This window comes from Algoriphagus sp., from assembly GCF_039969895.1.
Lineage (GTDB): Bacteria > Bacteroidota > Bacteroidia > Cytophagales > Cyclobacteriaceae > Algoriphagus.
Map to the genome: position 1 here is coordinate 576717 of NZ_JBDVMZ010000012.1, position 57671 is coordinate 634387.

The window sequence follows — 57671 nt, forward strand, 5'->3', positions numbered from 1 at the left end:
GGAGTTCTATTGGAGGAGACGGCCAACAAACTATCCCCGATTAATTCTACTTTAGCGGTTACATTCATGAAAAAGAGCTTTTCTTTGACTAAAGTGGAATCCACAATCACAAGCTCAATTAAAGTAGGAAGAGCATCCTTTTTCGCTGATGATTGACAAGACCAAATAGCGAAAAAGAATGCTCCATATAAACAATACTGCTTCATTTTGATAAATTAATTAGATACAAACAGTCATAGTGTGACAGTCTCCATCTGCACATTGCTCTTCATTATCACATGCCCAAGCGATACAATCGCCACAGTCTGCTACATCACATCCAAACTCATCTACAAAATGAGTACATGGATCATTCTCACCTGCCATCACCGGCTGCACTACCGCAAAGCTTCCCAAAACCATACCTAGTACGGCAAGGGTTAAAATCATCATTTTTTCATATTCGTTTTTGTGTAAAGTTATTTAATTGATTTACTGTCATGACGTTATGAAACTAGGAAATTCTTCTGAATATGAATCTATGAGATACAAGAACTTAACTAGAAAATAGTTGAACGGCTATTTTTTTTGTGGGCGGTAAGAAGAGTTAGAAATATTGACGCTTTTCATTTTTATAAGGTTTATCCTTTGATAAAAACATCAAGCAGTTGATTTAGCAAGTTCAACCATTTGACAACAAAACTGTTTCCTTTACCACTCCTGACGGAAAGCAATCCATGATCGTGGAAGGCGGAGTAACACAATGTGATCGTATTGCTAGCCGAGAAAGTAGTCGCTTAAGCATTTCATCCAACTATATAAAAAAGGTCTCCTGTGTGAATGGGAGACCTTTTTTGGTTTAGCTCTAGGTAGTAAACTATGGAAAAGTTATGGGCAACTAGCTATATTAATCTTCAATAGGCCTAAGGACTGCGCGTTTGATGTATTTCTTATCCTGCTTCATTAGACTTCCCTCGTAAAAATAGAGCGTGTCCTTAGCTACTCCCGCGAGCATGCCTAAGTCTAAAGTGTTTCTAGGATTTTTTGTTTCATACCACCTTTCTTCATCTTTTTTGTATATGAACAAGTTGGTGTAAAATGCATTATTTGGTGCTGCTTCTCTGTTATTCATCCAAGTAGAGATGATGATCTCCTTTTCATTATCAATGACTGTATTGAAATAATGGTTAAAAGGGACTACTTCATCCATTCCTTCACCAGAATTAAAAAGCTCCTGAAAAGAGATAATTTGCTCAGCTCCTAAGGGTTTATAATCAAAGTAGTTACTTTTTGGTAGAGGAATTTCCTCAATTAGTTTTCCGAGATTATCATTATCAAATCGCTGAATCGTTTTTCCATGAGGAAAAGTGAATAAAATTGATTTATCATTTGAATTGAATTCTAAGTAGTCAGTAGGTTTTAATGAACCTTCAACTTTTTTTAACTCTTCTGGATATTCAAGAAATGATGTTTTGACTTTTCCTTTTTCATCGAACAGATAAATTAAATCTCCAGAGTTTCTGTAATAATCAGGATGATAGTTTTCATAAATCGATGATTCTAATTCTACAATAAAACCTGAAAGGATTTTTTTGAATTTTGCTCCAGCAATCTTTGGACGCTTATTGTCAGGTAGGTTTAGCTTCAGTTTATTTAGGAATTGCTTTTTTTCTACATTAAAGGTTAGAATAGATTCACTTCTTTTGTCTAAAATGTAAAGAATTGGATATTCCGAAGCATCAAAGGAAGAAGGAATAAATGGAGCCATTGGATAATCCTTACTTGCTATTTGTCCTACTTCTTCACCATTTGAGCGGATGAAACTAACAGAAGGAGATCTAATGGATGTTATGGCAAGTAGGCTATCTCCTACAAGATTAACTAAATATTGACTATTAATAAAGAATTCCTGCTCTTGAACTAAAATTGAGTCAACAACAACCAAATCAAGCAATTGAGGAATGGCATTCTTTTCAGCTTTAATTTGGCATGCAAATGCTGAAAAGAACGCCAAGAAATAAATACAGCGCTGTCTCATTTATCTCTATTAAATCCCGCAGTCAATTATTGTTGACCCTCCTGGGCATTGCCATGCAAGGCACTCTCCGCAATCTGCATAGCTACATCCTTGTTCGTCTGTAAAATGATCGCAATCATCTACAGGTATATTAGCCTTCACCGGCTGAACCACTCCAAAACTACCCAAAGCCATACCTAGTACGGCGAGGGTTAAAATCATCATTTTTTTCATTTTCATTTATGTGTAAAGTTTTTAATTGATTTACTGTCATGACGTTATGAAACTAGGAAATTCTTCTGAATATGAATCTATGAGATACAAGAACTTAACTAGAAAATAGTTGAACAGCTATTTTTTTTTGTGGGCGGTAAAAAGAGTTAGAAATATTGACTCTTTTCATTTTTAAAAGGTTTATCTTTTGATAAAATCATCAAGCAGTTGATTTAGCAAGTTCAACCAATTGACAACAAAACTGTTTCCTTTACCACTCCTGACGGAAAGCAATCCATGATCGTGGAAGGCGGAGTAACACAATGTGATCGTATTGCTAGCCGAGAAAGTGGTCGCTTAAGCAATTCATCCGAATAGTTAGAAAAGGTCTCCTATATGAATGGGAGACCTTTTTTTGTTTTCCTCTACATGTATCGTTACTCTTCTAAAGCTTTTAATACTGCTCTTTTGATGTATTTTTCATCTTTTAATCTCCCACTTCCTTCGTAAAAATATAAAGTATCATTGACAACCCCGACAAATTTCCCTATGAGTTCAGTGCTCAACGGATTTGAGGTTTCTTTCCATTTGTTTGATGTTTTGTCAAAAACTAATAAATGAGAACTTACTTTAAATGTCTTTAAGTTGTCATTGTTTCTCATCCATGTTGATATATATAATTTTTCTTTACCATCATGTATGAGATCAAAGTAATGAGTTGTAGGGTAATCTAAGTAATTATCAAATTCAACGTTAATTTTTTTATTCAATAATTGAGGAGCAAAGTCGAAAAATCGACTACTTAGAGGTATTTCAATGTCAATTGAATCTTTTTGATTTTTTATATCAATCAATGATATTTTGTTTGAGGTCGAAAAAGAAACCCATAAATTATCATTTTGATAGTTTTGAGATAAGCTTCGATATGGAGCGATATGACTTTTTAAATCTTGAAGTTCTTTTGGATAGTCTTGAAATGAAGAAATAAGGACTCCATTCCTATTGAAAAAACCTAGCACCTTTCCAGATTCTTTATAAAAAGTTAGGTCGTTATTGTCTAGGAATTCTGGGTAGAGTTCAATTATAAAACCATTTTTAGATTCATGAAATATAGATTGAATATGTCTAATCATTTTACCCTCTGGAATATCTAAAGTAATTTTACCTAGATACGAGCTTAGTTCAATATCAAAAATCAATATTGAATTACTTCTTTTATCGAGGATTTTTATTATAGGATAATCAAGTGTTGAAAATCCCGCTGGAAGAAAACTAATATCCATCAAGTCCTTTTCAGAAAGTTTAAATAACAATTCACCTGTTTGAATATTCACTATGCCTAAGGAAGGGATTTTATGGCTTGATATAGCAATAAGAGTATCTCCGATTAGTTTTACTTGAGATACTCCTGTTAAATAGTTGTTATCGTCATTTACTCGTATTGAGTCAACAATTATTAATTCGAGTAATTCAAATTCTGATTCTATATTTTCTTTTTGCCCACAGGAAAAAAAAGAAACTAAAATTATTAAAAAGCAGCGCTGCATTTAACTAATAATTAAAATTTAACAAATTATGTATGATGTTCCTTCTTCTTCCTCATGCTCTTCATTAGGCTGGCACTCGAAATAGGTGCATTCGCCACACTCTCTAAAGAAACATCCAAAATCATCATAAATTTTAGGGCCGCATGGACCTCCTTGAGCCTTCACCGGCTGCACCACCGTAAAACTACCCATAACCATACCTAGTATGGCAAGGGTTAAAATCATCATTTTTTTCATATTCGTTTTTGTGTAAAGTATTTAATTGATTTACTGTCATGACGTTAGGAAACTAGGAAATTGTTTTTAACACGAAGCTATTAGAAACAAGAATTTGACTAAAAAATAGTTGAACGGCGTTTTTTTTTGTGAACGGTTGAAACCATGAGAAATATTCACACTTTTCATTTCTTTACCATATTCCTAAGGCAAAAAAAAGGAAACCCGCAGGCTTCCTTTTTTTATTAAAATGAATTTCCGAATGCTTATCCACACTTGGAAGAACCGCAATCCTTACAGGTCAAGCATCCTTCCTGATAGATTAGATTGACTGATTTGCATTGCTCACAAGCTTGTCCTTTAGCTTTCGTGCCATCTTCCACGTAGCGCTTCACTGCTCGTACTACACCGTTTTTCCAGGTATTGATAGACTCGTTATCCAACTGTAAACTATTGATAAGATCCACGATCTTGTCTATCGGCATACCGTAGCGAAGTGTACTGGAGATCAGTTTGGCGTAGTTCCAATACTCAGGATCAAACTTATGTGACAAGCCTTCTATAGTCGTCTTATAGCCTCTGGCATTCTTGTACTGGAAGTCATAGCGGGAGTTACCGTCTTCATTTCTATTTTTAATGATCAATCCATTATTCACCCATCTAGGAATTAAGATGCCATCTTCGTCATCTGCCAAACCAGTGAATACCTCATAAGGTCTTCCGTCGATTAGCCCGATAAATGCGATCCACTTTTCTTTATTGTTTTGAAAGCGAACTACATCAGCTTCCAATACTTGTGGTCTTTTGGTAGGAAAAGGAGTGAGTGAACCTTCTAATACTTCACTTTCTTCTTCTTTTTTCTCCTCGTTTGAGATTAATACTCCAGATCTCGAGCCATCTCTATATACTGTCACTCCCTTACATCCAGCTTCCCAGGCTTCCATATATAATTGCCCCACTAGCTCCTCAGTAGCATCGTTTGGTAGATTGATGGTTACAGAGATGGAGTGATCGACCCATTTCTGCACAGCACCTTGCATGCTCACCTTGCTCATCCAATCCACATCGTTGGAAGTAGCCAGATAGTAAGGAGACTTCTTGATGATCTCATCCAATTCTGATTGTGGGTAGTTTTTAGTAGTATCTATCCCGTTGACTTCCATCCACTGCTTGAACCTATGGTGGAATACCACATATTCTTCCCACGAATCACCCACTTCATCTACGAAATCAACACGAACATTCTTGTCATTTGGATTGACCTTTCTTCTTCTCTTGTAAACTGGCATAAATACCGGTTCAATCCCTGAGGAAGTCTGCGTCATTAGGCTGGTAGTTCCAGTAGGAGCGATGGTCAATAGCGCAATATTTCTTCTACCATATTCTAACATTTCGTAGTAAAGCTTCTCATCAGCCTCTTTCAATCGCAGGATAAAAGGATTATTTTTTTCACGCTCTGCATCAAAAATGGCAAATGGACCTCTGTCTTTGGCTGTATAAACAGATGCTCTGTAGGCTTCAATACCTAAAGTTTTGTGCACTTCCACAGAGAAGTTATTTCCTTCTTCGCTTCCGTATCTGATTCCCAATGCAGCAAGCATATCGCCTTCTGCGGTAATGCCTATTCCCGTTCTTCTACCTTCTTCTGCCTTTTTCTGAATATTTAGCCATAGGTTTCTTTCTGTGGCTTTCACCTCATCTTGTTCTGGATCAGCATCGATTTTGGCTAGGATTGCATCTATTTTCTCGAGTTCTAGATCGATGATATCATCCATCATGCGCTGAGCTGCGTGGATATGCTTTTTGAACAGCTCAAAATTAAACTTCGCCTCCGGAGTGAATGGATCCTCTACGTAAGAGAAAAGGTTGATCGCCAATAAGCGGCACGAATCGTAAGGACAGAGCGGAATCTCTCCACATGGGTTGGTCGAAACAGTCTTGTAGCCTAAGTCGGCATAGCAATCTGGAACCGACTCATTGATAATGGTATCCCAAAAGAGAATTCCTGGCTCAGCTGATTTCCATGCATTATGCACGATTTTCTTCCAAATTCTCGTGGCTTCTATAGTCTTAGAAAATTTCGGAGTTTCGCTGAAGATTGGATATTTCTGAACGTATTCGGAATTAGATTTGACTGCTTTCATAAATTCGTCATCGATTCTAACGGATACGTTTGCCCCAGTTACTTTTCCTTGCTCCAGCTTAGCATCTATGAAGTCCTCAGAATCTGGGTGATTGATAGAAACTGAAAGCATCAGCGCACCTCGGCGACCATCCTGAGCTACTTCTCTAGTTGAGTTTGAATAGCGCTCCATGAAAGGAACGATGCCTGTAGAGGTCAACGCGGAGTTTTTAACCGGAGAGCTTTTTGGACGAATATGAGATAAATCATGACCCACTCCACCACGACGCTTCATGAGCTGCACTTGCTCCTGATCGATCTTCATGATTCCGCCATAGGAATCAGACTCACCATTATTTCCTATCACAAAGCAATTGGAAAGGGATGCGATCTGGTAGGGATTTCCAATTCCAGCCATCGGACTGCCCTGAGGCACGATGTATTTGAAGTCCTTGATCAGGTCAAAAATTTCGGTTTCAGATAGCGGATTGCTGTATCGGGATTCTATTCTAGCCAGTTCTTTCGCAATCCTAGTATGCATGTCATTAGGTGTGGACTCATACAGGTTGCCATCGGAATCCTTCAGCGCGTACTTGTTGATCCACACCCGAGCGGCTAGCTCATCTCCTTTGAAATAGGCTGATGAAGCTTCGAAGGCTTCCTCTTGCGTGTATGTTTTGGGTTTGGCCTTGGTGTCAATCTGTGTGCTCATTTTCTTAAGGATTTAAAAATTCGGAATGTCATTATGAATACTTGAAGTAAGCGAAAATTTCAATTCTAAAAAATGAGTATAATCAACAAGTTTACAATAAAAAATCATAACTAATTGTAAATCAGAATTATGTAAATTTCAAATGACTGAAAAGTTTACAAAAAAATTTATTCACAGTTATTTCATTAGAAAACAATTTGTTGAGAATATCCGACTAGACGTAGCTGATTTCCATAGGTTTTAAAAAGCCTTAGCCTTATTGCTGCGGATATTTCATGATTTTGGAGGTGACAAAAACTAAGCAGACAAGTCGTAAACCTAAGTTATAGTCATAGAGATAGTGAGTGTAATTTGATCGTTAGACTGTAGGATTCAGAATATACAAAAACTCAAAACTGATTGGCTTAATTGCTCTCAATCACCTGACCTTTTTCTCTATAAAGATCCACAGGGCCATCCAGCAATACTGCTAGTACCGTAATGTCTTTGTCATAGACATGGTCAGGAATGTCTATATATTTCATACCAGGGACTGCGCTCCAGTACATTTTACCTACTTCTCTGGCCTGGAGCTTGGTGCCATTTCCCACTACCCATACGCGTTGAATTTTGTTTTTCAGGCCTTTAATGGCAAGGGATTCATTCACCTTATAGTCCAAATAAATATAAAGTATTGTCTTGTCTTTGGATAGGGTAGTTGGAGCATAGATATGTCCATCGGGAATGCCTGCCTGCGTTTCATAGATAGCAGATTCATGCTTGGTAGTCCAGCGGCCAAACTCCTGGAGGATATCTTCGGCCTGCTGTGGAATAGATCCGTCAGGTTTCGGCCCAAAATCAAGCAATAGGTTTCCTCCCATGTGAAGGCAATCGACAAATATCCTAAGAAGCTCACTTGGGCTCTTATACTGATCATCGTTTGCCTGATATCCCCAGCTATTGTTCATGGTCATGCAAAGCTCCCAAAATTTACTAGAGGGTCTTGTCACAGGAACTCCTTGTTCAGGAGTAGCATAATCGCCAAACCCTGGCCCTAATCGAGAATTGATGATCAAATCAGAATTATAAGATTGAAGTTTCTCTTTCAACTCCGCGCTTTTCCATTCTTCGGGCTTGTGCTCCCAGTCCCCATCAAACCAATACAGATCTGGATTGTAAGTACTGGATAGCTCGCTTAGTTGCTCGAAGTTGAAATTCACAAATTTTTGAAAGCGTTCTGGGTCATTTTTATAGCGAAAGATTTCTCGAGTTTTTCTATCATAGTCTGGGTGAGACCAATCCAACACAGAGTAATATATTCCTCTTTTCAGTCCTTCACTTTCTAATGCCTTCATGAAAGGTCCTACCAGATCTTTTCCAGCGGGCGTTTTTTTGACAACGGAGAGATCTGATGCTTTCGTGTCCCATAGTGCCACGCCATCGTGGTGTTTTGCCGTCAGGACTGCGTATTTTGCACCGCTGGATTTGATGAGTTTCGCCCACTTTTCAGGATCGTAATGAGATGCGGTGAAACCAGAAAGCTGTTTCATGTAATCATCATAGCTGATGTAATCATTGAAAAAAGACCAAGATTCGTCTATTCCATTCACAGAATAGATTCCCCAATGAATAAAAATTCCAAGTTTCGCATCTTCGAACCATTCCATTTTTTCAGGATTTTCTTGAGAAAAACCTGAAGTGGATTGATAGAAAAATACTATCAGGATGCCGATTGCTGAGAAACAGCCTTTGCAAGAGTTACTAATGTTCACGTCGATGAAATTGAGATTTGTGATAAATTTAGGCAAAATGCCCTATATATCAAGATCTAGAAAAGAGTTTAATGTAAGTGAGGCTATTGTATTTAGAATAATATCAATACCTTTGTGCCCACGAAAGGGGGTGTATAGATATGATCATAGTTAACGTAAAAGAGAACGAATCAATCGAGAAAGCGCTAAAGCGTTTCAAAAAGAAGTTTGACAAGACTGGTGCAGTCCGTGAACTTCGTGCGAGACAAGCTTTCACTAAGCCTTCTGTAAAAAACAGAGCTCAGAAAATCAAAGCAGCTTATAAGCAGCATCTTCAAGAAGCAGCTAACGGTTAAGCTGAATTGAATAGTAAATATCAGACGCACTTGCCATCAGGCAGGTGCGTTTTTTTTGTTTCCGCTAGTACTTTTGTTCGGAAATTATTCACATTTTTTTTCCATCTTATCATCCAAGTTAAGTGACACATGATCGATTCGTTTATCAATTATTTGGAGTTTGAGAAAAGGGCGAGTCCACATACCGTGGATGCATATCGTCGTGATTTGGGTCAGTTAGAAGAGTTTTTGGAGCTTTCTTTTGAAATAAATGATATTTCTCTCGGTACTCATTCTGAGCTCCGGGCATGGGTGATCGATCTGGTAGATAGCGGGTTGAGTGCTACTTCGGTCAATCGGAAAATCGCCACGCTGAGGTCGTATTACAAGTTTTTGCTCAGATCGAGGATCATTTCAGCCGATCCAACGTATAAGTTAAAAAGCCTTAAAACTCCCAAGAAACTCCCTGAATTTGTACAGGAATCGGCGATAGAATCCGTTCTTAATGAAAGCGTCTATGAATCGACCTTCGAAGGACAACGGGACAAAATGGTGATGGAGTTTCTCTACCTTACCGGAGTCAGACTGTCCGAATTGGTTGGGATGAAATGGTCTGATATCAACCTGATTGAGGATTCGGTGAAGGTGCTTGGAAAGAGGAAAAAGGAAAGAATTATACCTATTACAAAAGGCTTAAAACAGAATATTTTGTTGTATAAAAAAGTATTTGAGGAAAGGTTTTCTAAAGTTGGTCAAAGTGACTATTTTATTGTCAGTAATCAACAAAAGCAAAGTTACCCTATGATGATTTTTCGTATCGTCAGGCACTATTTAGATCTTTTTGCGCAGACATCTAAGCGTAGTCCACACGTGCTGAGACATACTTTCGCCACTCATCTCCTCAACAAAGGTGCAGACTTGAACGCCGTGAAAGATTTGCTAGGTCATGCAAATCTCGCCGCCACTCAGGTCTATACGCACAATTCCATGGAAAAACTTAAGGCTGTGTTCGAACAGGCACATCCAAAAGCTTAATATAAATTATTTGTTCACCACTAAATGCAAAGGATTATGAAACTGCAGATGCACTCCATCCATTTTGACGCCGATCGAAAACTGATCGACTTTATTCAGAGAAAAGCTGACAAACTGGATACTTACTATGATCAGATCATAGACGGAGAGGTTTTTTTGAGGCTCGACAAAAACGACAGCAACGCTAATAAATTGGTAGAAATCAAACTCAATGTGCCAGGAAAGCAATTCTTTGCCAAGACGCAGGCTGATTCCTTTGAAGCTGCTTCTGATGATGCGATAGAAGGATTGAGACGACAAATCAAGAAATACAAAGAAAAAGTAGTCCTGGCTAAGCAGTAAAGGCTTAGGATTGTAATTTTGCAGCACCTCTCAAAATACGGGAGGTGCTTTTTTTATTCAATATCCTATGCAGAAGTCTCCGAATTATCCACTATATTTTTGGTTAAGTACAATTGGCCTTGTGATCGCCAAGATTTTATTTACGCTACGTCCGGAGATTGACCTGTTCACCGAAGAGGCCCAATATTGGCTTTGGTCACAGAATATGGCTTGGCATTATTACTCCAAGCCACCACTGGTGGCAGTACTCAATTATATCAGCACCGCGATTTTGGGAAATACCGAGTTGGGTATTCGTATCAATGCGATTCTTTTAGGTATTGGTATGTCGTGGATAACTTTTCTTTTTGGTAAGCACCTGTATTCTCCTAAAATAGGGTTTTGGTCAGCGATGATTCTACAGGCTATGCCACTCTGGTGGCTTGCTTCCACTTTTCATATGACTGATTCTGCGCTTACTTTCTTCTGGGGATTAGGTGTTTATTTTGCCTATCGAGGTTTGGAGGAGGGGAAAAAAACCTGGTGGATCTGGGCTGGTGTAGCTACGGCCTTTGGCTTGATGGCTAAAGTTGTGATGATGCTGATCTTTCCATTTCTGCTCATTTACCTTATTTTGGCTAAAAAATGGAAGGCTCAAAGCAAGAATTTCATCGTGTTCGTGTTGATCAGTTTGCTAGGCTTTATCCCTGCCTTGATCTGGAATTGGCAGAACGATTTTAACACCGTAAAACACTTGTTAGCTTTAGGTGGAGGTGGCGGAAAGGCTGAAGCATTTGACACTGGAAAGGCATTTGCTAGATTCTTCGAATATCTGGGCGGGCAGCTGGCAATGATTTCTATTTTCTTATTGCCACTATTTTTTGGTGCTTTTAGAAACGTTATCAGAACGAAAAACCAGAAAGAAATTTATTTGCTGATGCCGGCATTGATGTCCTGGGCTGCTTTTGCCGGCTTGAGTTTATTGACTTCAATCGAAGTAAATTGGCCGGTGTTTGCATACGGAAGTTTAGCGATTTTGATGGCTGCTTGGATTTGCGAGCAAAGTTTGACTTGGCTGAAAATCCGGAATTGGGGAGTTGGCTTAAGTATAAGCTTGCCTTTGTTTTTTCTGCTTCCTGATTTTACTTTCCTGAAAAGTATTTCCCCCATCAAAAATGCTGAGAAAGCTGCTTTCAGAAGAATGGCTGGCTACGAACCGTTGGCTGAGAAGTTAGTAGCCCTGAGAGATACCTTGGGAATACAAGACTCCTTCATTTTCTCAGAAACCTACCACATGGCTTCTGAGCTTTCTTTTTACCTGCCTGAGCATCCACAGACTTATATGCTGAATATGGGAGCTAGGAAAAATCAATTTGATCTTTGGCCCGGTTTGGAGCAGTTTGTTGGAAAAGATAAAGTTGGGATTTTCGTCAGCTGGAATTATGATTCACCTGGTGAATTTGCCGATTTCCAGGAATTGATCTACGAAGAGGAGTTGCCGATAAGTTTCCGAGGCGAGTCTCTTCGAGTTGCTAAAATTCAAGTTTGGAGGAAGTTGGTAGAATTCAATCCTTATCTCCCAGAAACGTATTAATTAGCCTTTTTCTCCAGCCAATAATAGATCTTCCCATTCTCTTTTACTAAAGAATCAAAGGCGGGGGCACTCAAGTTTTGAAGTAGGAAAGGGATTTTTTTAGAGTCCCAATTCACCGAGCCCACTTGAATCTGGTATGCTGACTCTGACAATAATGCAAGGTATCTATCCTCTACGATCAGATACTTAAACCTAGATGATTTCTCCAGCAGCTCATCGTCAGTCAGGTTTTTTTCTCCTGTCAAATCAGTCATGTAATAATCAGGGCCTAGGTAAACTCTGATTTTACTACTCGTGTGAATATTTCCTATAAAGCCGATTTCTTCTTTTTTGTCAATATCATTTGCTGCTACAAATGCTTTTATTTGTTCGCCCTGCTCGGGGAGTGATATTTTTGCCGTGACTGTAGAGAGAAGGAAAAATAGAAGCAAGAAAGAATAAGAAAGTGCTTTGGGAAGTTTTTGACTAATTATAGTCAGTCTGAAAAGATAAGCTAGAATCAAAAAGCCCAAGAAGATTTGTAGATAAATCCAAGCTGTGCTACCCAATTGAATGTTGATCCAAAGGCCAAAAACGCCTACAATCAGACAGAGCATTAGGAAAAACCAAGTGCTGATTTTAAGCCCTTTTGCCCTCAATTCAAACCCTCCTCTCACCAATAGCCAACCTAGTAAAACAGCAAGAACTGGTGCTACAGGTAGTAAATAGCGCTCATAGAATTTGCTTGTCATGGCTCCCATTCCCAAAATGGCTAATCCCCACAAAAGTGCGAAACCAAAGAAAACAGCGTTTTCAGCCCAAGCTTTCTTTGTACTTTCTTTAATTTTTGGAATAACTAAAAGTATCCAAGGAATATAAATAGCAATCAGAATACCCAAGGCAAGCAACCCATTCTTCAAAATCAAGAGGTACCTGGAAGTCACTCTGCCGCCGACTTGATCTTCCAAAAAGCTGTCAAGGTAGGTAGGTCCGTGGATTTGATACATGGCTACAAACCAGAAGAAGGCGACGAAAAGAGCTAGTGCTATTGAGGGAAGGTGGAGAAATGTTTTAGCTGATATCCTTTTCCAAGGGTTAAATAGAAGATAGAGAATACCAATTCCGCATAGTGCGATGGCGGGTAGGCCTTTTATTTCTATAGCAAATGCTAAACTGAGGTAGAGGATCCACAGGTATTTTTTTGGAGCTTGATCACCAAATCGAATCAACCCCGCAAAACCAACAGCACCGAGCGTCATGGTCAAGCCAAGCAAAACATCTGGAATGGAGCGTGTTGCGGATAAAATTAACACAGGATTTGCAGCGATGATGAGCGCTGAGATTCCAGCTACTTTTTTGTCCTCAAAGAGTATTTTGGCAAGCCAATAGGTGGCACCTACGGTTAATGCTCCAGCGAGTAAAAAGAAAATCCTAGAAGAAAATGCGCTGACTCCAAAAAGCTTGAAACCTGCTAGCACCACCCAATAAGTGCCTATTGGTTTACGAAATCGAAGTTCACCATTTCCCAGATAGGTAGTCAGGTAATCTCCATTTTGGAGCATTTTCACAGCTGCATCGGTGTAATACATTTCGTCAGGGAAATGCATGTGGAAGCTCAGTGCAAACGGGCCAACAAGAATGGCAAATGCCGCCATAACCACCCAAGGATTAATCTGGTAATCTTTTAAAGACATGGCGCAAAGATAATCTTATTGAACTTTGTCGCGCCAAATTTTCGTTGGCTTCCGAAAGCCAATCCAAGCTTTTTTGTCCTAGGAAGTAATTTCCCGTATTTTTGACAAAATTTTATAGCATGTCCAAGCCACTCATTTCCGTAGTAATTACTGTTTATAACGAAGAGGATAATATCCAGCCGCTTCTAGAGCAAACTTATTCAGCGCTATCGGCGATAGATTACGAGGTGATTTTGATCGAAGATGGCTCCACCGACCGTACAGTCGCTGAGGTGAAAAAGTATGCGAATAGCCGTACCAAGCTGATCATTTTCAACAGAAACTTTGGACAGACTACTGCTCTAGCGGCTGGGATCGATATGGCAACCGGTGAATACATCTGTACCATGGATGGGGATTTGCAAAACGATCCAACGGACATTCCTGTGATGCTTCAAAAAGCGATAGACGAGGAATGGGATGTAGTCGCAGGTCGTAGAGCGAATAGAAAAGATGGATTTGTGCTTAGAAAGATACCAAGTAAAATTGCGAACTGGGTGATCAGAAATACGACTAAAGTTTACTTGAAAGACTATGGTTGTACTCTTCGTGTTTACAAGGCTGAGATCGCTCAGGGAATGGGGCTTTATGGTGAATTGCACCGATTCATTCCTGTGCTGGCGAAGCAGCAAGGTGCAAAAATGACTGAAATGGATGTAAAGCATCATCCACGAATCCACGGAGAATCCAAGTATGGCTTGAGCCGTACCTTCAAAGTGATGTCAGATTTGATTCTGATGCTATTTTTTCAAAAGTACTTTCAGCGACCAATACACTTGTTTGGAGGCATTGGTATTATCGCGTTTCTGATTGGCTTGTTGATCAATTTTTACCTTCTCATCCTGAAGCTAATGGGAGAGGATATCTGGGGTAGGCCGATTATGATTCTGGGCTTTATCTTGGTGCTGGGCGGTATTCAGTTTATCACCACAGGGATTATTGCAGAGATCATAGTCCGTACATATTTTGAATCTCAGGATAAGACTACGTATAGTATAAAGTCTGTTTATCAAGGCGTGCTAGCTCCAGTTGTCGGAATGGCGTCAGCTAGCGATAGCTCCTTGTAAATGTTAATTCAGCAATAGCATTTTGGCAAAAACAGAGAGTTCTCATAAGAAGAGGTTTACGACTGCCTTGAAGCTGGTTTTGACTAGTTTGGCTCTCTTTCTGGTTTTTCGAAAAATAAATACAAATCAACTTTTGGAGATTGTCAAGACCATTCGATGGGCTTGGTTGATTCCAGCTGTTTTGATTTTTGTGTTGAGTAAATTGTTTACTGCTTTTCGCCTTAATCTATACTTCAAAGATATCGGCCTTTTCATCTCCGAAAAGCTAAATCTAAAGCTTTACCTGATCGGTATGTTCTACAACCTCTTCCTTCCTGGTGGAATCGGAGGAGATGGTTATAAGGTGTATTTGTTGAATAAGCAGTATCAAACTCCGGTAAGATCCCTGGTCCAAGCCTCTTTGTTGGATCGATTGGGAGGTTTGGTGGCCATTGTTTTTCTGTTGCTTGTGTTGATTCTTCCGGTGGATTTGAGCTTGCCTTTCGCTTCGCAAATTCCTTGGGAGATTTTGGTGGGGATAGCTGCTTTACTGGTTTTTCCAGCTTTTTGGCTCCTGCAAAAGCTATTGTTTAAATCCTTTCTACCCTCCTTCTGGAAAGCGAATGCCTGGTCGATGGCTGGCCAAGTAGCTCAGCTAGTTTGCGCATGGTTTATTCTAAAAAGCTTGGGAGTGACAGAGAATTTCTTGGCTTATCAACTGGTTTTTCTGCTTTCTTCGATCGTGGCAGTGCTTCCTTTGACAATCGGAGGAGTTGGTGCACGTGAACTTGTTTTCGTCTATGCGCACACTTATGCAGGCATTGATGAAGCGACTGCGGTGGCTTTCAGTTTGATCTTTTTCTTGATCACAGCGATGGTTTCTCTCACAGGATCTATGATTGCAATTAATTTTGAAGATTAATAGTTAAAAGTTTGTTATCCAATGAAATAAGAAAAAATCATCCTTGTATATTTAAAATCAAATTTTAAATTTGCAAGGATGATTGTACGAGATTTGATACTGAAACTGCAAGAATTGATGCCCGACTTTCCGGCTATTGCTATTCTTGGACCACGCCAAGTAGGTAAAACTACCTTAGCGCAAGAGCTTGTGGAAACTATAGCTCTTCAGTCTATTTATTTAGATCTCGAAAGCCCTTCAGACCGAAGCAAGCTAGCTGAGCCTGAGCAATACTTTGATCTTCACGAAGGCCATTTGATTATTCTTGATGAGATTCAGCGCATGCCTGATCTATTTCCCCTTATGAGAGGAGTGATAGATCGGAGGAGAAAAAAGGGCTTGCGATCTTGTCAATTCCTGATCTTGGGTTCAGCCTCTTTAGATCTTATCCGACAATCGTCCGAATCCCTAGCAGGACGAATCGCCTATGAGGAACTTCCAGGCTTTAATGTGCTGGAAGTCGATTCGATAGAAGGTCATGTGGAAAAGCTATGGCTTCGTGGAGGTTTCCCGGATAGTTTTCTAGCTAGTTCGGATAGATCCAGCATGACATGGCGAGGGAATTTCATCATGACATATTTGGAAAGAGACATACCGCAGATCGCGCAATTTGTCCCTGCGACTCGACTTCGCAGGCTATGGACCATGCTCGCGCATCAGCAAGGTCAGCTAATCAACTTTTCCAAACTTGGAGCGAGTCTTGATCTGACCTCACCTACGGTGAAAAGCTATGTGGAAATGCTGGAGGATCTTTTGCTGATTCGCTCACTTCGTCCTTGGTTGGTGAATGTGGGGAAGCGGCTGGTGAAATCTCCCAAGATTTACATCCGGGATTCTGGGATTACACATGCTTTATTGAACTTGACTAAACTCGATGATCTGCTTGGACATCCAGTAGTGGGAGGAAGCTGGGAAGGATTTATCATTGAAAATATTCTTTCTGTCTTACCAAATGGAGCGGATTATGGCTTTTACAGAACTACTGCTGGAGCGGAGCTTGACTTAGTACTAAGTCTGAATGGAGAAATTTGGGCGCTAGAAATCAAGCGAACGCTGAGCCCAAAGCTTTCGAAGGGTTTTATGATAGCGGTGGAAGATGTGGAAGCAGTTCATCGCTATTTTATCTACGCAGGTCAAGATGAATTTCCTTTGGGGGAAAACACTAGTGCGATAGGTTTAGCAGGATTTATGAGAAAAATAAAGGAAGGCTTTTGAGGCCTTCCTTTTTCGCTTTACGAAAATTTCTGTCTCCTACTTATTAACAGCATTTGGGAATCGAAATCTCAGGTAGTAGGTTTTTTGGTTTGAGAATATTTATCAAAAATCATTTTTTGACTTAATTGACTGTTTGATTTTGCTATCTATTTATGTGTCTTTTCTGCGAATTTGCTGAAGGTAAATGCTAAGGCTAGTATTATTATTCCATAGGAAAGTAACGACCCTATTAATTGAAGCCACATAGGCTTGGGACTTGAAAATATCTGTGTAAAAATTAGATCGAACGTAGCTAGACAGAAGAAGCCAATTATCAATCTGATTTTGAGATTTTTACTTAGCATTTTAAACATGAAAGAAAATTAATAAGTACAGGTGTAAAATAGCTTATCGGTGGCATTTTACTTATCATTTTTCGAACTAGATCTGAATTCCCTACCTTTGCTAAAATCCCAAAACCCCATGACTCGAGCAGAACTTTTCTCCCAAATCCAGAAAAAATCATCCTTTCTATGCGTAGGTCTAGACGCTGATTTGGATAAGATTCCTGCTCATTTGAAGTCTGAACCTGATCCGATTTTCAGCTTTTGCAAAGCAATAATCGAGGAAACTTCTGATTACGCTGTGGCCTATAAGCCAAATATTGCCTTTTTCGAAGCGTTGGGTCCTCAAGGTTGGGAGACGCTGCAGAAGGTTACTGAACTTATCCCGAAGGAGATTTTCACCATAGCCGATGCCAAGCGAGGAGATATTGGAAACACTTCCAAACTCTATGCAAAGGCATTTTTCGAGAAAATGGATTTCGATTCTGTGACAGTTGCCCCTTACATGGGAGCGGATAGCGTGACGCCATTTTTGGAGTTCGAGGACAAATGGGTGATTCTCTTGGCTTTGACTTCCAATGCCGGATCGATGGATTTCCAGTTGATCAAAGACGAAAATGGCAAGCCTCTCTATCAAACGGTTTTGGAAAAAAGTCAGGAGTGGGGCACTCATGAAAACCTGATGTATGTGGTTGGCGCCACACGTGGAGAATTGATCGGCGAAGTCAGAAAAGTTGTTCCTGATCATTTTTTCCTAGTTCCTGGAGTTGGAACGCAGGGTGGAAGCTTAGCTGATGTCGCCAAGTTTGGTATGAATGCGCAATGTGGACTTCTGGTAAATTCCAGCCGTGGGGTTATTTACGCTTCCGGGGAAAAAGACTTTGCCAAAGTGGCTAGGCAAGAAGCTAAGAAACTGCAAGAAGAGATGGAGAGGTTACTTGAAAAGTACCTTTGAAGGTAAATACAACTAGCTAAAATTTTGAGAGTCAGGGTTTCCTGACTTTTTTATTTTTAAGCTTTTGGTTAAATTCCCTTCACTTTTAACCTCTACTTTTATGACATTCAAAGAAGACTTTTTACAACTCGTCTGGAAATATCAGTATTTCGAAAAGGCGAAACTGCGCACGACTGCTGGAGAGGAATTGAAAATAATACAGGTTGGTTTTCATAACCAAAGCGAAGGGCCTGATTTCAGAGATTCAATAGTGGTAATCGACCAAGTGACACTCCATGGTCATGTGGAAGTGCATCGATTGGCTAGCGAATGGAAGCAGCATGCGCATGGTGGTAATCCAGCCTACAATTCTGTGGTACTTCATGTGGTCTGGGAAAATGACTTCGAAGTCCTCCGAAATGATGGGACAGCTATGCCCACGCTGGAGTTGAAAGGATTGATTTTCTTGGATGTCTGGAGGAATTATGAGCAAATGCTAGATTACAAAGCTGACTTGCCCTGTTCTCATGGGCTAAAAGATGTGCCGGAAATCGTACGATTTTCTACTTTGGAAAGAGCCTTGGTAGAGCGATTGCAAGAAAAATCTTCCCTGATTTTGGATATCCTCAAATCCACTACAGATAACTGGGAAGAAACTGCTTATCGTTGGTTATTCAGTTGTTTTGGTTTCAAAACAAACAGCCAAGCCATGGGAGAGCTGGCGGCTTTGGTTCCCAATAAAATTCTCCAGAAGCATAGAAATCAATTGCCGGTTTTGGAAGCCATACTTTTTGGACAGGCGGGATTACTTCCATTGGAGTCTGATGAGCCTTATGTGCTATTCCTGATTCGGGAGTTTGAATTTTATCAGAAAAAATATGGGTGGACTCAAGGAATGAAGCGGCAACATTGGACCTTTATGGGGGTGAGGCCAAGTAATTTTCCGACGATCAGGATTGCTCAATTGGCTGCGATTTTGGCTAATGCCCCAAATCTACTCCAATCTGTCATGCAAGACTCTCAGAATTTTGCAAGCTTCAAATTGCTCCTGAAAGTAAAGCCCAGCGAATATTGGCAGTATCATTTTAGTTTTGGAAAGTCATCAGAGCGACAGGCAAGCACTGGAATTTCTAGTACTGCTGTGGAGCTGTTGGTGATCAACTACGTGGTTCCGCTCTGGTTTGCGTACGGGCGATATTATGAGGAGTCGGATTGGCAGGAGCGTTGTTTTGACTTGTTGCAGGAGATCTCGGCAGAGAATAATCACATCATCCGTCGCTTTCAAACTCACAGTTGGTCAGCTGCCAATGGCTTTGATTCACAAGGGATGATTGGTTTATTCAAGAATTATTGCCAGCCTAAAAAGTGTTTGCAATGCAAGATTGCCCAAGTGCTGATCAAATCAGAATCCAAGTAATTTTTGGGTAAGCCAGTGAATTCCTGTATTTTTGCAGCCTGAATTGCAAAAAACTATGGAAAAACCAGTTATAATTTTTGGGGCAAAAGGTATTGCTCACCCCGCACTTGAGATTTTCAACAGTAACAATGTCGTGGTTTATGGTTTTTTGGACGAAGATGAAAAGATCCATGGAAAAGAAATTAATACTGTTTCAGTCCTTGGAAATCCTGAGGATGATGGCTTTTTGAAATTGATTGGACAAAAAACCGAGGCGTTTGTAGCGGAGGAAAATCCAAAATACCGCAAGTTCTTAGTAGAGCTTCTGAACGACAGACGCAAGGTTCAACCCGTGAATGCGATTCATCAGCGAGCCTATATTTCTACGGATGCCATCATTGGTCATGGTAATTTTATCAATGCGAATGTCAATATCGGTGCGGGAGCTCAGATTGGTAGCCATTGTATTATCAATTCGGCAGCTGTGATCGAACATAAAGCTGTTCTGGGAGATTTTGTGCAGATCGGGGCGGGCTCAGTGGTGAATTCCGATGTGATTATTGAAGACGGAGCTTTTATCGGGTCTGGAGCTACGATTGTGTCTGGTGTGACCATTGGGAAAAATGCGCGTGTGGGCGCTGGATCCGTAGTAATAGCTACTGTCGGATCGAATGAAACTGTGTTTGGCAATCCTGCTGCAAAAGTGAAGTAAATTTGAAATTTGAAATTTCTAATCCCAAATAATAAATCCCTAAACACCCTGCCGCAACAGGGCTATCGTTATGGAAAACAAAAACTATCAAATCCTCCTTTATTACTGCTACGCCAAGATTGAGAACCCTGAAGAATACCGTGAGCAGCATCACCTTTTTTGTGTAGAAAATAACATCCGTGGACGGATCATCATTTCTGATGAGGGACTAAACGGTACGGTTTCCGGCTTGGTGGAAGACTGCCAGAAATACATGGCTTACATTCATGCCGATGAGCGCTTTGCAAAGACGGAATTCAAGATTGATGCTCATGATACCCATGCCTTTACTAAGATTCATGTGCGTTATAAGCCGGAGATTGTTCACAGCGCATTGAGACATCTCGATCCAAACGTGAGAACAGGTAAACATTTAGACCCTAAGGAATTCAAGAAATTGAAAGATCAGGAGGATGTAGTGATCCTGGATGTGCGCTCAAATTATGAGCACGAACTAGGGCGTTTTAAAAATGCATTGACCCTCGATATTGACAACTTTCGTGATTTTCCCGAAAAAGTAAAAGAACTAGAGCATCTGAAAGGAAAGAAAGTTCTGACTTATTGTACGGGCGGAATTAAATGTGAAAAAGCCTCTGCATTTCTATTAGAGCAAGGTTTTGAGGATGTTTATCAATTGCATGGCGGAATCATCAAATACGGTATGGAAGCTGGCGGAGAGGATTTTGAAGGGAAATGCTACGTGTTTGACAATAGAATAGCGGTAGATGTAAATAAGGTGAATCCAAAAATCGTTTCTACCTGCCATGTCTGTGGTACACCTTCTGATCGTATGGTGAACTGTGCTAATCAGACTTGTAATGCACATGTACCTATGTGCGAAAAGTGCGGATGGGAAATGGAAGGTGCCTGCTCCACCGAGTGCAAGGATACCCCAGAGAAGCGGGTCTATGATGGGACGGGATATTATCAAAAAAATACCAATGGATATAATCCCTACAAAGGGTTAGTCCGTAAACCCAAGGATAAATCTAACGCTTAGTCTGTAACGTGAGCCGACAAATTCCAGAATCCGAATTGATTTTGAATGCTGATGGAAGCATTTATCACCTTCATTTGAAGCCAGATAATCTGGCTTCTCTTGTATTTACAGTGGGCGATCCTGATCGGGTGCCTATGGTGTCCAGATATTTTGATCAGCTTGATTTCAAGGTTAGTAAGCGTGAGTTTGTCACGCATACCGGCCGTCTCAATGGTAAACGCGTCTCTGTAATGAGTACAGGCATGGGGACGGATAACGTGGAGATTTTGATGACCGAGCTGGATTCTCTTGTGAATGTAGATCTCACTACTCATCGAGTGAAACCAATGGAGAAGAGTTTGGAAATCATTCGTCTCGGGACATCGGGAAGCATGCAGGCCGATATTCCTGTTGGTAGCCTACTAGCCAGCGAAGTAGCCGTAGGCATAGATACCTTGATGCAATTCTATCCTTCACTGGAAGGATCTCAAGCTTGGGCGAGTTTGGTACAGAAGACGCTAGATCTTTCCTTTTTGCCTTACCAAGCTTCGGCTTCCAGTGACTTGCTTCAAAAATTACCTTCTGATTTTTATCGGGGAGTGACACTTACTGCGCCGGGATTTTATGCGCCACAAGGAAGGGAAGTTAGACTGAAGCCAAAACTTGACGATATGATTGGACGGCTAGGCGCATTGGAAATTGACGGGCTGAAAATGACGAATTTCGAAATGGAGACAGCCGGATACTATGCCATGGGCAAACTTTTGAATCATCGCATGCTCAGTCTGAACGCTATCGTGGCTAATAGACCTACTGGAGAATTTGATAAGGAAGCTGAAAAAACCGTAGATCGTATGATCCGCGCAGCTCTAGATGTTTTCTGCTGAAAAAATATCACCCTTTAGGCTTGGAATTGATTCTGGTAGATTGGCTTCTCAATTTTGAAGTCCTCCCACTCATGGTAATCAATATCCTGAATTATCTTATTCATGAATTCTGCACACTCCTGCTTGCAGAGGTAGATGCCAAATAGCGCTTCACTCTTGTTGACAAGAAAAGTTCTGCTGCTGTCAAACATTCGTACGAGATCTTTCCAGGACCCCAAAACGAGAAGTTCATCACGATTTTTTATGGTTTGGATTACTTTAAAATCCCCCTGAAGACTTGAAATTTTCATAGCACAAAAAGTTTGGTAGTTGAATTATTTATTCAAACCTACCCAAAAATGAAAGGTGACTCAATACGTATTAACACGTATTTTTTCTCTTTTCAGACCAAAAAATGTCATTAGTCGATTAAGCCCCGATTTTTTTGGGCCCAGATGAGTAGGGAATTATGCTTTTTCTCCAAATTCAACTTTGTAATCATATTACTTCTATGCTTGTCCACGGTGCGTTCTGAAATAAACAATTGATTGGCAATTTCTTTGGTCGAAAGTCCCACGGAGATCAATCGGAGGATTTTTATTTCCGAAGGCGTCAGCGGATTTTCATCGGATTGCAATTTGTTTTCCTTCATGCCTTCAAATATCTTTTCGCTAAAAAATTGTCCGCCGCTTAGAACTTTTGAGACAGCTTTTGAAAGATCTTCAAGTGCAAAATCCTTGAGGATGTATCCGGACAAATTCAATTCCTTGGCTTGATGATAGAGGTAAAGCTCCTTATGCAGAGTCAGTAAAATCACTTTGGTGTCCAAGCCTAGTTTTCTACATTCTACCGCAATTTCCAGCCCTGTTTTGTGGGGCATATCCATGTCCAAAATAGCAAGTTGTGGCTTGTGTTGTATAATTAGATTGATGGCACTTTGCCCTTCGTTAGCTATTCCTAAGATGTCTAGGTCCAATTCATCCAAGAAATCTTTCAATCCTTTGAGTAAGATTGGGTGATCATCTGCAATTACTACTGTTGGCTTTTGAGTTGACATTGACCTATTTACTTTAAAATTCAGATTTACTTACTGTTGAAGGAGATCGTGGTTGAGTGCGAATTGACCATATTTTTATTTGATGCTAATTAAGGAAATCAAAAAACCACAAAGAAAAACTTAAAGCAACGCCTTCCAAAAATTTGATCAACTCAGTACTTTTTTCTTTGATCTCGTGACGTGGTAGGGAGTAAAGCAAACAAGACTTGATCTAATCAACTAATTTTATCATAAAAAAGCTGATCATCGGTAAATATAAGGGTTCCTTTAAAATCAGAACTATTAAAATCACATTTGAAGCTTAAGATTGGATAAAGCTTGCCTTTGAAAGGGTTAAAACTCTCGCTATCCTGACATTTGTCCACAAATCAAGTTTTCAATCAACATCAAAACCTTGCTGGATTATTAAGGTTAGTAAAGGTGTACTGTTTGCAAATAGTTAATTCACAGTTTTTTAGGAACTGCTAATTGCATCTGTGAGATATCTTGAACTGATAACGACTTGTAATAATGATAAGATTTACGCCTTTAGTGGCCTTTTTTGTGGTGATGTTTTACTCTTTGGATATTTTTTCTCAGGAGGTCAAAATCAGAGGTAAAGTCATAGATGGAAAAAGAGAATCTGGGCTTGAGTTTGCTAATGTGGCTTTACTAACACCCTCCGACTCTTCATTGGTCACTGGTGGAATGAGTGATTTGGACGGAAATTTTGAGTTTTCTACAGCTGCCGGAGAATACATTCTGCGTGTGGGATTTATAGGCTATTTGGAGTTTTATGAAAAAATTACTTTGGGAGAAAGTAAAAACTCCGTGAATCTGGGAACGATCACGCTGGTAGAAGATGCCCAAAACCTAGATGAAGTAGTGGTGGAAGGCGTAACCTCGATGTTTGAATCTGACATAGATAAGCGAACCTATAATGTAGAAAATAGCATCGTGGCAGAAGGACAAACCGCTTCACAGTTGCTCAGTACATTGCCATCTATACAGATGGATGATGAAGGTGGGATCACGATGAGAGGGAGTGGAAATATTCTAATCTATATCAATGGTCGGCCTTCAAACCTCTCTGGCGATGACGCAGAAAGTATTTTGTCCCAATTTCCAGCAAATAGTATCAAAAGTGTCGAATTGATTACCAATCCATCCTCTCGTTACGATGCAACAGGAGATGGTGGTATCATCAATATTGTTTTGAAAAAGAACGAGAAGACGGGTTTCAACGGGCAAGTAAATGCTTCCATAGGTACGCGGGATAAATACCAAGCAGGACTAAACCTGAACTACGGGACAGAGAAAGCTAACTTTTATGGATCTTATAACTGGCAAGATCGTCGTCAGTTGGAATTTGGAGAGGGAAGCAGGAGTAATTACCTCGATGGTTTTTCTCCTAAGCTTGAGCAAGATCAGGACGGGTATGAGCTGGAAAAAACCCATTTAGTAAGAGCGGGAGTGGATTATAATATCTCAGAAAAGGGATTGTTTGGGGTTTACTTTCAGGGAAATTTCGACGATGAAACAGAATATTCAGATGTCACTCAGCTTAATATCAGCCAGACAGGATCAATTGATTCAAGTTTTGTGCGGCAGAATAACGAATGGAGCACTAGTGCTAACTACGAAGGAGGTGTCAATTATACCTTGACTTTAGATAGTTTGGGGCAAAAGTTATATTCTTCATTTTCCTATTCGTACGATACCCGAGAGCAAACAGATTATTCAAATCAGGAGTTTTTCGACGCAGATGGAAATTCTGATCCGACCAAGCGGTTGATCCAAACTAATGACCGACCTAGGACGAGTAATCTTTATGTGGCTCAGCTGGACTATGAGAAGCCATTTCAGAATGGAGCTAAGATAGAGACCGGGCTAAAAGCAACACTTGGAAATTGGCAATGGAGCCAGGAATTTGCCCAGGGGGATCAGTTTTCAGATTTTGAACCCGTAGTGGTGGATACCTTGTCTGATACATTTGACTTCGATGAATCTGTGTATGCTGCCTATTTCACCTATAAGAACACCAAAGGAAAATTTGGGTATCAGTTGGGGTTGAGAGGAGAATACACACGAACACTAGGGGAAACGGTAAGAAATAATGAAAGCATCCCAAATAATTATCTTAATCTGTTTCCAAGTGCCTTTTTAAGTTATACGATTGCTGCAGAGAATGAATTGACGTTGAATTATACGCGAAGAATCTCTAGACCAAGTATATGGGATTTGGCGCCAATCTATCGAGTCAGAGATCAATACAATTTTAGCATAGGAAATCCTTATTTGCAGCCTGAGTTCACTGACAGCTATGAAATTGGATACATGAAAGGCTGGGAGAGATACCTGCTCAATGCCACGGTGTATCATCGATACAGTACAGATGTAGAAACGAGGATCACCATCCTCACTGATAACAACGTGGCTATTCAAAGTCGGGAAAATGCTGATACACGAGCCAGTACCGGTTTTGAGTTAATCAATCAGATCCAGATTTTCAATAACCTGGATGCTACCTTGACTGGGAATCTCTTTTACTCTAAGATCAATGCAGAGAATATCGAGCAAAGCTTCAGTAATGAGAATTTCAGCTGGACGTTGAATTTGCTGGCAAATTGGCTTATTCCTAATTGGTTTAGCGTACAGGCTCAAGGTAATTTCCGTGGTCCTATCGTACTCGCTCAAGGGCAAATCGAGCCACAGTACAGCTTGAATATAGGCTTGCGCAAAGATGTGCTCAAGGGAAAAGCAACGATATCTGCAAATGTGAGTGATATTTTCAATACGAGAAATTTCCGAATCACCACCTCAAATCCTCGATTTGATGAGAAGCGAGTATTCCAGCGCGAAACACGTGTAGGAACTCTGTCTTTCACTTACAGATTTGGAGGATTTAAAGAGAGAGCGGAGGACAACAGAAGCCGAAGAGACGGTGGAGATGGTGGAGATGATTTTTAGAAAGGAAATCATTTTCTACTTTCAATCATGAGCCAATTAGCTGAGCAAATTATTGCTGCACTATCCGATAAAGCTAATCCCATCAAAGCTGCCTTCTTACCCAAGTTTTTCAAGTCAATGCCTGGGGGATATGGTGAAGGTGATCAGTTTCTCGGCGTCGTCGTGCCTGAGCAGCGCAAAGTTGCCAAAGCAGTCTTTGAGGAGAGTAGCCTTCCTGTAATTTCAGAATTAGTGAAAAACCCCTATCATGAGGTTCGGCTTACGGCCCTGTACATGCTGGTCTATAAATTCCAGAAGTTGAAGGACGAATCGGAGCAACAGAAGCTGGTAGATTTCTACCTCGCACATCTTGATTATGTAAATAATTGGGACTTGGTAGATAGCTCCTGCCATCGTATCCTAGGTCACTTTTACTTAGATAAAGAGAAATCTATATTTTACGGTCTGGCGGATTCGGGGCATTTGTGGAAGCAGAGAATAGCAATGATTAGCTCACTGTACTGGATAAAGAGGGGGTATTTTGACGATGGCTTGGTCTTAGCCGAGAAACTACTTTATCACGAACACGACCTCATTCACAAAGCCGTGGGGTGGATGCTTCGAGAGATAGGAAACAGGGATTTTGAGGTTGAAATGGAATTTTTGAAAAAACACTACACGACCATGCCTCGAACAGCCTTACGGTATGCAATTGAAAAGTTTCATCCAGAATTGCGTCAGCAACTATTGAAGGGAGAACTTTAACAGAGCATTAGGTTCAAAACAAATTATCTTAAGCCAGAACCATTTTCCTTTCTTTGTAATTAGGATTAAGAACAATTATAACTAAGAAGCAATACATGCAAAAGCCCGATTTCAACATCGAAGAAGTAAATAAAATTATCCGCGGACGTAGATCCATGTTTCCCGCACAGTTCAAAGAAAATGATCCTGTAGATGACGCGATCATTGAGGAAATGCTAGAGAATGCACGCTGGGCCCCCACACATAAATTGACACAGCCGTGGAGATTTATAGTTTATACAGGAGAAGGCTTGAAAAAATTTGCAGATTATCAAGCAGCTATGTATAAGCTAAGGGCGGAGAAGAACGGTACGCCATTTTTAGAGGGTACGTATGAGAAATTTAAGCAACAGCCATTGAAGGCATCTCACATGATCGCAATCATTCTGAAAAGATCCCAAGGAATTCCTTTGATGGAAGAGATTGCTGCAGTTTCTATGGCTGTTCAGAATATGTATTTGACGGCTTCAGCACATGGATTAGCAGCCTATTGGGGAACGGGCGGTCCTACTTTCTGGGCTGAGGCTCGGGAAGACTACGGATTGGAAGGCGAGGATGCATTGATGGGCTTTTTCTACGTAGCCAAGCCTGCGACTCTTACCTGGCCTGATGGCAAAAGAGATAGTATGGAGGAAAAAGTAGCCTGGATAAGAGAGTAAACTTTCAGCATTAAAAAGCGGCAATGAACTTAATCATTGCCGCTTTTATATGAAATAAAGTAGTGATTAGAAACCAACAAATGCAGGAGGCTCCACCCCTTCAGCACGCAAATAGGCGATCGCAGCCCCTCTGTGATGTGTGGCGTGGTCCATTATCAAAGCCATTACCTGACGTCTAGATACTGTATTTCCAAAAACTTCTAATGTCTCGGCACCGTCAGCTTCTGATAATGCCTTCATCGTCATAGTACCGTAGTCATAGCATTTTGCTACATAGTTTGCCAAATCTGCCTTTGATGCGGAAGCAAGCTCAAGCGTAAAACCAGGATCGCCGCCTTTTAGAAAACCTTGTGATATTCCTACGATCGCATTCCCTATGTGATAGATCTGTTCTTTGAAAGACATTGCTTCTGGATCAGTTTTATAATCCATTCCAGAATCTGGCATTTTGTCAAGCACGTCTAAGGTAAATTGCTTGCTGTTTTGCCATTTGCTCATAAATTCTGCCTTGGTTGTTTGTGCTGATGCGGTTGTAGAAACCATTATTAAACAGGTAAACAGCATGGCGCCCGAAAGGTAGTGTAGTGCTTTTTTCATAGGTATAGAGATTGGTTGTTTGGTTAAATTTCATTTATTCTCCAGCCAAATCAAACACTTTGTCTAATTTTAAGCCATGAGGAAACACTTTTGGATTGGTTTGCTATTTGTAAGCCTGGTAGGCTGTGATCAGACTTACCTGCCAAAACCACCTGGATACAACCGTATTGATTTGCCTGAGCATTCTTTTGAAAAACTCACCGAGGGCTATCCTTATCAACTCGATTATTCAAGCTATTCTAGCATAGAGCCTGATTCATTTAACATGGCGGAGAAGGCTTGGGTCAATTTGAACTATGCTGATTTTGGGGCGAAAGTACATCTCACCTATAAGCGAATTGATGGTGATCAGGTCAATTTCAAGCAATTGTCCAGTGATGCGTTCAGGTTGACTTCTCAACACCAAGTAAAAGCCTATGGGATAGAAGAAGCAGTATTATTGACTCCGCAGGGCTATACGGGGGTGGTGGCCGAACTTACCGGAGAGGTGCCTACGCAATTCCAGTTTTTTGTTACAGACTCGACGGATAACTTTCTCAGAGGTGCGCTATACTTTAATACTGCGATGAAAAATGATTCGCTATCACCTGTGATAGAATTCATCAAGGAGGATATGATCCACCTGATGAATTCTGTCAAGTTTGATGATTAGTTAAGGTTTTTCCAAGATCTGAATATAACCACTCCGCCTACTATAGCGATGGCGGCAGCAATGATTCCTCCCAATAGATTTCCGTAGATAAAGAATCCTGTAGAGAATAGCGCAGCATAGATCATCGCTGACCCTATCATCATCAGACCGATTTCTTTTGGAAGCTGACCGATTACCTGGCGCTCATTTGGATAGCGATCCAATACTTTTTTCCATCCAAATGCAGCTGGAGTTACTTTTCTGTAGAAGGAAAGCAATACTGCGTCTTTCTCTGGTGCTGTTAAAAAAGTCACGAGCAACCACCCAATTGTGGTAATTGAGACGCTGTAAATTAATTTCAGATAGGCCTGATTTTCTGGAATCAAAATCCAATTTACCTTAGGATTAATCACTTCAAAGAAGATAGCTACCACAAAGGAAATTGCCATAGCTGAGATTTCAGTGTATGCGTTGATTCTCCACCAAAACCATCTTAGAATAAAGATTAGGCCTGTTCCTGCGCCGATTTGAAGTAGAATGTTGAATGCATCTAAGGCGCTGGAGAGTGCTAAGGCTAATACAGCCGAAAGTCCCATGAGCACCACAGTGGAAATTCTTCCCACAGCTACAAGCTCCTTGTCGGAAGCTTCTGGCTTCATGAATCTCAGGTAGAAATCATTCACAATGTAGGAAGATCCCCAGTTGAGGTGAGTAGAAAGTGTGGACATCACCGCTGCAATCAAAGATGCTAGCACTATCCCGATTAGGCCTGTAGGTAGATAGGTCAACATGGCCGAGTAAGCCAAGTCATCCCCAAGTTTATCTACAGGGATATTAGGGAAGGCCGCGGAGATATCAGATACGTTAGGAAAAACAATCAACGATGCCAAAGCAATTAGAATCCAAGGCCAAGGGCGTAGAGCATAGTGAGCAACATTAAAAAACAAAGTAGCTCCGATTGCATTTTTTTCGTCTTTTGCCGAAAGCATGCGCTGCGCGATATAGCCTCCGCCTCCAGGCTCAGCACCAGGATACCAAGTTGCCCACCATTGTATAGCTATTGGCATCAGGAACAACGGAATGTAGGCATTGGGATCTGAGAAGTCAGGAAGAAAATCTAGTTTGCCTACTACATTTTCATGCGTAAGGAGATTATTCAAAGAACCAATTTCTGGCAGATCAAGAATGTAATAAGCCGCTCCAAATGCACCGATCATTGCGATGAAAAACTGGAAGAAGTCAGTTAGCAAGACCCCTTTTAAACCACCCAGAGAGCTATAAATCACCGTGACCACAGATGCAATAAGCAAAGTCTCATAAGGCTCTAAGCCTAGCATAATTCCGCCGATTTTGATAGCAGCGAGAGATACGGTCGCCATGATCACGACATTGAAAAAGACTCCTAAATAAATTGCTCTGAAAGCTCTCAAGAAGGCAGCGCCTTTACCCGAATAGCGTAATTCGTAGAATTCCAGGTCAGTAGTAACTTCAGATCTTCTCCATAATTTGGCATAAACAAAGACCGTAAGCATACCTGTCAGCAAGAATGCCCACCATGCCCAGTTTCCGGCTACGCCATTTTTTCGAACGATATCTGTCACCAAGTTGGGTGTGTCTGCTGAAAAGGTAGTCGCTACCATAGATACACCTAGCAACCACCATGGCATATTTCTGCCTGATAGAAAAAATTCTTTGGCAGAGGAACCAGCTTTTTTCGATGTATATAGCCCTATCAGTAGGGAGATTACAAAGAAAGCGGCAATGATTGCCCAATCAATGGAGGTAACATTCATAGGTTTTGGGATTTATAAGTTCTTTAAATTTTTTCTAAAATGAATTTAAACTTAAATAATAAATTTTGCTAATGTATTTATTTTCTGCCAAATGGGAAAAGTATGCCTCAGAAGTTTACTCAGAATTTTGTCGTGGTGAGCGATTTCTCTAGTATAATTTTATTTTTTTCAAGTTCATTCTAAATGGTATCCTATAGCTTTGGGGCATGATTAAGGAAAATGTCGCCAGCATTCTAGCTGCCTATTCGCTCAGTACATCTGAAGATTTCACGTATTCTATTTTTGGTGCAGGTCTCATTCATGGCACCTATTTGATAGAATCAGAAGGGTCAAAATTTATCCTACAGGAATTTAATAAGGGAGTATTTCAGTTTCCTGAACGTATCACGCACAATCAGCGGCAGGTCAAATCACAAGGTAATGACGGCCTATTACCCTTTAGTTTACCTCTTCCGATTCCCAATTCCGACGGTAAACTTATCACTGAATGGAAGGGAAAGCTTTTTCGTTTGTTTGAATTTGTCTCGGGTCAGACGATTCAAGAAATCTCTTCTCTTGATCAAGCCTATTTAGCGGCAAACGCTTACGGGGTGTTTGCTGAGTGGGGTAAGGATGTGGATACAGCACAATTGAAAGAGTGTATTCCTGATTTTCATCGGTTGGATTTACGCTTCGCAAAGCTCTACCAAGTAGCAGCTGGTAAGGTTTCTATTACAAAAGATGATCAGGCACTAGTGGATTTTTACTTGGGGCAAACGGATCTAATCGCCTCTTATCAGAAATTTCGAAAGACCCTACCTGAACGTCTAACTCACAACGATACCAAAATCAATAACTTGATTTTTTCAAATGACTTTCAAAAAGTGGAGGCTTTGGTCGATTTGGATACGTTGATGAGTGGGTATTTGATGTATGATTTTGGGGATTTGGTACGAACTGTTTCATGTTCTGTGCCTGAGACTAGTCAGAAGTGGGACGAGATTAAGTTTGAAATACCGGTTTTTGAGCACTTGTTAAAAGGTTATTGGGAAGGTGTGAAAACGTTGGCGACGAAGGAGGAGGCGGCTTCCTTATTAATAGCCGGGGAGGTGATGACCTGCATTATGGGTCTTCGATTTTTAACGGATCATTTGCAGGGGAATATTTACTATAAAGTGGAATATTCGGAGCAGAATTTTCATCGCGCAAAAAATCAGATGCTTTTACTAAAAAGCCTTCAAGCTGCCCAGCCTGAGCTGCAAAAAATCTTGAAGTTGGTCACGCACTTTTAAAATTGATTTCTGACAATTCCAGTCTATCTATTGTCATTTGAGTTGAGTGGACTTAATTTGTCTTTCCCAAAAATCAATAGTCCTTGTCCAGTTTTTTTGATACTAAGATAGAATTTCTCAAAGGAGTAGGTCCTCAGCGCGCCGCTCTGATCAACAAGGAGTTGAATATTTTCACCTTCGGGGAATTGTTACAGCATTATCCATTTCGCTACGAAGACAGGACGAAGTTTTTCAAAATCCGTGAATTGCATGCTGAGATGGAAGCGGTGCAGGTGATCGCCAAAATTCGAAAAGTGGAGCTTGTAGGGATGGGCAATAAAAAGCGATTGGTCGCTCACGTGGCAGATGAGACCGGGGAAATGGAAATGACTTGGTTCAAAGGTATCGCTTGGGTTCAAAAATATTTGGTGACTGGTGGGGTCTTTATTTTCCTGGGAAAGCCTGCTCAGTTTGGGCACAAATGGAGTATCGCACATCCAGAGATGGAGCCGCTGACTACAGCAAACGAAACTCGTAATAATTTCCAACCTGTTTATTCAACCACGGAAAAGCTGAGAGCCAGATTTTTGGATTCCAAAGGGATTTCCAAAATTATGGAGCAGCTGGTTCAGGTTTGTATTCCCCACATTCAAGAGACGATTCCGGTTCAGATCAAGGAGCAATATCAATTGATCGATAAGCAGACAGCTATTCGTGAGATTCATTTTCCTACCAAGCCAGATTTGCTTCAAAGAGCTAGGAGAAGATTGAAATTCGAGGAATTTTTCTTTCTGCAGCTGCGCCTGCTGATGATGAAAATCACAAGAACGGAGAAGTTCCATGGGCAAATTCTAAATAATACGGAGCTACTTACCGAATTCTACACCAATCATATTCCCTTCGAACTGACAAATGCTCAGAAGCGTGTAATCCGGGAAGCTTATGGAGATTTGAAATCAGGTAAGCAGATGAACCGGCTGATACAAGGAGACGTGGGATCTGGGAAAACGATGGTCGCATTTATCTGTGCGTTGATTGCGATTAGCTCTGGTGCACAGGCATGCCTGATGGCTCCAACAGAGATTTTGGCAACGCAGCATTATGCCGGATTGAAGGGATTTGCCGAAATGATGGGGTTGAAAATCGCCTTGCTGACTGGATCAACTAAGAAATCAACACGGAAAATCATTCATGAAGAACTACTTTCCGGCGAACTTAAAATCCTGATCGGAACACACGCGCTTTTGGAAGATGTGGTTCAATTTCAAAATTTAGCCTTAGCCATAGTCGATGAGCAACACCGTTTTGGCGTAGCCCAGCGAGCGAAACTTTGGGCGAAGAATGAGGAGTTCATCCCACATGTGCTGGTCATGACGGCCACTCCTATTCCGAGAACTCTTGCCATGACGTTGTATGGGGACTTGGATGTGTCGGTGATCGACGAGATGCCTGCAGGAAGGAAGCCTATACAGACCGTCCATCGCTATGACAAAGACCGATTAAAAGTATTCGGTTTTATAAATCAAGAAATCAAGAAGGGGAGGCAGGTTTATATTGTCTATCCTTTGATCGAAGAATCTGAGAAAATGGATTTGAAAAATGTCATGGACGGATATGAAAGTATCTCACGTGCTTTTCCAAACTATCCGGTAAGTATAGTGAATGGGAGTATGACAGCTGACGCCAAAGAATACGAAATGCAGCGTTTCGTGAAGGGCGAGACGAAAATAATGGTAGCGACGACAGTGATCGAGGTTGGAGTGAATGTGCCCAATGCTTCGGTGATGATCATAGAGAATGCTGAGCGCTTTGGACTATCACAGTTGCATCAGCTACGGGGCCGAGTGGGAAGAGGTGCCGAGCAAAGTTATTGTGTGCTGATGAGCAAGTATGAGCTTTCTAAGGATTCACGGGTTCGATTGGAGACGATGGTTCGCACAAATGATGGTTTTGAGATCGCTGATGTGGATTTGCGTTTGCGTGGTCCTGGAGATTTGATGGGAACTCAGCAAAGTGGGATTACTGATTTGTTGATTGCGGACTTAAGCAAGGATGCGCCGATTTTGACTTTGGCTAGGGATGCAGTACAGCAACTTTTAGCAAATGATCCAGAATTGCTTCAGCCAGAAAATGCACCAGTTCTCCGACAGATCAAGCAGCAGAAGAAAACTGCGGTGAATTGGAGTAGGATTTCTTGATTGGATTGAAATATTGTAAAATTTGAAAATTGAAAAATTGGGTAATTCCTCTAAATAAATTATAAACTGGGTCCTCTGCGCAAATCTCTGCGAGCTCTGTGGTTAAAATGTTATTTCCGCTTAGAAAACATTCCTCCAATCCTCCTGAAAAACTGCTTCTCTTTTTCCCAGAAAAAGTTGAATTGACCGAAAATAAAGCCGTAGATCAGTAAGATGATTTGGTATAAAGGAAGAACTAAAAGTAGATACAGAACTGTGTTGACAAATCCGCCTTTCTCCACACCAAATAGGTCCAGGATGGGATTCTTTATAAAAAGTATGGTGAATCCGGTACAGGCAAAAACAACCAGAACTAAAACGACCTGAAGCAGGCTGTCCAATTTCCACTTGGTTTGTAGGCGCTGAAGAAATCCAGGTTTATCCTTTTCAACTGACATTCATCAAAAGTAATAAGAATGAGTCTAAATAAAATAGCCGGCGCTAGGCCGGCTATCTTTTTTACCAGGTAAATAAGTCTTGATTGAGGCTTTGAAGTGCTTCTTTTTTGAATTTTGAATCGATCAGCACGGAAACATTGTGACGACTACCTCCGAATGAAACCATTCGTACAGGATATTCTATGAGTGAATCGATAACGGATTGGATAGCTCCTTTGCTTTCAGAGACCATATTTCCTACGATACAAATAATAGTCTGGTCTCGGTCAACTTCCACACTACAGAAAGTCTCTAGCTCAGCTAATATCTGTTGTAAATGGCTCAAATCATCAATTGTAACCGATACAGCGATCTCTGAAGTAGTAATCATGTCAATAGGCGTTTTATACTTTTCAAAAATTTCGAACACCTTTCTCAAGAAACCATAAGCCAAAAGCATTCGACTGGATTTAATTTTGATGGCTGTGATTCCGTCTTTGGCAGCGATTGCTTTTACACCCACAGAATCTACTTCAGCTTTGATCAAGGTTCCGTGAGCTTCAGGTTGCATGGTATTGAGCAATTTGACAGGCACATTAAACTGCTGTGCTGGCCAGATAGATGCTGGGTGCAGGATTTTGGCTCCGAAGTAAGCGAGCTCTGCCGCTTCGTCAAAAGACATTTCAGCGATTGGACGCGTCTTATCTACGATGCGAGGATCGTTATTATGCATCCCATCGATATCTGTCCAGATCTCGCAAGCTGTGGCTTGGATAGCTGCTGCCACGAGAGAGGCGGTATAGTCCGATCCACCACGCTTCAGGTTGTCCACTTCGTTCAGGTGGTTTTTGCAAATAAAACCCTGGGTAATGAAGATTGATTCTTCTGGATGCTGGGCAAGTATTGCCTTCAATCGATCTGAGATTTTTTGAAGTTCCGGCTCTGCATTTTCATCAATACTCATGAAGTCAAGTGCAGAAAGGAATATTGCCGGAATCTCCAGCTCTTCCAAAAGTGTATGGAATAGCTTGGTAGAAAGTAATTCTCCCTGGGCTAGAATGTCACGATTGATCGCCTCGTTGAAAGAGATTCTCAATAGGATGTTCAAAAATTCAAAGTGCTCCTTGATGATTTCTTGAGCTTTTTCTCTGGCTACTTCTGTCTTGACCAATTGAGGATAAAAATCATTGTAATGCGCATGGAGCTCATCGATTCTTGACTTTGCCAGTACTTTATCTGCCGCTGCCAGCGCTTCTCCAATACTCACCAACGAATTGGTCGTGCCGGAAAGCGCGGAAAGGACGACAATTTTAGATTCATCACCTCGGGTGATCAGGTCTTTCACCTGGTGCATGCGTTCTGGACGGCCCACAGAAGTGCCGCCAAATTTCATGATTTTCATAGGTATAGAGATTATAGGTTACTAGGTTTTTGTCTTAGAATCCAAGCATTTTCACAGCCGTGATAGCCGCTTCATCGCCTTTGTTGCCATGCTTACCACCTGCGCGATCCATGGCTTGCTCTTGAGTATTTGGTGTCAGTACTCCAAAAATTACCGGCTTATTGTATTTCAATCCTACGTTGGTTATGCCATGAGCTACAGCATCGCAGATGAAGTCAAAGTGCTTAGTCTCACCTTGAATCACACAACCCAAACAGATCACAGCGTCGATGCTTTCTTCCTGGGCTAGCCACTGCGCAGCAAGGGTCAGTTCGAAAGATCCTGGAACATTCTTACGAATGATGTTTTCTTTCTTCGCTCCGTTTTCTATAAGTGTCTGATATGCGCCAGAAAAGAGTGCTTCAGTTACGTCTTCATTCCACTCGGATACGATGATGCCAAACGTTTTATCGCTCATGTCTTTCACGTTTTTGGAAGAATGTGCGCTGAGACTTTTTAGTGAAGTTGCCATATTGGATTACTTTTTAATTTTTGGATGGAAAAACTGAGTTTTTAGAATCAGAGTTTTTGAGTATCAAGTATCAAGAGCCAAGAATCATGACTGTAAGTCTTAATGATCCAGGGTTGACTGATGTTGGATCAGGAGAGATGAGAGTTTGTTTAAACAAAAAAAGAGTAAGACCACAGGGCCTTACTCTTCTAGTATGCTATAGAGAAAGCATTACTTAGAGGCAAGACCTTCTAAGCGAGCTTTGTGTTTTCGTGCAGCAGCAAATTCGAAAGACTCGAAATATTTATCTTCGATCTCTGCATAAGCCGCGATAGCTTCCTGAGTTTTACCTGCGGTTTCGTAAGCGATTGCCAGTTTGGTCAAATACTTAGGCGTGAAAAATTTATTTTCATCGTACTCAGCTGCTTTCTTGTAGTTAGAAATCGCTTCATCAATATTGCCAAGCTCCATGTTAGCATCTCCTATTAAAGAGTAGGCTTTTGCCTGAACCAAGAAATCATCAGTAGAGAATTGCTCCAATTCAGTGATCGCTTGTTCGTAGTTTCTCTCAGAAAGATAAATAGACCCAATATAGAAATGCGCAAGATTTGCAGCGTCAGTTCTTGGGTATTCTTCTACGATGTTAAGAAGACCAGCATTGATGCCATCGCCATTCAGGGCAAGTTGAACACTGTCTTGCTCGAAGAAATACACCGCTTGGAACATTTCCTTTTGTGCTTCCTCATTTTGGTTTTGATTATTGATTTGGAAAAATAGGATTCCTCCGATCAAAACTACTGCGGCTATCAAGACGCCTGCTAGTACTTTACTATTCTGCTTTACAAAAGCTTCACCTTTGCCCAGTCGCGCAGCGATTTCGGAAGGATCTTCGATTAAATCGTTGTGATGCTCAGGTGCTTTATTACTTTGTTTCGTTGCCATGCTACTCAAATTTCAGCCGCAAATATACGGTTTTTATATTTTCTACAAAGCCCAATAAAAAAGCCATGAAGGCTTTCTGTCTTCATGGCTTTTAAGACGTTACGTTATTTTAATTTATTCCATTACAAAAGGATAGTCTTCCTGGATATATACATCCTTGAAAGCATCCTGTCCATCAGGCCAAGGTGATTCCTCTGCAAATTTCACAGCATCAGTTACCTTTTGTTTTACGCCTTTGACGATCTCCTCGATCTCTTCTTCACTGAGAATATTATTTTCTCTGATGGTGGCCAAGACTTGCTCTACCGGATCACGCTGCTTGTATTCTTCTACCTCTTCCTTAGTTCTATATTTCTGAGGATCGGACATGGAGTGCCCTTTGTATCTGTAAGTTCTCATTTCTAGCAAAGTCGGCCCATCGCCTCTCCTTGCTCTATCCGCAGCCTCAGCTACCGCCTCATGTACTGCCTCTACGTTCATTCCGTCCACAGCGAAAGAAGGCATGTCATAGGATTCGCCCAATGTAGAAAGGTCTTCGACGTTCGAAGATCTTTTCACTGCCGTGCCCATTGCGTAGCCGTTGTTTTCGATCACGAAAATCACAGGGGTTTTGTAAAGCATTGCCAAGTTCAGCGCTTCGTGAAAAGCTCCCTGACGTACTGCACCATCACCCATGTAGCATATTGCCAGGTTTTTGGTGCCTTTATATTTTTCAGCGAAGCCCATTCCAAGACCCATAGGAATTTGTGCTCCTACGATTCCGTGACCTCCCATGAAGTTTTTCTCTTTATCGAAAATGTGCATAGAACCACCTTTTCCCTTGGTAGTTCCGGTTGCTTTGCCATAAAGCTCAGCCATGACAGCTCCAGGGTCAGTACCCAATCCTAGTGGATGAGCATGACATCGGTAAGCTGTAATCCACTTATCATCTGGGGTCAAAGCCGAAATGGCTCCCGAGGCGCAAGCTTCTTGACCTATATATAAATGACAGAATCCTCTGATTTTTTGCTGACCGTAAAGTTGTCCAGCTTTTTCTTCGAATCTCCTCATTAAGAGCATGCTCTCATACCAAAAGGTGTATGTTTCTTTCGAATATTTTACTTTGGATTTAGTTGCTGCAGTTTTCTTTGCCATATCGTACTGATGAAAATATGCTAATTTTAGGTTCCAAATATAATCAACCCGCCCTAAATAACAGGCTCCCTTCGAAATAATTACCCAATCTCATGCACCTGAAGTCCCTCGAACTCTTACAATTCAAAAATCATGAGAAGACCCGACTTAAATTTTCAAGAGAAATCAACTGCTTCGTAGGCTTGAATGGTAGCGGTAAGACGAATGTGCTGGACGGGATTCATTATCTCTCGTTGACCAAAAGTGCAGTGCAATCCAGTGATAGTCTGAATGTGCAGCATGAGAAAGATTTCTTTGCGATCAAAGGGCAATTCGAACTCGCGGAGGCAAAACCTCTGGAAGTAAGATGCACAGTGGAGCAGGGGAAAAAGAAGCAAATCTATCAAAATGGAAAGGCACTTGCGAAAACCTCTGAGCACGTTGGACTTATTCCCTTAGTCTTAATTGCACCTGATGATACAGAATTGATCAAAGGCGGATCTGAGGGACGGAGGAAGTTTTTTGATGGGTTGATTTCTCAGCTTGATCATGGGTATTTGGATCAGTTGATCCGATACCACCATTTTTTGAAGCAGCGAAATGCGTTGCTGAAGAAATTTGCAGAGACTGGCAGACGGGACTTTACACTTTTGGATAAGTACGATTTAGAGTTAATTGAACTTAGTAGTGTCCTTGCTGCTAGAAGAAATGAGCTTCTGGCGGAAATGGCGCCCTTATTACAAAGTCATTATTCGGAGATTTCACAAGGGCAGGAGCTAGTCAGCGTGATCTATGAAACGGAAGCCTTGCGAGCCGATTTTGGAGATTATTTTAAAAGCCTGCGGAAAAAAGACCTGATCACCAAAAATAGTAATGCTGGAATTCACAAGGATGATTTCGGCTTTATGATAGGCGAGCATCCTATCCGGAAGATTGGTAGTCAGGGACAGCAGAAGTCTTACATCATATCTCTTAAACTTGCTCAGTTTCAGATTTTCGAGATCGAAAAAGGAGAAAAGCCAATATTACTACTGGATGACATTTTTGATAAGCTGGATGATCTACGTATTGCCCAGCTGATGAAGCTGATCTCTCAGCATACCTTTGGACAAATATTTCTGACGGATGCGAGACCTGAGCGATCGAAGATGATTTTAAAGGAGTTGAATTCGGAAGTGGTTTTCTTTTCTATTGAAGATGGAGTGATTACCTCTGAGTCATAAAAAAAGGAGCCGAAGCTCCTCTTACTTATTTCCATAGATCAGCTGGATAATCTCCAGCCTCATGCAGATTTCTCAGGGAATCAATTACCACAGGTTTATCTTCCGTATAGGTGACACCAAACCAAACTTTTCCACCTTCCAAGATATCAAATGCCGCTTCATCAGCTTGTATGAGATTATTAGCGACAGTTGGAATGAAAAATTCAGATTTAAGATTATCGAGGTTTGCTGGAAGAAAAGCATTCCACATTTTCTCTATGTCAGCAAATACGTCCGGATGAAAGCCCCAGAAGTTCATACTAACAGGTGTGTTTTCTGCTATTTCCAACACTTCGTTTTCTCCTTTACTTAGGATTTTGCCATTCTCTCGGGTGATAGAAGTTCTTTCCACCATCCCTATCAGATGACCTTTTTCATTGGTTTCGCAGACACCTCTGCTTACTGTGCCATGCTCAGAAAGGACATTTTGGATCGCATAGCCAACCATCGCGTGAAGGTCAGACTTTACTTCTGTTGAAAGGAATTTACCAATGGCATCAAACGCTTCTTTGCCATAAAAGTCATCGGCATTGATGACAGCGAAAGGTTCTTGGATAGCATCCTTAGCGCAAAGTACTGCATGAGCAGTGCCAAAAGGTTTCTTCCGGTCTGCTTGCTTCAATTCTGAAGGCACAAAGCTATCGAGTGATTGGATTACCCAATCCACTTCGATTTTACCCTCAAGTTTTGGAAGGAATTTCTCTTTGGCTACTTCGAGGATCTCCTCGCGGACAATGAAGACCACTTTGCCAAATCCCGCTCTGATAGCGTCAAAAATAGAATATTCAAGAATTGTTTCTCCGCTAGGGCCAAATCCATCGATCTGTTTATTCCCACCATAGCGACTTCCCATTCCTGCTGCTAGTACTAATAATGTTGGTTTCTGAGTCATAGGTCGTTAGTTAAACGTGCGCAAAATTATGTTTTTATGTGCGAGGGACAAAGGTTTTGCTTTGTTTCGAACTGGCACATGGGGTTTAATATTTACCAGTAGTTGCCAGATTTACTTACGATAATCGATATTATAAGTAATTTTTCAATCCAAGTTTTAAATTTTCTATGCATTTATTTGGGATTTTGGGTAAAAAAATACCTTAAAAATGTTTTTTATTTAATTTTCTGATTAGGTTTATGTCATTATCATAAAAAACCTTTAGACCTATTGAAAAAAATGAAAAAAATTGAAGCAATTATTAGAACATCTCGCTTTGATCAGATCCACACTTGCGTGGCAGGTCTTGGCGTGAAGTTCCTCACCTTTTACGAAGTGAAGGGGATGGGCCTAGAACATGCGAGGCAGGAAATGTACCGAGGAGTTCCCTATGAGCCGGCTTATATTCCCAGAACTAAGATTGAGATTATAACGGTAGAAGAATTGGTAGAACCCGTGATCAACTGTATCCTAACGGAGGGAAAAACTGGCCAGGTCGGAGATGGGAAAATTTTTGTCTATGATGTCCTAGAAGCCTACCGTATCAGAAATAGCGATACTGGCGAAAAAGCCCTTTAATCTTTTTTCTTCTCTCACCTTACTATTCAAACCTATGCAAGAACTATTTACTGTCAATAATTTATGGATGATGATAGCCACGACGATGGTTTTCCTCATGCATTTGGGCTTCGCCAGCTTGGAAGCTGGACTAACACGCTCAAAAAATACCGTTAACATTTTATTCAAAAACACCATCATTCCAGCGATTGGGCTTTTGACTTATGCTTTTGTTGGATTCAATTTAATGTACCCAGGAGCAGACTATGCTGGCACCTTCTTCGGCTTTGCAGGCTTCGGCCTTACTCTCCCTGAAGGTTGGGATTCTAGTAATTACAATGCAGGATATACTTATTTTACGGATTTTATTTTTCAGGCAATGTTTGCTGCCACTGCTGCCACTATCGTTTCTGGTGCTGTAGCTGAGCGAGTGAAGCTTGGGCCGTTTATATTTTTTTCAGTACTCTATGTTGGGATTTGTTATCCTATAGTAGGTATGTGGAAGTGGGGTGGAGGATTCCTGAATACGCTTGACACTCCATTTTATGATTTTGCTGGTTCTACCATAGTTCACTCTGTAGGTGGATGGGGAGCATTGATAGGTGCAGCGCTGCTAGGGCCTAGACTAGGAAAATATACTGCTAGAGGTATGACTGCTATTCCTGGACATAATATTCCGTTGGCCACCTTGGGTGTGTTTTTGTTGTGGTTTGGTTGGTTTGGTTTCAACGGTGGGTCAGTTTTGAGCGCAGACCCAGGCTTGGTTTCAAAAGTATTTGTGACTACCTCTATGGCTGCCGCTGCCGGAGCTATAGGCGCATTGATCGTTTCCTATCTCATGTTCAAAACGTACGATATCACGATGGTTTTGAATGGGATCCTGGCTGGCCTGGTAGGCATCACTGCGGGAGCAGATCAGATGAGTGTCAATTCTTCAATTATCATCGGCTTGATAGGAGGAGGATTGATCGTCCTTGCCGTCGTATTCTTCGATAAGGTAAAAATTGACGATCCTGTAGGCGCAATTTCGGTTCATTTAGTCGGTGGAATCTGGGGAACCCTAGCTGTGGGTATATTCGGAGATTTGGCTGGAATAGGACAGTTAGTCTCTCAGTTGATTGGAGTAGTGGCAGTAGGAGTATTCTGTGTGATTTTTGCTGGAGCGATATTCTTTGTCCTGAAGAAAACCATTGGAATCCGAGTGGATGAGGCAGAGGAAACTGAAGGATTGGATATTAATGAGCACAGCATGCGGGCCTATCCGGATTTTGCTACGAAAGATTAATTAGCAATCTGATTATGCGTACTAATGCCAGTCGCCATAGGTCATTTGCTTCAGGTAGGAAGTCCGAAGACGGGTGATCGAAGTGGCCTCAATTCTTAAATTGACCAATTCTTATTTTGCTTTTGGTCTCCACTAGTTCCCATGTGGAATTAAATATTAACTAAACCACTTACCATAAATGAAAAAAGCCCCGATTTTTGAAGTCGGGGCTTTTGCTTTCTAAAATGAGGGTTCGAAATACCGATTGAGAATTATGTGGTGCGCTTTGCCAAACATCAGGTAACACCAATCTTTGAATTCATGAATTTCGGTGGGGCAGATTAGTCTTAGGCCTTTTCTCAGCTCACGTTCAAATAGATAATTTGAAAAGCTGACCTTCTGAAGGATAGTCTTCACATATTCTATCATAGTTTAAAGAGTTTAGGGTTTTAACTGATTTTAAGTGTAATTACGGCGGCATTTAGGGAGATGTTACGTTATTTTAGAATTCAAAGAGTAGAATATTCCCTATTTTCGCAACCATGATTAAAACGCTTGCCCGATTCATTTTCGTATATGGTCTTTTCCTATTTTCAGGAATAGTTGTAGCACAAGATGTCCAGATTGAGCTTGGGGCTTCGGAGATTGGTTTAAATGAAACCTTTACCATCAAAATAACGCTCAGCAACGAAAAAATCAAATCCTACGATCAGTTTCCGGAAATCCCAAGTTTTCAAAAACAAGGGATCTCTCAATCTTCCTCCATGAACCTGATCAATGGGCAGATGAGTAGTTCAAATAGTATTATTCAATATTATAAGCCGAGCAGAAAAGGAGATTTTACTTTGCCTGCATTTGAACTAACGATTAATGGTCAAGCCTATTCTTCTCCTGGTAAGAAAATCACCGTCGGCGAAGCCGCTAGTACTAACGCAGGGCGGGGTGCCGCAACTGACCCCTTTGCGGATTTTTTTGGAAGGTCAGCCATAGAGGAGCCAGAATATGTGGAAATGGAGGATGATGCATTTTTCTCTGTTTCTGTGGACAAAGAGGAAGTGTATCAGGGTGAAGGAATCAATGTAAGTCTGGCGTTTTATATGTCGGAAGCGAATCAAGCCCCATTCAATTTCCATGAGCCAGGAAGGCAATTAGATGATATTTTGAAAAAAATCAAACCTACCAATGCCTGGGAGGAGAACTTCAATATCAGCAATATCGATCCTGAACAAGTGACGATCAATGGCAAACGCTGGACGAAATATAAGGTCTATGAAGCTACCTTTTTTCCATTTTCTGAAGGAGAAATAGAAATCCCGAGAATTCCCTGGGAAATGATAAAGTATAAAATAGCCAAAAACCCGACATTCTTTGGTGCCAATAGACAAGAAGATTTTAAGACTTTTTATTCCAATCCAAAGACAATAAAAGTCAAGCCACTTCCGCCACATCCACTTAAAAATGAGGTAAGCGTGGGGCAATTTCAAGTTAGAGAAAACATCACCTCTATAGAGGTAGAGACTGGTCAAGGCTTTGATTATAATTTTGGCATCAGCGGAGTGGGGAATATCAATGCCATCTCAGCACCCAAAAGACTACCAGTCGCTAATCTGAACACCTACGACCCAAATGTTCGCCAGCAGATTAATAGAGGCTACGGGAGAGTATCTGGTATAAAGGAATTTAACTATTACATCACCATCAATGAAGCTGGAGAAGTGGATCTTGGGAAGAATTTTGAATGGGTGTATTTTGATCCAGAACGTGCCGTTTACGATACATTGAGACCAGCGGCTAAGATCACCGTGGTAGGCGAGAGTAAAGTCAATCAGGCTATTTCTAGTCAGCGGCTAGGTGGCTTGTACGACCGGATTCCTTCAGAAGACAATCGGTTTTTAAACGAGAAATATAAATACTATTTTACAGTCGCTATCAATGTGATGCTGCTACTAGCAGTGGCTATGCTGGCTGTATTGATAATCAGAAAGAGATAATGGGTAATTCATTTGGAAAGCTATTCAAGATCACCACCTTCGGTGAATCACATGGATTAGCTTTGGGGGTAATCATAGAAGGATGCCCAGCAGGACTCAAAATAGATGAGGCAAAGCTAATCGCAGAGATGCAACGCAGGAAGCCAGGTCAGTCCAAAATCACCACTCAGCGTAAAGAAGAGGACGAGTTTGAAATCAAATCCGGTATTTTTGAAGGAGTGACTACCGGAACTCCGATAGGTATAGTGATCAATAATTCGGATCAAAAAAGTAAAGATTACTCCCATATTTCAGATAAATTTCGTCCTTCTCACGCGGATTTCACCTATTTCGAAAAGTATGGATTAAGAGACTACCGTGGTGGAGGTAGAAGCTCTGCTAGAGAAACTGCCGCACGTGTAGTAGCTGGGGCTATCGCAAAGCAGCTTTTGGAAACTAAAGGAATTACGATTCAGGCTTATGTTTCTCAGGTAGGCGATTTGAAGTTGGCGAAAAGTTATACAAAACTAGATCTTGCCAAAGCTGAAGAAAACATCGTGAGATGTCCTGACCCAACACTAGCTGAGGAGATGATTGAATTGATCGATTCGGTACGGAAAGACCGGGATACAATCGGCGGCGTGGTAAGCTGTGTGATCAAAAATACGCCTGTAGGAATTGGAGAGCCGGTATTTGACCGGTTACATGCTGAGCTGGGCAAAGCGATGCTGAGTATCAATGCTGTAAAAGGCTTTGAATATGGAAGTGGATTTGAAGGGGTGAACATGCGTGGTAGCTTGCATAACGATGTGTTTTTCCAAGAAGGAGATAAAGTAAAAACCAAAACAAATCACTCCGGAGGTATCCAAGGTGGTATATCCAATGGAGAAGATATTTATTTCAATGTAGCCTTCAAACCAGTTGCTACTATTATGACTGATCAAGCTTCGGTGAACGAAGCTGGAGAAGAGGTGATCGTATCAGGTAAAGGCCGTCATGATCCGTGCGTAGTGCCCAGAGCTGTACCGATAGTGGAAGCTATGGCCGCTTTAGTCATAGCTGATTATATATTGTTGTCAAAAAGTAATAAACTGCAAGACTTCTAAACCCATTTATATGCTTAAAAAGATACCCTTACACACCCAAATTATCATCGGACTGGTTCTGGGGTTGATTTTTGGTTTAGTGGTCATCAAGACTTCCATCCCCAATTCTTTCACCATAGATTATATCAAGCCATTTGGAACGATATTCATCAATGGACTTAAAATGATTGCAGTACCACTGGTATTGGCTTCTTTGATCGTCGGAGTTTCTAATCTCGGAGATGTTTCCAAACTGAGTAGAATAGGTGGAAAGACTATCGGGACCTACTTGGTGACGACGGTACTTGCAGTTACTATTGGTTTGGTGCTAGTGAATGTATTCAAGCCAGGAAAAAGTTTGCCACCTGAGACTCGTGAGAACCTGATGAGCCTGTATGAAGGCGATGCCGGCTCCAGAGTGGGACAAGCAGCTGAATTGCAAAAACAAAGTCCTTTGCAGCCATTGGTGGATATAGTACCAGAAAATGTCTTCAGGGCGACTACTGATAATGCAGCCATGCTACAGGTTGTTTTCTTTGCTATTCTGGTGGGCATTGCCCTATTACAAATTCCAAAACAAAAAGCCGATCCTGTAATTGCGTTTTTCGACGGGCTAAATGATGTCATTATTCAAATCGTGAATTACATCATGATGATTGCTCCCTATGGAGTTTTTGCTTTGATGGCTTCCTTGATTGTGGAGATTGCTGGTGAAAACCCAGACTCTGCTGTCCAGCTTTTGATGGCTTTATTAAAATATAGTTTGGTGGTAGTGGGAGGACTTCTCACCATGATTATGGTCATCTATCCACTGATTTTGATGGCTTTTACGAAGGTAAAATATTTGGATTTTTTTAGAGCGATTAGACCAGCTCAGCTACTTGCGTTTTCTACCAGTTCTAGTTCGGCCACGCTTCCGGTTACTATGAAGCAGGTAGAGGAAGAATTAGGTGTGTCGGAGGAGATTTCCAGTTTTGTGCTGCCATTGGGAGCTACGGTGAATATGGATGGAACGAGCCTTTACCAAGGTGTAGCAGCGGTTTTTATCGCACAGGCTTTGGGGATGGATCTTAGTTTGACTCAGCAGCTAATGATAGTTTTGACTGCTACCTTAGCATCTATAGGTTCGGCAGGAGTTCCAGGAGCTGGACTGATTATGTTGATAATTGTATTAGAATCCATCGGAGTTCCGGCTGCAGGTATTGCCTTGATTATCGCTCCTGATAGGATTTTGGATATGTTCAGGACGGTAGTGAATGTCACGGGTGATGCCACAGTTTGTACAATAGTGGCAAGTACAGAGGGTGAGTTGCCGGATGGGTTGATTAGAAAATCAAATCCCCTTACACCGAATGAAAGCGTTCAAGATACAGAATAAGTGAAATTCAAACTTTCTTTAAAAGGGCTTTGTCAATAACCAATGACAAAGCCCTTTTTAGTTTTAATGCAATCCGCTTTCTCACCTGAAGCCAAATTCTGGTACTTTTTTTTAGTAACTCCATAAAACATTGCCTTTTAAAATGTGGATAACTCACCTGGCCTAAGCATAATTGGGGTTTCTGAGATGAGTTTACGCATAAGACAAAAAGCAAAAACAAAAAATTAGAAAAGGGGGAGATTTTGCGCGGAAATCTTAATGAAATAAATGGTGATTAGTTATTTACAACTGTTATAATGGAGACAGACGATACTCTAGCCAGTATGTCATTATGGTGAAAAACGCTCTACTCAGGCAACTGAAACTTAAAAGTGAAAATAATTCAGCGTGTGATCCCACCCGAAGCAATACTATCTCTTTAAGTTCATCATCGTGTTCCCAAATGACCAGTAAATCAGGCATAGCGTGACATTCTCAGCACCCAACGTAATTACCTAATAATTTTTGAGGTCAATATGAGCTAAAACAAAATCTTAAATAATCCCCTTTCCGGTGGTTTCAGGCTTTTCCGCTTTTTTCATTGCATAGAATTGACGCAAACGATCGACTTTTAGCCAAGAGATGGCGATGTGGGAAAAAGTAACATGATTTTAACTGTCACCTGCTAAAACTAAGATAATTCTTAAAATTCCAGGATCATTGCACAAGTGCATTACCTATACTTAGGTAGAATCAACGTATTCATACAAAAAATGGCTCTAGGAAGCTAGATTACATTTAAAATCAAATAAAATGAGAAGACTTTATTTTGAGAACAGTTTCTAGAGGTACAAAAAAAAGCGCAAATCCGAAGACCTGCGCTTTTGTATGATTATCGAAAATGACTACTCGCTTTTAGCTGGCACACCTGGCTTAGCCTTTTGCGCTACTAACTTCTCTGGTTCCCCTGGAATTCTAATCAGTGCTAATCTCTCCATGTAATCAGCTTTGGTAGATTCGAATGCAAGTTTATTTGCGGAGGAAATCGGCTCAGAAGGTGGGATTTTTTCACTTAACCAGTCTTCCTGCTTTCCATTTTTCCAAAATCTAAAGCATAGGTGTGGGCCAGTGGCCAAGCCAGTACTTCCTACATATCCTATCACCTGGCCTTGCTTAATTCGCGTTCCCGGTTTGATGCCTTTGGCAATCTTGGACATGTGAAGGTATTGGGTGGTATAGGTTCCATTATGTTTGATTTTCACATAATTGCCATTCGCAGAAGTATATCGTGCATCAGTAACCGTTCCCTCACCTACAGATCGGATTTCAGTGCCTGTTGGTGCAGCGTAGTCTGTCCCAAGGTGGGCTTTGTAGCGCTTCTGTACGGGGTGGAATCTCTTTAGTGAGTATCTAGAGCTGATTCTTGAATACTTCAAAGGATCTCGCAAGAAGGCTTTTTTAAAGCTATCCCCATTCTGATCGAAGAATGTCACCTCACCATTTTGCTCAAAAGGAATCGCATAAAATGGCTCGCCCTTGTGTTCAAAATAGGCTGTTTGAATATCTGAGACACCGACAACTACTCCGTCAATCACTTTCTCTTGATAAGTTACTTTGTATTTGTCACCTTTTTGCAACGCTCCAAAATCAATAGACCAGCCATACAGATCGGCAAATTGATCTATGATATCATAAGTCACTCCCCGGCCAGTCATGTCAGCAGAAAGGTTGGAATTGATAATTCCACCAGCCTCTTTCGTTCTGAATTCAGCAGGTTTTTCGGCTTTGTAAATATCTATGGAATCGAGATTGAAAACCACATACTCTGCTGGATTTGGCTCGTAGATAAAATAGGCTGCCTGGGAAGAATCAGCTGGAGTCACTACAGTGAATTTCTTATTTGCCGCTATTCCTCTCACGTCAAAAATCTCCTTTGACTTTTTGGCGATCTGGTCAATAATCTGATAAGGAACATTAAAAGGTGCCAGAATAGAGCCTAAGGTTTGGTTTTTACTTACAGTGCCTTCTACAATATTCAACCCAGTAACATTGATACCATAAAGAAACACCTGATTCGCTAGAGAGTCTAACAAAGGCGGTTCTACGATCTCAGGTTCCTTTTCAGTCTGAAAAGGAAGGTCGAAAAATTGGAGTGAAGATGCTGCGCCAATGGTGATAACTAATGCAGCAATTCCTATCCAGATCTTTTTCATTAATCTAATTCTATTTGGGGGAGGTGAAATTTAATTCAATCAAGCAAAAAAGGGTTTTTAATCCAAGTTTTGGGGTGTAAACCTTTTGCGCGCAAGCTTCCAACTATCATACCAACGATGAACGCTCAAGGATTATTTTCTATTAAAAATGGGTTAGAGGAGATATATCAGTCATTATCAGCCTTCAAATTATCTTGATTTTTCTTGGCCAACATGGGATGTCGAGGTACAGAAAACTAGAATGCTTTTCTACCAAAACCTATCTAGCTACAGCAATCCCAGAATTTAGTTTTGAATTAACTTTTTTTGAAGAATAGACTACTTTTACGTGAAAATCGCAAGGAAATCAACGAAATAAATGCTAATCCTGCAATGATTCCTGTGTTCTCACGGGCATTTCTTTATCTTTGAGCAGTCAATAAAAACATTAAAAACATGCTGAGAACGCATACTTGTGGCGAACTACGCCTGGATCACGTAAATCAAGAAGTTACGCTTGCTGGCTGGGTTCAGCGGGTGAGAAATAAAGGAGGGTTAATCTGGGTGGATCTTCGGGATCGATACGGTTTGACTCAATTGATTTTTGAGGAGGATTCCAGTGAAAAAGCGTTGTTGGAAAAAGCGGCAGAATTGGGTCGTGAGTTCGTGGTGCAGACTACAGGCAAAGTAATCGAGCGGACATCTAAGAACGATAAAATTCCTACAGGTGCAATCGAGATCAAAGTGACGGCCATTGAGGTGTTGAATGCTGCTAAAGTTCCTCCATTTATCATCGAAGATGAGACAGATGGTGGTGAAGAGCTTCGGATGAAATACAGGTATTTGGATCTTCGTAGAAACGTAATTCGGGAGAAACTTCAGCTTCGTCACAGGATGATGCAAGAGACTCGAAAATATATGGATACTCAGAACTTTATCGAGGTGGAAACTCCCGTTTTGATCAAGTCCACTCCTGAAGGAGCACGTGATTTTGTAGTGCCTAGCCGTACTAATCCAGGTGAATTTTACGCATTGCCACAGTCACCTCAGACGTTCAAGCAATTACTGATGGTTTCTGGCTTTGACAGATATTTTCAAATTGTAAAGTGTTTCCGCGACGAAGATCTCAGAGCAGATCGTCAGCCTGAGTTTACTCAGATTGATTGCGAGATGTCTTTCGTAACACAGGAAGATATTCTAAATACCTTCGAAGGATTGACTAAGCATTTGTTTAGCAAAGTGAAGGGAGTTGAGCTGGAAGAAGTCAAGCGTATGACTTATGCAGATGCCATGAAATATTATGGTAACGATAAGCCTGACCTTCGTTTTGATATGAAATTTGTCGAGCTAAATGAACTTGCCCAAGGCAAAGGCTTTAGCATTTTTGACCAAGCTGAATTGGTAGTGGGTATCTGTGCCAAAGGTGCAGCTGAATACACCCGTAAGCAGATAGACGCACTGACTGAGTGGGTGAAGCGCCCTCAGATCGGGGCAAAAGGTATGGTTTATGCCAAATACAATGCTGATGGAACCATCAAATCTTCTGTGGATAAATTCTATTCTGCAGATGATTTGCAGGATTGGGCAGATGCATTCGGAGCAACTCAGGGTGATTTGATGTTGATCCTGAGTGGAGATGCAGATAAAGTGCGCAAGCAACTTTCTGAACTTCGTCTAAAAATGGGCGAAGAACTTGGACTTCGTGATCGTTCAGTTTTCAAACCTCTTTGGGTGATGGACTTTCCGTTGCTGGAGTGGGATGAGGATACTGCCAGATTCCATGCGATGCACCACCCATTCACTTCTCCGAAGAAGGAGGACATGGCCTTGCTGGATACCGATCCAGGGGCTGTACGGGCAAATGCTTACGATCTGGTGATCAACGGTGTAGAAATCGGAGGAGGATCTATTCGTATTCATGATAGAGCTACGCAGCAATTGATGTTCAAGCATCTAGGTTTCTCAGAAGAAGAGGCTCAAAAGCAATTCGGATTTCTGATGGAAGCCTTCGAATACGGAGCGCCACCACACGGTGGAATTGCCTTTGGATTTGATAGATTGTGCGCGATTTTCGGTGGATCTGATTCCATTCGTGATTACATCGCCTTCCCTAAAAATAACTCCGGACGTGATGTGATGATCGATTCTCCAAGCAGCATTGCGGACGAGCAATTGACTGAATTATCGATAAAATTGGCTGTAGTAGCTAAATCATAATAAAAACTTTTCGGTCTGTGGGGACACAGACCAAGGGGCTAAAGAGTATGGGCGAATGATGATTCGCCTGAATACGAATAAACTTATACAAGAGGCTGTTTCAGAGATGAGACAGCTTTTTTTGTTGACGTCAAATGATTAGTATTTGGGATAAGTGTAACCCATAGAAAACGAACCCTTCCCATGACCCAATGACCCCGAAGGCGGTCGAACTTTATTTTAACCTCTTTGCCTTCCTCTCGTTTTGGCGAACCGTTATCTTTTCTAGTGATATCACTTCGGCCAAAACCTGGAATCTATTATCTTATTTTTACCCCGAGCTGAAGCTTCGAGCTACAAAAACACCTCACCTACGGTGCTTAAAATCCAAGGATTGAGTTATGCACTCTCGGTAGTGTGCTTGAGTCCTAAATTATATCCTTGACGAAACGTAGTTGGTATCTAGGCAGTTAAACTCTCAAGGATTTGCAATTATCATTGCATCCTTCAACCCTTTCAGGTTTGTTGACTTCAAACACTTTTTCAACTTTCCCAGAGTTGTCCCCAAACTTACTCCTGGGCGTAGCTATTGAAAGGTACTATCCCTTCAGAAACTTGAAATAGGTTTTTAATCTTAAATTATGATCCTGAACTGCATGCATGCCATGGATTAGCTAGTCATGGCTAAAGGAATTAGGTAGTAACGAAATATTATTTTCGTTACCTTTAGTTATGCCTCAGATTAGAATAGCTAGATTAATTGTAAAACTTTGATAATTACTTGAAAACTATAAAAGCAATGAAAAAAATATTCACGTTCCTTTTCGCTCTGGTAATAGCCTTTGGAGCTTTTGCTCAGGATGATTCTGCGGGTGCAGCCCAAGCCAACAACCCTCTGGCAAATATGACGGCACTTAATTTTCAGAATTATTTTACGCCGAAGCTGACTAATGCCTCGGATGCTTCCTATATGAATACTACTTGGATTAGATATGCCACCCCATTTGCGGATGGCAAATTACTCCTAAGGGTCTCTGCGCCACTATCTACCATAGGAACACCAGATCCGGTGACCGATGTGGTGAATACCACCAATGGACTAGGAGATATCAATGCCTTCCTTTCTTACAATTTCGTGTCAAAGCCAACGACTACTATGGGTATAGGGCCATTGATTTCAATGCCTACGGCTAGCAAAGAAGTGCTTGGATCTGGTAAGTGGCAGGGAGGTCTTGCCTTCGTGGCATTTATCGCAAAATCCCCAGTGTTTCAATATGGAGCTTTAGTGACCTGGCAGACTTCCTTTGCGGGTGATTCTGATCGAAATGGCACCAATAATTCTGCAATACAGCCATTTTATTTCTTTCAACTAGGAAAAGGAACTTATCTAAGAGGCGCGCCGATATGGTATTATGATTTTGAGAATGACTCCTTCAATATGCCAATGGGCTTAGGACTTGGTCAAGTAGTAAAAGTAGGTTCTACGGTCATGAATTTGTTCATGGAGCCTCAGTACACCATGTTGTCCAAAGGAACGCAACCACAATTCCAGCTATTTGCAGGTATCAATTTGCAGTTTACTAAGTAACTGCAATTTCCCCATTCTTAAATTTGCTTTTCCAAACCTCCGCCTACTGGTTGGAGGTTTTTTTACTGACGAGGTTTGGTAACTATTGACATCTTTGGGCACTATTATTTTTATGGTATCGGGGATTGGATAGTTGGGGCTCATCCATTGATTTTTAGCGTTTACCAATGTTTATTTGACTGAGAAGAAATTATGATGGTGTGATAACTCTTAGCAGTACTTACTATTTTATCTGATTATCCGCAATCTTGCCATTACCCAAAATTCCTGTGCTCATCCGGACAGAAGTCCGAAGGCCAGTGCCCGAACCGAAGGCGGGAGTAACCGAAGTGGCCTCAATTCTTAGCTTTACCAAATCTTACTATGATTTGAGTCTCTACTGGTAATAATGGGGATATACAAGAGAATTTTTCTTCAATTTGGAATTTTATCTCTTAAATTTTAGTCAAGCTTTTAGTTTGTCTTACTTTTATTGAAATAATCGTTTCAAATACGATACAATAATTACGATATGAAGAAATTTTATTTGCCACAGTTTTTGATCATAGCATTGTTTGGCTGCGCAATTTCTATTTTCTCAGCTTCCAAAAGCTATGCTCAGGGCGCTCAAAAAATCTTTAACCCACTTTACGAGGAATATTTTGATAGCCTAAAGAATATGGATTATCCCTATATCTTTCCAATCCTGGGTGCAGGAGCAGCAAAAAAAGGCTATGACCTGCCTTATGCCTGGGGTGCTAGTGCGATATATTTTACACAGCAGCAGCAAATTTTGATAGAAAGCACTTCGGTTGGATTTGGAGGTTCTGATCTTGTTGATATCAGTCAGTTTATCAATTTTGGCCCTACGATAGCGACTACTAACGCCTATTCATTTAGACCAGATATTTGGGTTTTACCATTTTTAAATATTTATGGAATCTTGGGAGGGGGAACTACCAGCACGAAGGTGACGCTTTTGGATCCTATCTCATTTCAAACTGAGCAGAAATTTTCTGTGAGTAGTTTTGGCCTTGGAGCCACGCTGACAGGAGCCTTTGGGCCTGTATGGGTTGCATGGGACAATAATTACAATTTTGCGGACGTGGAAGTGGTAGTAGAGCCTGTACCAGCATTTAATAGTAGTTTAAGAATAGGTCATACAATTCCATCAATCAGCAATCCTGAGCGAAATCTTTCGGTTTGGGCTGGTACATTTTACCAAGTGATCCAAAATGATACCCAAGGAAGTATTCCAATTTCAAATTTGGTTCCTGGTCTTGGAGACGGGATAGCAATAGATAGACTAAATGAATGGGCTGATGGCCTTCCTCCGGCTCAGCGGGTAGTTGCTAAGCAGATTATTGATAAAATAGAGGACGCTGCAGCAGGAATTGACCCTGGTGAGGCCCTGGTAGAATATAAATTGGATAAAAGAGTTGCTGATCCTTTCAACTTAATACTCGGAGCCCAGTATCAATTTAATAAAAGCTGGATGCTTAGATCCGAGCTAGGGGTATTTGGGAAGAGGAGCCAGTTTCTGCTCAACTTAAATTGGAGATTTCCAGGCTTTAAAAAATCAACTTCATGAAATACAAAGCACTTTTAGTTCTCCTTTTCTTTGGGATACAAACCTCCTTGCAGGCACAAGTTCTCATGAGTTTGATCTTTGGTGACAAACTGAACAATGAGGATAATTTATTTGGGTTGCATATGGATTATAGTTGGAATACGATGTCACTCATCCAGGCCCAAGATCGAATGAAGTCTTTTAATCTTGGGCTTTTTTATACGCATAAGTTCGATGAGAACTGGCATTTAAGTATAGAAATGTTAGCTAAATACCAGCGTGGTGCGGCAGGCATTCCTGTTTATGATTTGGAAGATCCTAGTCTCAACACATATTATGCAGAAGGGGACGTAGTCCGAAAGATAAATTACCTGAGTATTCCTTCTACAATGAGGTATGCCTATAAAGGAGCTTATTTTGTGGAACTGGGGCCACAGATTTCTTTTCGAACCAAGGCAAAGGATATTTTTGAAGCAGCTATACCTCAGGGGAATTTAGAACTAGATGTAGATATCCATGATCAGGTTCAGCGTTTTGATGTGGGCTTTGTCAGCGGGATCGGATTATATATAGACAAGGATCGCCTAAATTCTGTGGGGGTACGCTATCACGGAGGCTTCTCTGATGTGATGAAGGATCAGGCTGGAAAGCAGAATCACAGTCAGATAGCTGTTTACGCAAATCTCCCGATAGGTAGAGGGAAAATGGATAAAGAAGTAGAAAAATAGGTCTGGATCTATGTTAGTTGATTTAGTCTGCTAGCGATTAGAATTTAATTTTGTCTGTACCTATTGAGCTTGAACGGCCTATGAGACTTAGGCTGATTTTCTAAACTAAAGAAACACATGTTTGGAGGATACCAGAACTGTTTGAGCTAAAAATTCTCAAAGTGCAGACTATTATAAGTTGTTTAAGATGTTGCTATATTTCATACAAGTGAAATTTGAATACACTATTAATTTCTTGGTTATCAATCCATTGTTTGGTAGAGGAACAGGAATATCTCAAGAAAATTCAAGAAATTAAGATCTATGAAGTATTTGATCAATGTAAAACTTAAGGTCATGAAAAGCATAATCACCACATTTTGTGTACTTGCAATTATTTGCACAAATCAGCTTAGTGCTCAGAGCTCTATGCATGCTAATGATCAGGCAAAACGAGATAGTCTAAAACAAACTCCATATAGCTACTCGCTACCTTTTTTTGGGGATAAAATTCAAAGTATGGGGTATGAGCAACCTCTTCCCTATGGTTTGATGATAAATTATGTTCATCAGGTAACCAGGTTGGAAATTACTAGATTATCTGTAGGATTAGGCCCATTTGAGCCGGTTGATATGGGGTTTGTAAAGTTCGATCCAGTCACCAATACTGCCAACGTATTTAATTTCAGAGCCGATGCATGGGTCTTTCCTTTTTTAAACATCTACGGAATATATGCTCATTCAGAAGGATCAGCCAATATTGACATTACTTTTCCTGTAAATCTTAATATTCAGACTTCTCCTACCGTAGATACCTATGGAGGAGGCATAGTACTCGCCTACGGCCGAAACAGCTACTTTGGGGCCTTTAACTTAAATCTATCTTCTTCCAATACATCTGCTTTGGATGAACCTGTATTTGGTAGGGTTACATCTCTTAGAGTAGGTAAAACCCTAAATCTAAAAAAGCCTGAACATAAAATCAGTCTTAGTGTAGGAGTGCAAAATCAGTATGTAGAACGCGTATCTGCAGGGGAACTAACTTTCAACGATATATTTGAGTCATTAGATGAAGAGAAACTTCAGCAGATGAAGGATGATATCTCCAGTGCAGCAAATAATTGGTACGATGATTTAAGCCTTGCGCAGAAGTTGGTAGTTGATGCTTTGGTCGAAGGCATGGAGGATTACCTGGATGGAGAAGGCGTTGGTAATACTCGTATTCAATATGAGTTTGAAAAAGAAGTGATTTCTCCTTGGTCATTGCAATTAGGAGTACAATTAATGTTCAACAAGAAATTTTGGTATAGAGTAGAGTATGGTCATGGGAAAGGACGTGATCAATTATTACTGTCAGTCAATTATAGATTTGGGATTTAAATGTTTTTAATGTTGCTGACAATTCTCCCAAGATTTACACTTCGAATTTGTTTGCTTTTTGGTGCTTTACTATTGACCAGTTACGTCCAAGCACAAAAGTCCGACACAAAATTAGGCAGGTATATTTATAGGAAGGATTCTATCAAACATGCAAAAATTGACAGAGGGGAGCCATATCTTAGCCTTATGCTCGGACCTGGCTATACGCCAGAAAATGGGTTTTTGATTGGAGGTGGGGCTTTATACACCTTTTCCACCAATAAATCAGATAGCGTATTACAGCGCTCCTCGATCCCACTAAAAGCATTTTATAGCACTAAAGGCAATTACGGACTCAGCTCTACGATAAAGACCTTTTGGCGTAGTGATTTATTTCGTGGAGTATTGGACTTAAATTTTGAGAATGCAAATGATAATTATTTTGGAGTAGGGATAGTGCAGAATCAAGAGATTCCCCAAAGTGATTCCACCTCGGCATATTTCAGGAAATCAAGAATGATAAATCCGGAGATTAAAGTGCAGTTCCTTCCGAATTCTTTTCTTGGAATTCATGCTTTGTTTAAGCATGATAGAATAGTTGATGTGAATCCGATTATGGCTGAAGACCCTTATTTTTTAGCTTATGGTAATGATATTTTTAGTAGCGGCATCGGAGGCAGCTTAAGCTTTGATACTAGAGATCTCACCGTGAATGCATGGAGAGGCGTTTTTTTAGATTTTAGAAGCATGCTTTTTCGAGGTGGTATGGGCAGCGATTATAACTACGAGACCTATGAACTTGACCTAAGAACGTATCAACGGATAGTTAGAAAGGGAAGTACCTTGGCTATTAGGTATTATCTACGTGCTGCAGTGGGAGATGTCCCTTATACAGATATGTCTTTTGTGGGTGGGGGAAAGGAATTAAGAGGTTATCTCCACGGTCAGTATAGGGACAAGGTAGCCACTTCCCTAACTTGTGAGTGGAGGCATAGCTTTCTGAAAGCTGACGGAGATTTGAGTAAAAGTGGTATGGCCTTATGGGTGGCTACAGGAAGTGTTGCTCCCACCGTCTCCGAGATTACTGAATGGTTACCTAATTTTGGTATAGGTTACCGCTATGCAGTACAACCAAGAATGAATGTGAGGATAGATTTTGGAATCGGGGAAAACAGCTCTGGTCTTTATTTTGGAATCAATGAAGTGTTTTGAAGTGAAAACCTCAATTCTTATTTCCAGAATACCGGGTTTACGCGACGTATAAAATACTAACTGATGCCCATCACCATGCGGTACGAAATGCCAAAGGGGATTTTTATAGAGCTTGGCCCCCAAGTATCTTTTCGGTTGAACGCATCCCACACAGTTG

Annotated in this window: 51 protein-coding genes (2 of these 51 cut by a window edge); 31 read left to right on the forward strand and 20 right to left on the reverse strand. The window is 40.9% G+C overall.

Annotated elements, in window-relative coordinates; genetic code table 11:
• The 8 genes from ABJH64_RS08710 to ABJH64_RS08745 form a co-directional block, all read right to left on the reverse strand.
• On the reverse strand, positions 1 to 206 hold the 5' portion of the coding sequence (locus ABJH64_RS08710) for a hypothetical protein (protein WP_348274515.1). Its footprint begins 916 nt before the window's first position; 206 of the gene's 1122 nt are visible here — the first part of the coding sequence; its start codon is at positions 204 to 206; its stop codon lies beyond the left edge, outside the window.
• 13 nt (positions 207 to 219) lie between these two features.
• The gene (locus tag ABJH64_RS08715) at positions 220 to 432 is read right to left on the reverse strand and encodes a hypothetical protein (RefSeq protein WP_348274516.1); all 213 of its coding nucleotides are present in this window, start codon (positions 430 to 432) and stop codon (positions 220 to 222) included.
• 454 nt (positions 433 to 886) lie between these two features.
• The gene (locus ABJH64_RS08720) at positions 887 to 2017 is read right to left on the reverse strand and encodes a hypothetical protein (RefSeq protein WP_348274517.1); all 1131 of its coding nucleotides are present in this window, start codon (positions 2015 to 2017) and stop codon (positions 887 to 889) included.
• Positions 2018 to 2026: 9 nt separating this feature from the next.
• Complete coding sequence (locus ABJH64_RS08725) at positions 2027 to 2221, reverse strand: hypothetical protein (protein ID WP_348274518.1); 195 nt, start codon at positions 2219 to 2221, stop codon at positions 2027 to 2029.
• Positions 2222 to 2646: 425 nt separating this feature from the next.
• A complete protein-coding gene (locus ABJH64_RS08730; protein ID WP_348274519.1) occupies positions 2647 to 3756 on the reverse strand; it encodes a hypothetical protein in 1110 nt (369 codons plus the stop codon).
• 18 nt (positions 3757 to 3774) lie between these two features.
• A complete protein-coding gene (locus tag ABJH64_RS08735) occupies positions 3775 to 3993 on the reverse strand; it encodes a hypothetical protein (RefSeq protein ID WP_348274520.1) in 219 nt (72 codons plus the stop codon).
• Between the two features lie 245 nt (positions 3994 to 4238).
• The gene (locus ABJH64_RS08740; protein WP_348274521.1) at positions 4239 to 6806 is read right to left on the reverse strand and encodes an adenosylcobalamin-dependent ribonucleoside-diphosphate reductase; all 2568 of its coding nucleotides are present in this window, start codon (positions 6804 to 6806) and stop codon (positions 4239 to 4241) included.
• Between the two features lie 404 nt (positions 6807 to 7210).
• Positions 7211 to 8452, reverse strand: a complete 1242-nt coding sequence (locus ABJH64_RS08745; RefSeq protein ID WP_348274522.1) for an alpha-L-fucosidase — start codon at positions 8450 to 8452, stop codon at positions 7211 to 7213.
• A 245-nt stretch (positions 8453 to 8697) separates the two neighbouring features.
• Between ABJH64_RS08745 and rpsU the strand changes: the two genes are divergently transcribed.
• The 4 genes from rpsU to ABJH64_RS08765 all read left to right on the forward strand — a co-directional run bounded on the left by rpsU (position 8698) and on the right by ABJH64_RS08765 (position 11821).
• On the forward strand, positions 8698 to 8892 hold the full coding sequence (gene rpsU / locus ABJH64_RS08750) for a 30S ribosomal protein S21 (protein ID WP_348274523.1): 195 nt from the start codon (positions 8698 to 8700) through the stop codon (positions 8890 to 8892).
• 129 nt (positions 8893 to 9021) lie between these two features.
• Entirely contained in the window at positions 9022 to 9906 is an 885-nt protein-coding gene (locus tag ABJH64_RS08755) for a tyrosine-type recombinase/integrase (RefSeq protein ID WP_348274524.1), read from the forward strand.
• Positions 9907 to 9942: 36 nt separating this feature from the next.
• Positions 9943 to 10248: a ribosome-associated translation inhibitor RaiA gene (raiA, locus tag ABJH64_RS08760; RefSeq protein ID WP_348274525.1), complete on the forward strand. Its 306-nt coding sequence runs from the start codon at positions 9943 to 9945 to the stop codon at positions 10246 to 10248.
• Positions 10249 to 10315: 67 nt separating this feature from the next.
• Complete coding sequence (locus ABJH64_RS08765) at positions 10316 to 11821, forward strand: glycosyltransferase family 39 protein (protein ID WP_348274526.1); 1506 nt, start codon at positions 10316 to 10318, stop codon at positions 11819 to 11821.
• Here the strand turns inward: ABJH64_RS08765 and ABJH64_RS08770 are convergent.
• The gene (locus ABJH64_RS08770) at positions 11818 to 13494 is read right to left on the reverse strand and encodes a glycosyltransferase family 39 protein (protein WP_348274527.1); all 1677 of its coding nucleotides are present in this window, start codon (positions 13492 to 13494) and stop codon (positions 11818 to 11820) included. The two genes, ABJH64_RS08765 and ABJH64_RS08770, sit on opposite strands and share 4 nt — an antisense overlap.
• Positions 13495 to 13613: 119 nt before the next feature.
• On the opposite strand from ABJH64_RS08770, the gene ABJH64_RS08775 reads away from it, so the two are divergent.
• From ABJH64_RS08775 to ABJH64_RS08810, 8 genes are all read left to right on the forward strand, one after another.
• Positions 13614 to 14600: a glycosyltransferase family 2 protein gene (locus ABJH64_RS08775; protein WP_348274528.1), complete on the forward strand. Its 987-nt coding sequence runs from the start codon at positions 13614 to 13616 to the stop codon at positions 14598 to 14600.
• A 22-nt stretch (positions 14601 to 14622) separates the two neighbouring features.
• Positions 14623 to 15501, forward strand: coding sequence for a lysylphosphatidylglycerol synthase transmembrane domain-containing protein (locus tag ABJH64_RS08780; RefSeq protein ID WP_348274529.1), 879 nt, complete (start codon positions 14623 to 14625; stop codon positions 15499 to 15501).
• Positions 15502 to 15579: 78 nt separating this feature from the next.
• Positions 15580 to 16755, forward strand: a complete 1176-nt coding sequence (locus ABJH64_RS08785) for an ATP-binding protein (protein ID WP_348274530.1) — start codon at positions 15580 to 15582, stop codon at positions 16753 to 16755.
• A 462-nt stretch (positions 16756 to 17217) separates the two neighbouring features.
• Positions 17218 to 18033, forward strand: a complete 816-nt coding sequence (gene pyrF, locus ABJH64_RS08790) for an orotidine-5'-phosphate decarboxylase (protein ID WP_348274531.1) — start codon at positions 17218 to 17220, stop codon at positions 18031 to 18033.
• 100 nt (positions 18034 to 18133) lie between these two features.
• Positions 18134 to 19429 (forward strand): DUF2851 family protein, encoded by a 1296-nt coding sequence (locus ABJH64_RS08795; RefSeq protein WP_348274532.1) that lies wholly within the window; start codon positions 18134 to 18136, stop codon positions 19427 to 19429.
• Positions 19430 to 19484: 55 nt separating this feature from the next.
• Positions 19485 to 20120 carry an acetyltransferase gene (locus ABJH64_RS08800; protein WP_348274533.1) on the forward strand — a complete coding sequence of 212 codons (636 nt, stop codon included), beginning with the start codon at positions 19485 to 19487 and terminating at the stop codon, positions 20118 to 20120.
• Between the two features lie 70 nt (positions 20121 to 20190).
• Entirely contained in the window at positions 20191 to 21159 is a 969-nt protein-coding gene (locus tag ABJH64_RS08805) for a rhodanese-related sulfurtransferase (protein WP_348274534.1), read from the forward strand.
• Between the two features lie 8 nt (positions 21160 to 21167).
• Entirely contained in the window at positions 21168 to 22025 is an 858-nt protein-coding gene (locus ABJH64_RS08810; RefSeq protein ID WP_348274535.1) for a nucleoside phosphorylase, read from the forward strand.
• 14 nt (positions 22026 to 22039) lie between these two features.
• Here ABJH64_RS08810 and ABJH64_RS08815 read toward each other — a convergent pair whose 3' ends face one another.
• A complete protein-coding gene (locus tag ABJH64_RS08815) occupies positions 22040 to 22315 on the reverse strand; it encodes a hypothetical protein (protein WP_348274536.1) in 276 nt (91 codons plus the stop codon).
• A 110-nt stretch (positions 22316 to 22425) separates the two neighbouring features.
• A complete protein-coding gene (locus ABJH64_RS08820) occupies positions 22426 to 23061 on the reverse strand; it encodes a response regulator transcription factor (protein ID WP_348274537.1) in 636 nt (211 codons plus the stop codon).
• A 510-nt stretch (positions 23062 to 23571) separates the two neighbouring features.
• On the opposite strand from ABJH64_RS08820, the gene ABJH64_RS08825 reads away from it, so the two are divergent.
• The 3 genes from ABJH64_RS08825 to ABJH64_RS08835 all read left to right on the forward strand — a co-directional run bounded on the left by ABJH64_RS08825 (position 23572) and on the right by ABJH64_RS08835 (position 27452).
• The gene (locus tag ABJH64_RS08825; protein ID WP_348274538.1) at positions 23572 to 26010 is read left to right on the forward strand and encodes a TonB-dependent receptor; all 2439 of its coding nucleotides are present in this window, start codon (positions 23572 to 23574) and stop codon (positions 26008 to 26010) included.
• Positions 26011 to 26037: 27 nt separating this feature from the next.
• Positions 26038 to 26754 (forward strand): DNA alkylation repair protein, encoded by a 717-nt coding sequence (locus ABJH64_RS08830; RefSeq protein ID WP_348274539.1) that lies wholly within the window; start codon positions 26038 to 26040, stop codon positions 26752 to 26754.
• A gap of 95 nt (positions 26755 to 26849) precedes the next feature.
• Entirely contained in the window at positions 26850 to 27452 is a 603-nt protein-coding gene (locus ABJH64_RS08835; RefSeq protein WP_348274540.1) for a nitroreductase, read from the forward strand.
• A 66-nt stretch (positions 27453 to 27518) separates the two neighbouring features.
• Here the strand turns inward: ABJH64_RS08835 and ABJH64_RS08840 are convergent, their stop codons facing one another.
• Complete coding sequence (locus tag ABJH64_RS08840) at positions 27519 to 28049, reverse strand: DinB family protein (RefSeq protein WP_348274541.1); 531 nt, start codon at positions 28047 to 28049, stop codon at positions 27519 to 27521.
• 76 nt (positions 28050 to 28125) lie between these two features.
• Here ABJH64_RS08840 and ABJH64_RS08845 point away from each other — a divergent pair, with 76 nt between their 5' ends.
• Positions 28126 to 28701, forward strand: a complete 576-nt coding sequence (locus ABJH64_RS08845; RefSeq protein WP_348274542.1) for a gliding motility lipoprotein GldD — start codon at positions 28126 to 28128, stop codon at positions 28699 to 28701.
• Here ABJH64_RS08845 and ABJH64_RS08850 read toward each other — a convergent pair.
• Positions 28698 to 30473, reverse strand: coding sequence for a sodium:solute symporter family protein (locus ABJH64_RS08850; protein WP_348274543.1), 1776 nt, complete (start codon positions 30471 to 30473; stop codon positions 28698 to 28700). The two genes, ABJH64_RS08845 and ABJH64_RS08850, sit on opposite strands and share 4 nt — an antisense overlap.
• Before the next feature lie 206 nt (positions 30474 to 30679).
• Between ABJH64_RS08850 and ABJH64_RS08855 the strand changes: the two genes are divergently transcribed.
• The gene (locus tag ABJH64_RS08855) at positions 30680 to 31744 is read left to right on the forward strand and encodes a phosphotransferase (RefSeq protein WP_348274544.1); all 1065 of its coding nucleotides are present in this window, start codon (positions 30680 to 30682) and stop codon (positions 31742 to 31744) included.
• Positions 31745 to 31827: 83 nt separating this feature from the next.
• Positions 31828 to 33921, forward strand: coding sequence for an ATP-dependent DNA helicase RecG (gene recG, locus ABJH64_RS08860; RefSeq protein ID WP_348274545.1), 2094 nt, complete (start codon positions 31828 to 31830; stop codon positions 33919 to 33921).
• Between the two features lie 110 nt (positions 33922 to 34031).
• Here the strand turns inward: recG and ABJH64_RS08865 are convergent, their stop codons facing one another.
• The 5 genes from ABJH64_RS08865 to pdhA form a co-directional block, all read right to left on the reverse strand.
• Positions 34032 to 34358 (reverse strand): DUF6787 family protein, encoded by a 327-nt coding sequence (locus tag ABJH64_RS08865; protein ID WP_348274546.1) that lies wholly within the window; start codon positions 34356 to 34358, stop codon positions 34032 to 34034.
• A gap of 61 nt (positions 34359 to 34419) precedes the next feature.
• On the reverse strand, positions 34420 to 35739 hold the full coding sequence (locus ABJH64_RS08870) for an aspartate kinase (RefSeq protein WP_348274547.1): 1320 nt from the start codon (positions 35737 to 35739) through the stop codon (positions 34420 to 34422).
• 34 nt (positions 35740 to 35773) lie between these two features.
• Positions 35774 to 36250 carry a 6,7-dimethyl-8-ribityllumazine synthase gene (ribH, locus tag ABJH64_RS08875; RefSeq protein ID WP_348299110.1) on the reverse strand — a complete coding sequence of 159 codons (477 nt, stop codon included), beginning with the start codon at positions 36248 to 36250 and terminating at the stop codon, positions 35774 to 35776.
• 210 nt (positions 36251 to 36460) lie between these two features.
• On the reverse strand, positions 36461 to 37171 hold the full coding sequence (locus ABJH64_RS08880; protein ID WP_348274859.1) for a tetratricopeptide repeat protein: 711 nt from the start codon (positions 37169 to 37171) through the stop codon (positions 36461 to 36463).
• Between the two features lie 114 nt (positions 37172 to 37285).
• Complete coding sequence (gene pdhA, locus ABJH64_RS08885; RefSeq protein WP_348274860.1) at positions 37286 to 38305, reverse strand: pyruvate dehydrogenase (acetyl-transferring) E1 component subunit alpha; 1020 nt, start codon at positions 38303 to 38305, stop codon at positions 37286 to 37288.
• A gap of 92 nt (positions 38306 to 38397) precedes the next feature.
• Here pdhA and ABJH64_RS08890 point away from each other — a divergent pair, with 92 nt between their 5' ends.
• On the forward strand, positions 38398 to 39507 hold the full coding sequence (locus ABJH64_RS08890) for a DNA replication/repair protein RecF (RefSeq protein WP_348274861.1): 1110 nt from the start codon (positions 38398 to 38400) through the stop codon (positions 39505 to 39507).
• 25 nt (positions 39508 to 39532) lie between these two features.
• On the opposite strand, the gene ABJH64_RS08895 is transcribed toward ABJH64_RS08890, so the two are convergent.
• On the reverse strand, positions 39533 to 40438 hold the full coding sequence (locus ABJH64_RS08895; RefSeq protein WP_348274862.1) for a sugar phosphate nucleotidyltransferase: 906 nt from the start codon (positions 40436 to 40438) through the stop codon (positions 39533 to 39535).
• Between the two features lie 279 nt (positions 40439 to 40717).
• Between ABJH64_RS08895 and ABJH64_RS08900 the strand changes: the two genes are divergently transcribed.
• The 5 genes from ABJH64_RS08900 (at position 40718) to ABJH64_RS08920 (ending at position 46732) form a co-directional block, all read left to right on the forward strand.
• Positions 40718 to 41056 (forward strand): P-II family nitrogen regulator, encoded by a 339-nt coding sequence (locus ABJH64_RS08900; RefSeq protein WP_348274863.1) that lies wholly within the window; start codon positions 40718 to 40720, stop codon positions 41054 to 41056.
• Positions 41057 to 41090: 34 nt separating this feature from the next.
• Complete coding sequence (gene amt / locus ABJH64_RS08905; protein ID WP_348274864.1) at positions 41091 to 42320, forward strand: ammonium transporter; 1230 nt, start codon at positions 41091 to 41093, stop codon at positions 42318 to 42320.
• Between the two features lie 521 nt (positions 42321 to 42841).
• Positions 42842 to 44290: a BatD family protein gene (locus ABJH64_RS08910; protein WP_348274865.1), complete on the forward strand. Its 1449-nt coding sequence runs from the start codon at positions 42842 to 42844 to the stop codon at positions 44288 to 44290.
• On the forward strand, positions 44290 to 45375 hold the full coding sequence (gene aroC, locus ABJH64_RS08915; protein ID WP_348274866.1) for a chorismate synthase: 1086 nt from the start codon (positions 44290 to 44292) through the stop codon (positions 45373 to 45375). The genes ABJH64_RS08910 and aroC overlap by 1 nt, the downstream gene beginning before the upstream one ends.
• 10 nt (positions 45376 to 45385) lie before the next feature.
• The gene (locus ABJH64_RS08920) at positions 45386 to 46732 is read left to right on the forward strand and encodes a dicarboxylate/amino acid:cation symporter (protein ID WP_348274867.1); all 1347 of its coding nucleotides are present in this window, start codon (positions 45386 to 45388) and stop codon (positions 46730 to 46732) included.
• An 884-nt stretch (positions 46733 to 47616) separates the two neighbouring features.
• Here ABJH64_RS08920 and ABJH64_RS08925 read toward each other — a convergent pair.
• A complete protein-coding gene (locus ABJH64_RS08925; RefSeq protein ID WP_348274868.1) occupies positions 47617 to 48924 on the reverse strand; it encodes a peptidoglycan DD-metalloendopeptidase family protein in 1308 nt (435 codons plus the stop codon).
• 435 nt (positions 48925 to 49359) lie between these two features.
• On the opposite strand from ABJH64_RS08925, the gene aspS reads away from it, so the two are divergent.
• The 7 genes from aspS to ABJH64_RS08960 all read left to right on the forward strand — a co-directional run.
• A complete protein-coding gene (aspS, locus tag ABJH64_RS08930) occupies positions 49360 to 51120 on the forward strand; it encodes an aspartate--tRNA ligase (protein WP_348274869.1) in 1761 nt (586 codons plus the stop codon).
• A gap of 778 nt (positions 51121 to 51898) precedes the next feature.
• Entirely contained in the window at positions 51899 to 52687 is a 789-nt protein-coding gene (locus ABJH64_RS08935) for a hypothetical protein (RefSeq protein ID WP_348274870.1), read from the forward strand.
• Positions 52688 to 53198: 511 nt separating this feature from the next.
• Positions 53199 to 54257, forward strand: a complete 1059-nt coding sequence (locus tag ABJH64_RS08940; RefSeq protein WP_348274871.1) for a hypothetical protein — start codon at positions 53199 to 53201, stop codon at positions 54255 to 54257.
• The gene (locus ABJH64_RS08945; protein ID WP_348274872.1) at positions 54254 to 54964 is read left to right on the forward strand and encodes an outer membrane beta-barrel protein; all 711 of its coding nucleotides are present in this window, start codon (positions 54254 to 54256) and stop codon (positions 54962 to 54964) included. The genes ABJH64_RS08940 and ABJH64_RS08945 overlap by 4 nt, the downstream gene beginning before the upstream one ends.
• Before the next feature lie 336 nt (positions 54965 to 55300).
• A complete protein-coding gene (locus ABJH64_RS08950; protein WP_348274873.1) occupies positions 55301 to 56323 on the forward strand; it encodes a hypothetical protein in 1023 nt (340 codons plus the stop codon).
• Between the two features lie 186 nt (positions 56324 to 56509).
• Positions 56510 to 57514, forward strand: coding sequence for a BamA/TamA family outer membrane protein (locus ABJH64_RS08955; protein ID WP_348274874.1), 1005 nt, complete (start codon positions 56510 to 56512; stop codon positions 57512 to 57514).
• Positions 57515 to 57577: 63 nt separating this feature from the next.
• Positions 57578 to 57671, forward strand: the 5' portion of a protein-coding gene (locus ABJH64_RS08960; RefSeq protein WP_348299057.1) for a hypothetical protein. It continues 68 nt past the right edge of the window; only the first 94 of its 162 coding nucleotides appear in the window; it begins with the start codon at positions 57578 to 57580; its stop codon lies off the right edge, out of view.

Excerpts from the sequence above, each read along its gene's own strand:
- ABJH64_RS08715 (WP_348274516.1), bottom strand. The coding sequence starts at position 432 with ATGATGATTTTAACCCTTGCCGTACTAGGTATGGTTTTGGGAAGCTTT.
- ABJH64_RS08720 (WP_348274517.1), bottom strand. The coding sequence starts at position 2,017 with ATGAGACAGCGCTGTATTTATTTCTTGGCGTTCTTTTCAGCATTTGCA.
- ABJH64_RS08725 (WP_348274518.1), bottom strand. The coding sequence starts at position 2,221 with ATGATGATTTTAACCCTCGCCGTACTAGGTATGGCTTTGGGTAGTTTT.
- ABJH64_RS08730 (WP_348274519.1), bottom strand. The coding sequence starts at position 3,756 with ATGCAGCGCTGCTTTTTAATAATTTTAGTTTCTTTTTTTTCCTGTGGG.
- ABJH64_RS08735 (WP_348274520.1), bottom strand. The coding sequence starts at position 3,993 with ATGAAAAAAATGATGATTTTAACCCTTGCCATACTAGGTATGGTTATG.
- ABJH64_RS08740 (WP_348274521.1), bottom strand. The coding sequence starts at position 6,806 with ATGAGCACACAGATTGACACCAAGGCCAAACCCAAAACATACACGCAA.
- ABJH64_RS08745 (WP_348274522.1), bottom strand. The coding sequence starts at position 8,452 with ATGGAATGGTTCGAAGATGCGAAACTTGGAATTTTTATTCATTGGGGA.
- rpsU (WP_348274523.1), top strand. The coding sequence starts at position 8,698 with ATGATCATAGTTAACGTAAAAGAGAACGAATCAATCGAGAAAGCGCTA.
- ABJH64_RS08755 (WP_348274524.1), top strand. The coding sequence starts at position 9,022 with ATGATCGATTCGTTTATCAATTATTTGGAGTTTGAGAAAAGGGCGAGT.
- raiA (WP_348274525.1), top strand. The coding sequence starts at position 9,943 with ATGAAACTGCAGATGCACTCCATCCATTTTGACGCCGATCGAAAACTG.
- ABJH64_RS08765 (WP_348274526.1), top strand. The coding sequence starts at position 10,316 with ATGCAGAAGTCTCCGAATTATCCACTATATTTTTGGTTAAGTACAATT.
- ABJH64_RS08770 (WP_348274527.1), bottom strand. The coding sequence starts at position 13,494 with ATGTCTTTAAAAGATTACCAGATTAATCCTTGGGTGGTTATGGCGGCA.
- ABJH64_RS08775 (WP_348274528.1), top strand. The coding sequence starts at position 13,614 with ATGTCCAAGCCACTCATTTCCGTAGTAATTACTGTTTATAACGAAGAG.
- ABJH64_RS08785 (WP_348274530.1), top strand. The coding sequence starts at position 15,580 with ATGATTGTACGAGATTTGATACTGAAACTGCAAGAATTGATGCCCGAC.
- pyrF (WP_348274531.1), top strand. The coding sequence starts at position 17,218 with ATGACTCGAGCAGAACTTTTCTCCCAAATCCAGAAAAAATCATCCTTT.
- ABJH64_RS08795 (WP_348274532.1), top strand. The coding sequence starts at position 18,134 with ATGACATTCAAAGAAGACTTTTTACAACTCGTCTGGAAATATCAGTAT.
- ABJH64_RS08800 (WP_348274533.1), top strand. The coding sequence starts at position 19,485 with ATGGAAAAACCAGTTATAATTTTTGGGGCAAAAGGTATTGCTCACCCC.
- ABJH64_RS08805 (WP_348274534.1), top strand. The coding sequence starts at position 20,191 with ATGGAAAACAAAAACTATCAAATCCTCCTTTATTACTGCTACGCCAAG.
- ABJH64_RS08815 (WP_348274536.1), bottom strand. The coding sequence starts at position 22,315 with ATGAAAATTTCAAGTCTTCAGGGGGATTTTAAAGTAATCCAAACCATA.
- ABJH64_RS08820 (WP_348274537.1), bottom strand. The coding sequence starts at position 23,061 with ATGTCAACTCAAAAGCCAACAGTAGTAATTGCAGATGATCACCCAATC.
- ABJH64_RS08825 (WP_348274538.1), top strand. The coding sequence starts at position 23,572 with ATGATAAGATTTACGCCTTTAGTGGCCTTTTTTGTGGTGATGTTTTAC.
- ABJH64_RS08830 (WP_348274539.1), top strand. The coding sequence starts at position 26,038 with ATGAGCCAATTAGCTGAGCAAATTATTGCTGCACTATCCGATAAAGCT.
- ABJH64_RS08835 (WP_348274540.1), top strand. The coding sequence starts at position 26,850 with ATGCAAAAGCCCGATTTCAACATCGAAGAAGTAAATAAAATTATCCGC.
- ABJH64_RS08840 (WP_348274541.1), bottom strand. The coding sequence starts at position 28,049 with ATGAAAAAAGCACTACACTACCTTTCGGGCGCCATGCTGTTTACCTGT.
- ABJH64_RS08845 (WP_348274542.1), top strand. The coding sequence starts at position 28,126 with ATGAGGAAACACTTTTGGATTGGTTTGCTATTTGTAAGCCTGGTAGGC.
- ABJH64_RS08850 (WP_348274543.1), bottom strand. The coding sequence starts at position 30,473 with ATGAATGTTACCTCCATTGATTGGGCAATCATTGCCGCTTTCTTTGTA.
- ABJH64_RS08855 (WP_348274544.1), top strand. The coding sequence starts at position 30,680 with ATGATTAAGGAAAATGTCGCCAGCATTCTAGCTGCCTATTCGCTCAGT.
- ABJH64_RS08865 (WP_348274546.1), bottom strand. The coding sequence starts at position 34,358 with ATGTCAGTTGAAAAGGATAAACCTGGATTTCTTCAGCGCCTACAAACC.
- ABJH64_RS08870 (WP_348274547.1), bottom strand. The coding sequence starts at position 35,739 with ATGAAAATCATGAAATTTGGCGGCACTTCTGTGGGCCGTCCAGAACGC.
- ribH (WP_348299110.1), bottom strand. The coding sequence starts at position 36,250 with ATGGCAACTTCACTAAAAAGTCTCAGCGCACATTCTTCCAAAAACGTG.
- ABJH64_RS08880 (WP_348274859.1), bottom strand. The coding sequence starts at position 37,171 with ATGGCAACGAAACAAAGTAATAAAGCACCTGAGCATCACAACGATTTA.
- pdhA (WP_348274860.1), bottom strand. The coding sequence starts at position 38,305 with ATGGCAAAGAAAACTGCAGCAACTAAATCCAAAGTAAAATATTCGAAA.
- ABJH64_RS08890 (WP_348274861.1), top strand. The coding sequence starts at position 38,398 with ATGCACCTGAAGTCCCTCGAACTCTTACAATTCAAAAATCATGAGAAG.
- ABJH64_RS08895 (WP_348274862.1), bottom strand. The coding sequence starts at position 40,438 with ATGACTCAGAAACCAACATTATTAGTACTAGCAGCAGGAATGGGAAGT.
- ABJH64_RS08900 (WP_348274863.1), top strand. The coding sequence starts at position 40,718 with ATGAAAAAAATTGAAGCAATTATTAGAACATCTCGCTTTGATCAGATC.
- amt (WP_348274864.1), top strand. The coding sequence starts at position 41,091 with ATGCAAGAACTATTTACTGTCAATAATTTATGGATGATGATAGCCACG.
- ABJH64_RS08910 (WP_348274865.1), top strand. The coding sequence starts at position 42,842 with ATGATTAAAACGCTTGCCCGATTCATTTTCGTATATGGTCTTTTCCTA.
- aroC (WP_348274866.1), top strand. The coding sequence starts at position 44,290 with ATGGGTAATTCATTTGGAAAGCTATTCAAGATCACCACCTTCGGTGAA.
- ABJH64_RS08920 (WP_348274867.1), top strand. The coding sequence starts at position 45,386 with ATGCTTAAAAAGATACCCTTACACACCCAAATTATCATCGGACTGGTT.
- ABJH64_RS08925 (WP_348274868.1), bottom strand. The coding sequence starts at position 48,924 with ATGAAAAAGATCTGGATAGGAATTGCTGCATTAGTTATCACCATTGGC.
- aspS (WP_348274869.1), top strand. The coding sequence starts at position 49,360 with ATGCTGAGAACGCATACTTGTGGCGAACTACGCCTGGATCACGTAAAT.
- ABJH64_RS08935 (WP_348274870.1), top strand. The coding sequence starts at position 51,899 with ATGAAAAAAATATTCACGTTCCTTTTCGCTCTGGTAATAGCCTTTGGA.
- ABJH64_RS08940 (WP_348274871.1), top strand. The coding sequence starts at position 53,199 with ATGAAGAAATTTTATTTGCCACAGTTTTTGATCATAGCATTGTTTGGC.
- ABJH64_RS08945 (WP_348274872.1), top strand. The coding sequence starts at position 54,254 with ATGAAATACAAAGCACTTTTAGTTCTCCTTTTCTTTGGGATACAAACC.
- ABJH64_RS08950 (WP_348274873.1), top strand. The coding sequence starts at position 55,301 with ATGAAAAGCATAATCACCACATTTTGTGTACTTGCAATTATTTGCACA.
- ABJH64_RS08955 (WP_348274874.1), top strand. The coding sequence starts at position 56,510 with ATGCTCGGACCTGGCTATACGCCAGAAAATGGGTTTTTGATTGGAGGT.